General features: G+C 49.9%; 53 protein-coding genes, 3 tRNA genes and 18 pseudogenes (2 of these 74 running past the window's edge). 58 read left to right on the plus strand and 16 right to left on the minus strand.

Going from position 1 to position 56,730, the window contains the following annotated elements; translation table 11 throughout:
• Positions 1–52 carry the end of a hypothetical protein gene (locus JCM13996_RS00265; protein WP_054749157.1) on the plus strand. It extends 215 nt beyond the left edge of the window, so only the last 52 of its 267 coding nucleotides appear in the window; its start codon lies beyond the left edge, outside the window; its stop codon occupies positions 50–52.
• 66 nt (positions 53–118) lie between these two features.
• On the opposite strand, the gene JCM13996_RS00270 is transcribed toward JCM13996_RS00265, so the two are convergent.
• On the minus strand, positions 119–766 hold the full coding sequence (locus tag JCM13996_RS00270) for a VTT domain-containing protein (protein ID WP_054749158.1): 648 nt from the start codon (positions 764–766) through the stop codon (positions 119–121).
• A gap of 113 nt (positions 767–879) precedes the next feature.
• A pseudogene (locus JCM13996_RS11315) lies at positions 880–1,935 on the minus strand (NAD(P)/FAD-dependent oxidoreductase).
• A 228-nt stretch (positions 1,936–2,163) separates the two neighbouring features.
• Here JCM13996_RS11315 and JCM13996_RS00280 point away from each other — a divergent pair.
• Positions 2,164–2,742 (plus strand): annotated as a pseudogene (locus JCM13996_RS00280) (peptidylprolyl isomerase); the annotation flags it as partial.
• Between the two features lie 83 nt (positions 2,743–2,825).
• Here JCM13996_RS00280 and JCM13996_RS10235 read toward each other — a convergent pair.
• The gene (locus JCM13996_RS10235; protein ID WP_056968838.1) at positions 2,826–3,197 is read right to left on the minus strand and encodes a CvfD/Ygs/GSP13 family RNA-binding post-transcriptional regulator; all 372 of its coding nucleotides are present in this window, start codon (positions 3,195–3,197) and stop codon (positions 2,826–2,828) included.
• Positions 3,198–3,285: 88 nt separating this feature from the next.
• Positions 3,286–3,932: pseudogene (locus JCM13996_RS12660) on the minus strand (NAD(P)H-binding protein).
• Positions 3,933–4,032: 100 nt separating this feature from the next.
• Here JCM13996_RS12660 and JCM13996_RS00290 point away from each other — a divergent pair.
• The 9 genes and pseudogenes from JCM13996_RS00290 to JCM13996_RS00335 all read left to right on the plus strand — a co-directional run bounded on the left by JCM13996_RS00290 (position 4,033) and on the right by JCM13996_RS00335 (position 10,904).
• A tRNA-Glu gene (locus JCM13996_RS00290) sits at positions 4,033–4,104 on the plus strand.
• 4 nt (positions 4,105–4,108) lie between these two features.
• A tRNA-Thr gene (locus JCM13996_RS00295) sits at positions 4,109–4,181 on the plus strand.
• Positions 4,182–4,881: 700 nt separating this feature from the next.
• Positions 4,882–6,357 carry a peptide MFS transporter gene (locus JCM13996_RS00300; RefSeq protein WP_054749160.1) on the plus strand — a complete coding sequence of 492 codons (1,476 nt, stop codon included), beginning with the start codon at positions 4,882–4,884 and terminating at the stop codon, positions 6,355–6,357.
• A 709-nt stretch (positions 6,358–7,066) separates the two neighbouring features.
• Positions 7,067–7,477 carry a metallophosphoesterase family protein gene (locus JCM13996_RS00310; RefSeq protein WP_054749162.1) on the plus strand — a complete coding sequence of 137 codons (411 nt, stop codon included), beginning with the start codon at positions 7,067–7,069 and terminating at the stop codon, positions 7,475–7,477.
• A 128-nt stretch (positions 7,478–7,605) separates the two neighbouring features.
• Positions 7,606–7,685: transfer RNA gene (locus tag JCM13996_RS00315), tRNA-Tyr, on the plus strand.
• 264 nt (positions 7,686–7,949) lie between these two features.
• Complete coding sequence (locus tag JCM13996_RS10675) at positions 7,950–8,711, plus strand: LysM peptidoglycan-binding domain-containing protein (RefSeq protein ID WP_054749163.1); 762 nt, start codon at positions 7,950–7,952, stop codon at positions 8,709–8,711.
• Between the two features lie 137 nt (positions 8,712–8,848).
• The gene (locus tag JCM13996_RS10680) at positions 8,849–9,187 is read left to right on the plus strand and encodes a C40 family peptidase (protein ID WP_225353386.1); all 339 of its coding nucleotides are present in this window, start codon (positions 8,849–8,851) and stop codon (positions 9,185–9,187) included.
• Positions 9,188–9,384: 197 nt separating this feature from the next.
• Positions 9,385–10,187: pseudogene (proC, locus tag JCM13996_RS00330) on the plus strand (pyrroline-5-carboxylate reductase).
• An 11-nt stretch (positions 10,188–10,198) separates the two neighbouring features.
• Positions 10,199–10,904: pseudogene (locus tag JCM13996_RS00335) on the plus strand (GntR family transcriptional regulator).
• Between the two features lie 69 nt (positions 10,905–10,973).
• Here the strand turns inward: JCM13996_RS00335 and JCM13996_RS00340 are convergent.
• Together JCM13996_RS00340 and JCM13996_RS00345 are read right to left on the minus strand one after the other, a co-directional pair.
• Entirely contained in the window at positions 10,974–11,204 is a 231-nt protein-coding gene (locus tag JCM13996_RS00340; RefSeq protein WP_054749165.1) for a DUF2922 domain-containing protein, read from the minus strand.
• Between the two features lie 15 nt (positions 11,205–11,219).
• Positions 11,220–11,483 (minus strand): hypothetical protein, encoded by a 264-nt coding sequence (locus tag JCM13996_RS00345; RefSeq protein WP_054749166.1) that lies wholly within the window; start codon positions 11,481–11,483, stop codon positions 11,220–11,222.
• A 289-nt stretch (positions 11,484–11,772) separates the two neighbouring features.
• Here JCM13996_RS00345 and JCM13996_RS00350 point away from each other — a divergent pair, with 289 nt between their 5' ends.
• The 4 genes from JCM13996_RS00350 to JCM13996_RS11335 all read left to right on the plus strand — a co-directional run bounded on the left by JCM13996_RS00350 (position 11,773) and on the right by JCM13996_RS11335 (position 14,966).
• Positions 11,773–12,879: a phosphomevalonate kinase gene (locus JCM13996_RS00350; protein WP_054749167.1), complete on the plus strand. Its 1,107-nt coding sequence runs from the start codon at positions 11,773–11,775 to the stop codon at positions 12,877–12,879.
• Between the two features lie 275 nt (positions 12,880–13,154).
• Positions 13,155–14,069 carry a UTP--glucose-1-phosphate uridylyltransferase GalU gene (galU, locus tag JCM13996_RS00355; RefSeq protein WP_054749168.1) on the plus strand — a complete coding sequence of 305 codons (915 nt, stop codon included), beginning with the start codon at positions 13,155–13,157 and terminating at the stop codon, positions 14,067–14,069.
• A gap of 322 nt (positions 14,070–14,391) precedes the next feature.
• Positions 14,392–14,667 (plus strand): hypothetical protein, encoded by a 276-nt coding sequence (locus JCM13996_RS11330; RefSeq protein ID WP_225353387.1) that lies wholly within the window; start codon positions 14,392–14,394, stop codon positions 14,665–14,667.
• A complete protein-coding gene (locus tag JCM13996_RS11335) occupies positions 14,625–14,966 on the plus strand; it encodes a restriction endonuclease (protein WP_225353388.1) in 342 nt (113 codons plus the stop codon). The genes JCM13996_RS11330 and JCM13996_RS11335 overlap by 43 nt, the downstream gene beginning before the upstream one ends.
• Here JCM13996_RS11335 and JCM13996_RS00365 read toward each other — a convergent pair.
• Entirely contained in the window at positions 14,963–15,175 is a 213-nt protein-coding gene (locus JCM13996_RS00365) for a hypothetical protein (RefSeq protein ID WP_054749169.1), read from the minus strand. The genes JCM13996_RS11335 and JCM13996_RS00365 overlap by 4 nt on opposite strands.
• A 214-nt stretch (positions 15,176–15,389) precedes the next feature.
• On the opposite strand from JCM13996_RS00365, the pseudogene JCM13996_RS00370 reads away from it, so the two are divergent.
• From JCM13996_RS00370 to JCM13996_RS00385, 4 genes and pseudogenes are all read left to right on the plus strand, one after another.
• Positions 15,390–16,489 (plus strand): annotated as a pseudogene (locus JCM13996_RS00370) (thiolase family protein); the annotation flags it as partial.
• An 83-nt stretch (positions 16,490–16,572) separates the two neighbouring features.
• A complete protein-coding gene (locus tag JCM13996_RS00375) occupies positions 16,573–17,706 on the plus strand; it encodes a hydroxymethylglutaryl-coenzyme A reductase family protein (RefSeq protein WP_225353389.1) in 1,134 nt (377 codons plus the stop codon).
• Positions 17,707–17,860: 154 nt separating this feature from the next.
• A pseudogene (locus tag JCM13996_RS00380) lies at positions 17,861–19,029 on the plus strand (hydroxymethylglutaryl-CoA synthase).
• An 88-nt stretch (positions 19,030–19,117) separates the two neighbouring features.
• Positions 19,118–20,405 (plus strand): annotated as a pseudogene (locus JCM13996_RS00385) (MFS transporter).
• Positions 20,406–20,492: 87 nt separating this feature from the next.
• Here JCM13996_RS00385 and JCM13996_RS00390 read toward each other — a convergent pair.
• Both JCM13996_RS00390 and rlmD read right to left on the minus strand, forming a co-directional pair.
• Positions 20,493–20,966 carry a nucleoside 2-deoxyribosyltransferase gene (locus JCM13996_RS00390; RefSeq protein WP_054749170.1) on the minus strand — a complete coding sequence of 158 codons (474 nt, stop codon included), beginning with the start codon at positions 20,964–20,966 and terminating at the stop codon, positions 20,493–20,495.
• Between the two features lie 58 nt (positions 20,967–21,024).
• Positions 21,025–22,407, minus strand: coding sequence for a 23S rRNA (uracil(1939)-C(5))-methyltransferase RlmD (rlmD, locus tag JCM13996_RS00395; RefSeq protein ID WP_054749171.1), 1,383 nt, complete (start codon positions 22,405–22,407; stop codon positions 21,025–21,027).
• A 149-nt stretch (positions 22,408–22,556) separates the two neighbouring features.
• Here rlmD and JCM13996_RS00400 point away from each other — a divergent pair, with 149 nt between their 5' ends.
• A complete protein-coding gene (locus JCM13996_RS00400) occupies positions 22,557–22,934 on the plus strand; it encodes a hypothetical protein (protein WP_054749172.1) in 378 nt (125 codons plus the stop codon).
• A gap of 59 nt (positions 22,935–22,993) precedes the next feature.
• Here the strand turns inward: JCM13996_RS00400 and JCM13996_RS00405 are convergent, their stop codons facing one another.
• Positions 22,994–23,767, minus strand: coding sequence for a hypothetical protein (locus JCM13996_RS00405; RefSeq protein WP_054749173.1), 774 nt, complete (start codon positions 23,765–23,767; stop codon positions 22,994–22,996).
• A 282-nt stretch (positions 23,768–24,049) separates the two neighbouring features.
• Positions 24,050–24,424, minus strand: a complete 375-nt coding sequence (locus JCM13996_RS00415) for a helix-turn-helix domain-containing protein (RefSeq protein ID WP_054749175.1) — start codon at positions 24,422–24,424, stop codon at positions 24,050–24,052.
• 196 nt (positions 24,425–24,620) lie between these two features.
• On the opposite strand from JCM13996_RS00415, the gene JCM13996_RS00420 reads away from it, so the two are divergent.
• The 5 genes and pseudogenes from JCM13996_RS00420 (at position 24,621) to rfbB (ending at position 27,821) form a co-directional block, all read left to right on the plus strand.
• The gene (locus tag JCM13996_RS00420) at positions 24,621–25,109 is read left to right on the plus strand and encodes a RecX family transcriptional regulator (RefSeq protein WP_054749176.1); all 489 of its coding nucleotides are present in this window, start codon (positions 24,621–24,623) and stop codon (positions 25,107–25,109) included.
• Between the two features lie 11 nt (positions 25,110–25,120).
• A complete protein-coding gene (locus tag JCM13996_RS00425) occupies positions 25,121–25,477 on the plus strand; it encodes a regulatory protein RecX (protein ID WP_162205145.1) in 357 nt (118 codons plus the stop codon).
• 57 nt (positions 25,478–25,534) lie between these two features.
• A complete protein-coding gene (gene ntdP, locus JCM13996_RS00430; protein WP_054749178.1) occupies positions 25,535–26,071 on the plus strand; it encodes a nucleoside tri-diphosphate phosphatase in 537 nt (178 codons plus the stop codon).
• Between the two features lie 91 nt (positions 26,072–26,162).
• Entirely contained in the window at positions 26,163–26,681 is a 519-nt protein-coding gene (locus JCM13996_RS00435) for a GyrI-like domain-containing protein (protein ID WP_054749179.1), read from the plus strand.
• A 128-nt stretch (positions 26,682–26,809) separates the two neighbouring features.
• Positions 26,810–27,821, plus strand: a pseudogene (rfbB, locus tag JCM13996_RS00440) (dTDP-glucose 4,6-dehydratase).
• A 123-nt stretch (positions 27,822–27,944) separates the two neighbouring features.
• Here the strand turns inward: rfbB and JCM13996_RS00445 are convergent.
• On the minus strand, positions 27,945–28,382 hold the full coding sequence (locus JCM13996_RS00445) for a GNAT family N-acetyltransferase (RefSeq protein WP_054749180.1): 438 nt from the start codon (positions 28,380–28,382) through the stop codon (positions 27,945–27,947).
• A gap of 109 nt (positions 28,383–28,491) precedes the next feature.
• On the opposite strand from JCM13996_RS00445, the pseudogene JCM13996_RS00450 reads away from it, so the two are divergent.
• The 3 genes and pseudogenes from JCM13996_RS00450 (at position 28,492) to JCM13996_RS00460 (ending at position 30,677) form a co-directional block, all read left to right on the plus strand.
• Positions 28,492–29,260 (plus strand): annotated as a pseudogene (locus JCM13996_RS00450) (tyrosine-protein phosphatase).
• 296 nt (positions 29,261–29,556) lie between these two features.
• Positions 29,557–30,219 (plus strand): hypothetical protein, encoded by a 663-nt coding sequence (locus tag JCM13996_RS00455; RefSeq protein ID WP_054749181.1) that lies wholly within the window; start codon positions 29,557–29,559, stop codon positions 30,217–30,219.
• Positions 30,216–30,677 (plus strand): hypothetical protein, encoded by a 462-nt coding sequence (locus tag JCM13996_RS00460; protein WP_054749182.1) that lies wholly within the window; start codon positions 30,216–30,218, stop codon positions 30,675–30,677. The genes JCM13996_RS00455 and JCM13996_RS00460 overlap by 4 nt, the downstream gene beginning before the upstream one ends.
• Before the next feature lie 271 nt (positions 30,678–30,948).
• Here the strand turns inward: JCM13996_RS00460 and JCM13996_RS00465 are convergent.
• Positions 30,949–31,843, minus strand: a pseudogene (locus tag JCM13996_RS00465) (LCP family protein).
• Positions 31,844–32,189: 346 nt separating this feature from the next.
• On the opposite strand from JCM13996_RS00465, the gene JCM13996_RS12125 reads away from it, so the two are divergent.
• The 21 genes and pseudogenes from JCM13996_RS12125 to JCM13996_RS00555 all read left to right on the plus strand — a co-directional run bounded on the left by JCM13996_RS12125 (position 32,190) and on the right by JCM13996_RS00555 (position 47,862).
• Positions 32,190–32,741: an AI-2E family transporter gene (locus JCM13996_RS12125; RefSeq protein WP_054749183.1), complete on the plus strand. Its 552-nt coding sequence runs from the start codon at positions 32,190–32,192 to the stop codon at positions 32,739–32,741.
• Between the two features lie 61 nt (positions 32,742–32,802).
• Entirely contained in the window at positions 32,803–33,339 is a 537-nt protein-coding gene (locus tag JCM13996_RS12130) for an AI-2E family transporter (protein WP_054749184.1), read from the plus strand.
• Positions 33,340–33,342: 3 nt separating this feature from the next.
• Positions 33,343–34,918: pseudogene (locus tag JCM13996_RS00480) on the plus strand (peptide chain release factor 3).
• 31 nt (positions 34,919–34,949) lie between these two features.
• Positions 34,950–35,321 (plus strand): Wzz/FepE/Etk N-terminal domain-containing protein, encoded by a 372-nt coding sequence (locus tag JCM13996_RS00485; RefSeq protein ID WP_054749185.1) that lies wholly within the window; start codon positions 34,950–34,952, stop codon positions 35,319–35,321.
• A gap of 573 nt (positions 35,322–35,894) precedes the next feature.
• Positions 35,895–36,923: a hypothetical protein gene (locus JCM13996_RS00490; protein WP_054749186.1), complete on the plus strand. Its 1,029-nt coding sequence runs from the start codon at positions 35,895–35,897 to the stop codon at positions 36,921–36,923.
• A 27-nt stretch (positions 36,924–36,950) separates the two neighbouring features.
• Positions 36,951–37,748: a DUF4422 domain-containing protein gene (locus tag JCM13996_RS00495; protein ID WP_054749187.1), complete on the plus strand. Its 798-nt coding sequence runs from the start codon at positions 36,951–36,953 to the stop codon at positions 37,746–37,748.
• Between the two features lie 113 nt (positions 37,749–37,861).
• Positions 37,862–38,299 (plus strand): CDP-glycerol glycerophosphotransferase family protein, encoded by a 438-nt coding sequence (locus tag JCM13996_RS12665; protein WP_082383730.1) that lies wholly within the window; start codon positions 37,862–37,864, stop codon positions 38,297–38,299.
• On the plus strand, positions 38,244–38,945 hold the full coding sequence (locus JCM13996_RS12135) for a CDP-glycerol glycerophosphotransferase family protein (protein ID WP_054749188.1): 702 nt from the start codon (positions 38,244–38,246) through the stop codon (positions 38,943–38,945). Before JCM13996_RS12665 ends, JCM13996_RS12135 begins: the two co-directional genes overlap by 56 nt.
• 30 nt (positions 38,946–38,975) lie before the next feature.
• A complete protein-coding gene (locus tag JCM13996_RS00505; RefSeq protein ID WP_054749189.1) occupies positions 38,976–39,938 on the plus strand; it encodes a glycosyltransferase family 2 protein in 963 nt (320 codons plus the stop codon).
• A 23-nt stretch (positions 39,939–39,961) separates the two neighbouring features.
• Positions 39,962–40,549: a glycosyltransferase gene (locus JCM13996_RS00510; RefSeq protein ID WP_054749190.1), complete on the plus strand. Its 588-nt coding sequence runs from the start codon at positions 39,962–39,964 to the stop codon at positions 40,547–40,549.
• Entirely contained in the window at positions 40,488–41,045 is a 558-nt protein-coding gene (locus JCM13996_RS00515) for a glycosyltransferase (RefSeq protein ID WP_156321780.1), read from the plus strand. Before JCM13996_RS00510 ends, JCM13996_RS00515 begins: the two co-directional genes overlap by 62 nt.
• A gap of 26 nt (positions 41,046–41,071) precedes the next feature.
• A pseudogene (glf, locus tag JCM13996_RS00520) lies at positions 41,072–42,171 on the plus strand (UDP-galactopyranose mutase); the annotation flags it as partial.
• A gap of 4 nt (positions 42,172–42,175) precedes the next feature.
• The gene (locus JCM13996_RS00525; RefSeq protein ID WP_439646446.1) at positions 42,176–43,435 is read left to right on the plus strand and encodes a flippase; all 1,260 of its coding nucleotides are present in this window, start codon (positions 42,176–42,178) and stop codon (positions 43,433–43,435) included.
• 179 nt (positions 43,436–43,614) lie between these two features.
• Positions 43,615–44,031 (plus strand): annotated as a pseudogene (locus tag JCM13996_RS00530) (GtrA family protein).
• Between the two features lie 236 nt (positions 44,032–44,267).
• Positions 44,268–44,696, plus strand: a complete 429-nt coding sequence (locus tag JCM13996_RS12670; RefSeq protein ID WP_054749192.1) for a YfhO family protein — start codon at positions 44,268–44,270, stop codon at positions 44,694–44,696.
• A pseudogene (locus JCM13996_RS12675) lies at positions 44,678–44,893 on the plus strand (YfhO family protein); the annotation flags it as partial. The gene JCM13996_RS12670 and the pseudogene JCM13996_RS12675, both read left to right, overlap by 19 nt.
• A gap of 37 nt (positions 44,894–44,930) precedes the next feature.
• On the plus strand, positions 44,931–45,287 hold the full coding sequence (locus JCM13996_RS12680; protein ID WP_369395674.1) for a YfhO family protein: 357 nt from the start codon (positions 44,931–44,933) through the stop codon (positions 45,285–45,287).
• Positions 45,218–45,739 carry a YfhO family protein gene (locus JCM13996_RS12140; protein WP_263848851.1) on the plus strand — a complete coding sequence of 174 codons (522 nt, stop codon included), beginning with the start codon at positions 45,218–45,220 and terminating at the stop codon, positions 45,737–45,739. Before JCM13996_RS12680 ends, JCM13996_RS12140 begins: the two co-directional genes overlap by 70 nt.
• Positions 45,723–46,295, plus strand: a complete 573-nt coding sequence (locus JCM13996_RS13260; RefSeq protein WP_054749194.1) for a YfhO family protein — start codon at positions 45,723–45,725, stop codon at positions 46,293–46,295. Before JCM13996_RS12140 ends, JCM13996_RS13260 begins: the two co-directional genes overlap by 17 nt.
• Before the next feature lie 51 nt (positions 46,296–46,346).
• Positions 46,347–46,937: a YfhO family protein gene (locus tag JCM13996_RS13265; RefSeq protein ID WP_054749195.1), complete on the plus strand. Its 591-nt coding sequence runs from the start codon at positions 46,347–46,349 to the stop codon at positions 46,935–46,937.
• A 2-nt stretch (positions 46,938–46,939) separates the two neighbouring features.
• A pseudogene (locus JCM13996_RS00555) lies at positions 46,940–47,862 on the plus strand (glycosyltransferase family 2 protein).
• A 103-nt stretch (positions 47,863–47,965) separates the two neighbouring features.
• On the opposite strand, the gene galE reads toward JCM13996_RS00555, so the two are convergent.
• Positions 47,966–48,958, minus strand: coding sequence for a UDP-glucose 4-epimerase GalE (gene galE / locus JCM13996_RS00560; protein WP_054749196.1), 993 nt, complete (start codon positions 48,956–48,958; stop codon positions 47,966–47,968).
• A gap of 357 nt (positions 48,959–49,315) precedes the next feature.
• Between galE and JCM13996_RS00565 the strand changes: the two genes are divergently transcribed.
• The 8 genes and pseudogenes from JCM13996_RS00565 to JCM13996_RS13275 all read left to right on the plus strand — a co-directional run bounded on the left by JCM13996_RS00565 (position 49,316) and on the right by JCM13996_RS13275 (position 54,445).
• A complete protein-coding gene (locus JCM13996_RS00565; RefSeq protein ID WP_225353390.1) occupies positions 49,316–49,942 on the plus strand; it encodes a sugar transferase in 627 nt (208 codons plus the stop codon).
• A gap of 33 nt (positions 49,943–49,975) precedes the next feature.
• Positions 49,976–50,374 carry a glycerol-3-phosphate cytidylyltransferase gene (gene tagD / locus JCM13996_RS00570; RefSeq protein WP_054749198.1) on the plus strand — a complete coding sequence of 133 codons (399 nt, stop codon included), beginning with the start codon at positions 49,976–49,978 and terminating at the stop codon, positions 50,372–50,374.
• Between the two features lie 144 nt (positions 50,375–50,518).
• Positions 50,519–51,995 (plus strand): annotated as a pseudogene (locus tag JCM13996_RS00575) (nicotinate phosphoribosyltransferase).
• Between the two features lie 13 nt (positions 51,996–52,008).
• Positions 52,009–52,837, plus strand: a pseudogene (nadE, locus tag JCM13996_RS00580) (NAD(+) synthase).
• Positions 52,838–52,968: 131 nt separating this feature from the next.
• Positions 52,969–53,571: a glycosyltransferase-like membrane protein gene (locus tag JCM13996_RS00585; RefSeq protein WP_500778407.1), complete on the plus strand. Its 603-nt coding sequence runs from the start codon at positions 52,969–52,971 to the stop codon at positions 53,569–53,571.
• Positions 53,572–53,584: 13 nt separating this feature from the next.
• A complete protein-coding gene (locus JCM13996_RS13270) occupies positions 53,585–53,857 on the plus strand; it encodes a glycosyltransferase-like membrane protein (protein WP_500778404.1) in 273 nt (90 codons plus the stop codon).
• Positions 53,769–54,293: a glycosyltransferase-like membrane protein gene (locus JCM13996_RS00590; RefSeq protein WP_054749200.1), complete on the plus strand. Its 525-nt coding sequence runs from the start codon at positions 53,769–53,771 to the stop codon at positions 54,291–54,293. Before JCM13996_RS13270 ends, JCM13996_RS00590 begins: the two co-directional genes overlap by 89 nt.
• Entirely contained in the window at positions 54,293–54,445 is a 153-nt protein-coding gene (locus JCM13996_RS13275) for a glycosyltransferase-like membrane protein (RefSeq protein WP_500778405.1), read from the plus strand. Before JCM13996_RS00590 ends, JCM13996_RS13275 begins: the two co-directional genes overlap by 1 nt.
• Before the next feature lie 163 nt (positions 54,446–54,608).
• On the opposite strand, the gene JCM13996_RS00595 is transcribed toward JCM13996_RS13275, so the two are convergent.
• Together JCM13996_RS00595 and JCM13996_RS00600 are read right to left on the minus strand one after the other, a co-directional pair.
• Positions 54,609–55,160, minus strand: coding sequence for a hypothetical protein (locus JCM13996_RS00595; protein ID WP_156321785.1), 552 nt, complete (start codon positions 55,158–55,160; stop codon positions 54,609–54,611).
• A gap of 95 nt (positions 55,161–55,255) precedes the next feature.
• Positions 55,256–55,462 (minus strand): hypothetical protein, encoded by a 207-nt coding sequence (locus JCM13996_RS00600; RefSeq protein ID WP_054749202.1) that lies wholly within the window; start codon positions 55,460–55,462, stop codon positions 55,256–55,258.
• A gap of 171 nt (positions 55,463–55,633) precedes the next feature.
• Between JCM13996_RS00600 and JCM13996_RS00605 the strand changes: the two genes are divergently transcribed.
• Positions 55,634–56,730: the 5' portion of a GW dipeptide domain-containing protein gene (locus tag JCM13996_RS00605; protein WP_054749203.1), read on the plus strand. 271 nt of this gene lie beyond the right edge of the window; the window shows 1,097 of its 1,368 coding nt (coding positions 1–1,097); its start codon is at positions 55,634–55,636; its stop codon lies off the right edge, out of view.

A 56,730-nucleotide genomic window follows, 5' to 3' on the forward strand; every position in this document is an offset into this window, starting at 1 on the left:
CGACAAGGCTCCACGCCGTGAAGTGCACAACCTCAACGATGATGATCACTAATTAAAATGACCCTGAGCAATCTGCAACTATGCGGATTACTCAGGGTCATTATTATTGCGGCATAAATTAGTTGGTGGCTTTACGCCGAGCGCCCTTGATGGCCGAGATGACCATGGGTATGAGTGACACCACGATGATGCCGATAACCACCAAGCTGAAATGTTCCTTAACAATAGGGTAGTTGCCAAACCAAAAGCCGGCGGCACAACACAAGGCCACCCAAGCAGCGCCGCCGAGGAAGTTGTACGGCAGGAAACGCCGGTAGGCCATGGTGGAGCTCCCCGCAACAAAGGGGATGAAGGTCCGAATAATCGGCATGAACCGCGCAATGGTAATGGTGAAACCACCCATGCGGTCGAAGAGCCCCTCGGCTTCGTGCAATTTCTCCTCATTGATGAACCGCCCGAAGAACTTGCTGTGTACGGCTGCCCGGCCCAGACGCTTGGCAACGTGGAAGTTGACGGAATCACCCAGCAGGCAAGCGGCGAGGAACAGGAACACGAACAACCAAATATTCAGGTGGTAGACCGAATTGGCGGCGAGTGCGCTTGCGGCGAAGAGCAACGAGTCCCCCGGTAGAAATGGTAGGATGATGGCGCCCGTTTCGATAAAGATGATGACGAACAGGATACCGTACGTCCAACCACCGAATTGGTTGACGATGTTCACCAAGTGGGCATCAATGTGGAGCACGAAATCGATTAAGGTTGACATTTTTTCCTCCCAGAATTGGTACTACCGTCTGATTGTACACGAAATATGGGGACTAAGTGGTTAAGTTTTGGTAAGAGCGCGGCAGGTGGCCGTAAACGGCGCCTAAGTGGTACTTACTTGCCAATGACAGCAGCAGAGTGCGGCGGTTGGCGCAAATCTGGGTGGATGGTCCGTAGTGCGGCATCCACAGCAATAGGAGCTTCCCCAAAGGCGTTGGCAATCAGCTTCACTTTGCCTGGGTACGTGACCACGTCACCGATGGCAAAGATACCGGGCCGAGAAGTTTGGTAAAGGCGGTCCACCGTTACCAGGTTGTGGTCTAAGGCCAGCTCCCACCGCCGCAGCTGCTTGTTGTCACTGGCAAAGCCGTAGTTAACCAGTAGGCGGTCGACGACAAGGTGTTCATGCTCGTCTCCGTGTACTGGACGCAGATCAACGGCCAGTTGGTCATTAGCGGTCAGGCTCAGGCCATCAATGACAAACGGTGTGTGGATGTGGACGCGACTTTGTTTAAGTTGTGCCACGCTGCTTTCCAGACCGCGAAATTGTTGCCGCCGGTGGATGAGGTGGACATCCTGTGCCCGGTCCACGAGGGTCAAGGCCCAGTCAATGGCCGAGTCACCGCCGCCAGCAATGGCAAGGGTTTGGCCGGTGAGTGCCGCCACATCACGGACGGTGTAGATAACGCGCTGGCCGTCCCACTCGGTGGGGTAGTCAACGGCCAGCCGTCGAGGAGCAAACGCCCCCCCACCAGTCGCGATGAGGACGGTCTGGGTAGCAATTGATCCCTGGTTAGTCTGGAGAATGTATCCATGCGGATTGGCTTTGGCCGCGGGAGTATTGGCATCCACTTGGAGCCAGTCGACGACAAGGTCGGTCCCGGTGGCTGGTTGATGCTGTCGACGCGGGTATCCAGGCGAATCTCGGGCTGGAAGTGGTCCATTTGTTGGGCCAGCCGCTGAGTGAGGGCGACGCCGTTGACCCCGTCGATACCAGCGATATCATAAATCATTTTTTTGCGGGTATTGGGTTGCGGGTTGGCCACCCAAGGCGGCGGTACTTTCCACCAGCAGGACGTCCGCGCCGCGCATGCCGGCGTAGAAGGCTGCAAACATACCGGCGGGGCCGCCACCCACAATGGTGATCTCGTATTGATGTAACATGAGCATTTTCCTTTCTATATACCTGACCAGTTTACACACTCTCATTGCCTCATGCCAACTTTCGGTTTATCCCAATGCAGTGATTGTGGCGCTGTACGCGTGACGCTTGTCCACCAGCCACCCCAACTTACGACCCATGGTACTGTGGACTAGTGTGAAACACAGTTTTCGGGTATGATTAACGGGCAACGGTGCGGCACACAGCCAACCGGGAAAGCAGGGGGATATTTTTAAATGACTCTACCACAATTAAACTTAGACAATTATCAGGGACCCATTGCAGAAATGACCACTAACTTCGGGGTGGTGCGCATTGCACTTTTTCCTGAGCAAGCACCTAAAACGGTGGCGAACTTCACGCAGTTGGCCGACCAGGGCTACTACAACGGATTGATTTTTCACTGGGTGATTCCTGATTTTATGGTGCAGGGTGGTGACCCAACCGGTACCGGTATGGGCGGTGAAAGTGTGTACGGTGCACCGTTTGCAGATGAGTTTAGTAATGAACTCTTCAACATTCGTGGGGCGTTGTCAATGGCTAATGCCGGGCCCAACACCAACGGCAGCCAATTCTTTATCGTCCAGAACCAGCACCTGGACCAGCAGTTTGCCAGCCAGATGCGGGCGGCTGGCTATCCGGAAGATATTGCACAGCGCTACCTTCAGGAAGGTGGGACGCCGTGGTTGGATCACCACCACACCGTCTTTGGTCAGGTGATGACCGGCATGGGTGTGATTGACAGCATTGCTGCCGTCAAGACTAACAACGCGGATAAACCACTGGAAGATGTCACTTTGGACCGCGTGGACATCATTAGGCCGATTAATGGTTGCCATACACGAGAAAAGCCACCGCAATTACGCGGTGGCTTTTTGTACGGGTTGGTGCCCGGAAATTATTGCTGGTCGAGGTGGCGGAGCGCTTCACGCACCCAACCATCCAGCCGGTCGTCAATGGGCTTAAACCCGTTGTGCACCTTCCGACTAGTCCAGTAATGTTTACGGCGCCGGTGCTCGCTGAGCGGGCCCGGATTTTGTAATGCGCGCAGCGACAGGCTGATCTTACCGCTGTACTCATCGATGTCTAGAATAATGACTTCTAGTTGTTCACCAATGTGAAACATGTCATCCAGGCCCTTCACGAAGCCGTGGCGACATTCGGAAATGTGGATCAGTCCCTGTGTGTGTGGGTCGAGCGCAATAAATACGCCGTACGCTTGAATACCGGTAACCTTACCCGTGACGATATCGCCAATTCGATAGTCCATAGGTTACACTTCATTTCCTGATTATTCCGTATCAGTATAACCTACAACGGTAGTAAAAGCATAGTCATCACCTGATAAAATCTTTGGGTTAAGCATCATCACGGGCGGTAAACCGGGCCTGCTGGTGTTGCGGGTGTTCAATTTCATCCATGAGGGCTAGGGCTAAGTTACCAGTAGTCAGGTGGGACCGGCCCTGAGTGTCGACGAGCAAAGTATCCTTGCCCGCTACGTACTTAGTGGCCGGCCCTGGCTCAAAGGTCATGGCGGGGGAAATTCCGACCCAATCAACATTGTCGACGTGACGCAAGAAGTCCAACTCGGCAGCTTGCTGGCGTGGCGTGTTGATGATCCCCGCGAGCTCCGGATTTTGTTCCATGCGGTTGAGCACGGTCCCGCCGTCAGGATGCTGCAGACTACCAGCACCCAAAATAAAGGCGACCCGCGTGGTGGTGATGTTCCGTAGCTGCGCCACTAAGTGTGTAGCCAGGTCGACGTGCAGATAGGCGTGGTCAGGCTGGTGCTAAAGGCGTCGATAATCACGTCAAAACGGGTAAGTACCGGTGCCATGAGGGTAAAGGCGTCAGCTTTGACAATCCGGGCGTTAGTGTTGTCACCCAGGACGGTGGCCCGTTCCGGGTGACGGACGAACCCAGTGACCTCGTGGCCGCGACGTTCGGCCTCGTGGACTAGTGCGGTACCAGCGTGACCGGTGGCACCAATAATAGCAATACGCATAGTAATGAATCTCCCTTCGAGAAACTTTTTGACCAAAATGTGGGTTAGGGGGCTGGACAACTGCGCAACGACCCCGTATAATCTATTTTGTTGCTTAGATGGCCCGTTGGTCAAGTGGTTAAGACACCGCCCTTTCACGGCGGTAACATGGGTTCAAATCCCGTACGGGTCATGATGCCATCTTAGCTCAGTCGGTAGAGCATCTCCCTCGTAAAGAGAAGGTCGCTGGTTCGATTCCAGTAGATGGCATTTTGGGAGTTTTCCTCAGTTACATTGAAGGGCAAAAGGCTGATTTAACAGCGTTTTGCCCTTTTTGTTTTACCCTCAATTACCCCCAATTCAAAGCAACTGATACCAAATTGATACCAAAAAAAGCATGAAGACTAAGTGGAGCGAAACTTTACTGGATGCGTGCGGTTTGAGTCGGCGTTCATGATTCATTGTGCCTTTCCGAGTGGTACTGATCGGTCGTGACGTAGTGCCGGGTAGTGGATAGTTAATAGCAAACTCCGGAGCAAGTTTCAGGGCAAATGGTGACGACGGGTCCGCACAGCTCGTCAGGTGAGCAGCCAATGAGCGTTTATGAGCAGGGAGCGGAGGGTACTTAATATAGTGAGACCACTGTCATTGGGATTACGTGTTTACCACTCGTTAGCAATTGTTCGCCCATGCTAGACGCACGACCAGGTATCGCCCGTGTGCCGGCATGTGCCAGTTATTCTATACATTGAATATACATAACTACGCAATGTAAATGTCGCTAGCCATTAACACTTAGCTAACGTTAATTTAACCCAATTTCATCACTAACTCACGGTGCTCTCCTAAAACACTGTAAGATGTAATATTTATTTGTGTGCATTTTTATAAGAGTATAAAATGTTTTCATTCGCTATCTGAATTTAAAGCCGGCTGCAGCCGGAGCACTAAGTATTGGAGGAATCACACCTTGAGCAAAAGCAAGCGAGATGTTGACCATGCTTTCTTTGGTCAACCGCGTGGCTTGGCCACGCTAACATTTACCGAATTCTGGGAACGATTCAGTTATTACGGGATGCGTGCCATCCTGCTGTACTACATGATTGCTTCTTTGGAACACGGCGGTTTAGCCATGAACGCCGTTCTGGCCGCTTCCATTGTGTCGATCTATGGCTCCCTGGTGTACATGAGTAGTGTACTGGGTGGCTTTGTGGCTGACCGCATTTGGGGTGGCCATCGGACCGTGTTCATTGGTGGTATTTTCATCATGTTTGGGCACATTGCCCTGGCGGTGCCCGCGGGGGTACCGGCGCTGATCATCGCCATTATCCTGATCGTGATCGGGACGGGGATGTTGAAACCCAACATTTCCGAAATGGTCGGTGGCCTCTATAGCAAGGACGATATGCGCCGTGATAGTGGTTTTAGCCTGCTGGTCATGGGGATCAACCTGGGGAGCTTCCTCTCACCGATCATAGTCGGTTGGCTCGGACAGGAAGTTAATTACCACTTGGGCTTTTCCATTGCGGCCTTTGGGATGTTCTTGGGCCTGATCATCTACATTATTGATGGTAACAAGTATCTTAACAAAGAAGACTTTCAAGCACCCGACCCGATCACGCGTGCAGAAATGCGGCCACTAGTGTGGAAAATTGTGGGTATCGTGGTAGCGCTGGTTGTCATTCTTGTCGTCATGGGACTGACGGGGACGCTGACTGGTAACGGGGTGGTCAACCTGATCACGCTGATTGCCATCCTGATTCCTATTTGGTACTTTATCACCATCATCCGTAGCCCTAAGGTGACGAAGGTTGAACGTTCCCGGGTGGTTTCGTACATTCCGTTGTTCATCGCGGCTGTCTTCTTCTGGGCCATTGAGGAACAGGGTTCCACGGTCTTGGCACTATTTGCCCAGAACCAGACCCAACTGACGCTGGGTGGCTTTCATATTCCGGCTAGCTGGTTCCAGAGCCTGAACCCGCTGTTCATCGTGCTGTACACGCCGTTCTTTGCTTGGTTGTGGGTGCACATGGGTAAAAAGCAGCCCAGCAGCCCGAAAAAGTACGTGTATGGGCTGGTCTTTGCTGGCCTGAGCTACTTTGCGATGATGCTGCCTGTCGGTTTGTTCGGGACCCACGTGCGGGTATCACCGTTGTGGTTGGTGCTGTCTTGGGCCATCGTCGAAATCGCCGAAATGCTGATTTCACCGGTTGGCTTGTCCGTGACGACTAAGTTAGCGCCGAAAGCCTTCAAGTCACAGATGATGAGTATGTGGTTCTTGGCCGATTCAGCCGCCCAGGCAATTAACGCGCAAGTCGTAAAGCTGTACACGGGGCACACCGAATTCTGGTACTTTGCCGGTATCGGGATTGCCTCAATCGTGTTGGCGGTTCTCTTGTTGTTCATCACGCCGCGGGTTGAGCGGTTAATGGCCGGGGTCAACTAGGCACAACTGGTTAGTAATCAATTGGTCAACTTAACGCAAAGTTAGTCTGGTCGGGCATCCACACGTGGATGCCCGATTTTTTTTGGCCGACGGATATCAGGAGATGATTGGACACAGCTACTGGCTGGCGGTGTTCGATAACGTTGAGGGCATTCGCTATTGGTCTGCTGTGCTCACGTGATTGTGGCGTTGGATAAGGGTGGCACGGCTTTGACCAAACGTTTAATATTGGGTTTGTGAAAGCGTATAATTACTTCCGTGAGCAATTATTGATTAGGGTAGGGTGAGGCGCGTGCGTATCGCGATTAGTTCTGACAACCATCTTGATATTAATCACGTCAACGCTGAAGACATCTTGGGTCCCCAGGCGCGGTATTTACGTGAGCTTGGCGTAGCTTTATACGTGAATACGGGTGATACATACAACGATTTTCGGAAAACGCGAAAATATTTTCATGCTTTACAGGAGGTCTTGGGCCCCAGCACTGACGTGCGTTTTTTTGGCGGGGAACCATGACATGCTGCGCGGGGCAAATTATGCCACTATTCAGGGACTGCAGGATCCACTCTACCTGCACGAGCGGTCCTTTGTCCCGCCCGCGTCTCCAGAAACGGTCATCGTGGGGAACAATGGTTGGTATGACTACAGCTTCGTGGGGACTACCGCTACGGACAACCCGGATTACTACTGGCACTGGAAAAAGGCATTTTGGTCGACAGCACCATTGACCAACCCGGCAGTGACCAGGAGCGCATGCAGCGGGAGTTGGAATACATGCGTATTTTCCTACGGGCTCATGCCCACACCGGCCAAAAGATTCTGTTTGTGAGTCACTTTGTGCCCGAAGTGCAGCTGTTACCACCGGCCATGTTACAGGATCCCCGCGGGGCCAAGTTGGCCGCGATGTTAGGGAGCCAGCGTATGGGCGACTTGTTGCAAGAGTTTCATGTGGACGCGGCCGCTTATGGGCACTGGCACCGCCGGGATCAACCCCGCACGGTGGGGACAACTACCTTTTATCACTGCCCAGTAGGCTACGGAACGCAGCGTCGTGCTGAATGGACATCGCCATATTTTATGACCGAGTGGCGTAATACGCTCACAGTGATTGATTTGTAGGGGCTAAAGGTTAAGATTGCCTGGTGCGGCCACAAAAATGCGTATTGGCGTTGACACTGCCTTAAGGAATTCGTTAGAATGTTTTTGTTCCTTGTTAAGTTGTTAATTTGTTAGTTGCATAGATGTTTGGGGGATTAGCGAAGTGGCTAAACGCGACGGTCTGTAAAACCGTTCCTTCGGGTTCCTAGGTTCGAATCTAGATCCCCCATGACGACGTTGAGCGCCGGTACGCGACCATGTATCGGCGCTTTCGGCCCCTGTGCCGCGGCTTGACCGCGTCGTTAAGAAGGTGACGGCGTCATGAAACTATCACAGTTGCAACAATGTTTAGAAACATGTGACGTTAGTGTAATTTTTCGCCCGGGGGTCTGTAACATTGCTGTAACCTGGCCGCGTTATGATGGCCATAATCGTTAAAGAGTAAATATTGTTTTTTTTAAAAGTTGTACAAGTATCTAGGAGGACATAATTTATGACAAAAAGTCACAGCGTCAAGAAGAACTTGCTCTCAGTTGCCACCCTTAGCGCACTGGGTCTCACTGCCTTTGGTGCCGCCAACGTTGGTAAGACCGAGCACGTTTCCGCTGCCACTGACAAAACGTACACGGTCAAGAGTGGTGACACCCTGGGCCAAATTGCGGCTAGTCAGCACACCACGGTGAAGAAGTTGGCCGATGCGAACAAGATTGCTAACCCTAACTTCATCCTTACGGGACAGTCATTACAGTTGGCGTCAGCCGCAACAACCGTGACGGACACGGCAGCTAAAGGTACATATACGGTTAAAGCCGGGGATACTTTGTCCGCCATTGCACGGGCTAATGGTGTGAGTGTTGCGCAGTTGGTCGCAGCTAACCACATTAGCAATCCGAACTTCATTTTGGTGGGTCAGCAATTGCAACTGGCTGCTACGAGTACGGCGGCTAGTTCCGCTAGCTCCGCGACCAGCAGTGCTGCTTCTAGTGCGACTAGTGTTGCGCCAAGCAGTGCGGCTTCTGCGGTTACCAGTAGTGCTGCACCAAGCAGCGCCACGCCAAGTAGCGCTACAACTAACGATGTGGTAGCTTCATCCGCCACTGCTTCTAGTGCAGCGGCTTCTAGCGCCGCGGCAGGTTCTGCTGCCGCATCCGTCGCTGCTGCCAGCTCCGCTGCCGCTTCATCAGCTGCAGCTAGTCAGCTGCTGCGACGACGCCATCTTCTGCTGCCACTAGCAGCGCCGCTACTACCCAGGTAGCTACTAGTTCCGCTGCTTCTTCTGCCGCACCGACCAGCACGGCTGCAAAGCAGACTGCGGCAACGACCACGGCTACCACAACAGCAACTACGACCAGTTCTTCTAGTCGTGCTGCTAAGGTTCAGGCTGTGATCAACGTGGCCGAGCAGGAATTGGGTGTACCATACGTTTGGGGTGGCAAGTCACCAGCAGGCTTTGACTGCTCTGGCCTGGTTTACTACGCCTTTGAACATGGTGCTGGTATCAACGTCGGCAGTTACACTGTTGCCCAGGAAGGTGCCGGTACGCGGGTATCACTTAGTCAGTTACAGCCAGGGGACATCGTCTTCTGGGGTGCCGCTGGTGCTACTTACCATGATGCCATTTACATTGGCAACAACCAGTACATTGCTGCGCCGCAAACTGGTGATGTCGTTAAGATTCAGACGATCAGCAGTTACTTCCAGCCAAGCTTTGGTGTTCACGTTAACATGTAATTTCTGTACGTTACGTACGCAAAGGGTACGCTTTCTTCGCGAAAGTGTACCCTTTTTGGTATGGTCGGCATATGCGTATCAGTGTGGTGGTGTGAATCATTGCAATCGGTGCACCGAGCGTTGACAGCGGGGTGGGTTTTCGCTAATCTAAGAATAATTGGTCTAGGCATGGTTGCCTGGGTGGGAGGAATTGCAATATGCAGATTGGGTTTATAGGCGTGGGTAACATGGCCCGCGCAATTATTGATGGTTTGTTAGCTACCAAGGCGGTGGCAGGCACCGACCTACACGTACATAGCGGACACCTTGAACATTATCAGGCGTACGCAGACAAGATTGGCGCGCATATCGCGCCTGATAACGCGACCGTAGTGGCCGACAGCGACGTGGTTTTTCTCGCAGTTAAACCGCAGATCACGCCTGACGTTTTGACGGAAATCAGTGGCACGTTTGCCAGCAGGCCGGCATACTTAGTTTCTATGGTTTCAGGGTTTGACCTAGCCGCGCTAGGGGCGCACCTCACGGCTAGTCAACCAATTTTGCGGATCATGCCGAACCTGAACGTAGCGATCGCTGCGGGCATGACGGCGTACGCACCTAATGCGGCTGCCAGCGTGGATGACCAGACTAAGGCGGTGATTGGGCTACTCGCACAGATTGGCGGCACCGTCGCTTTGCCAGAGGCCGATTTTGCGACCTTCGTGGGCCTGGCGGGATCATCACCAGCCTTTGTGTACCAGTTTATTGACGCGATGGCCAGTGTGGGCGTAAAGTACGGCCTGAGTAAAAAAAAGTGGCGGTCCAAATCGCCGCACAGGCGGTTGCTGGTAGTGCCCAGCTGGTCTTGAATCGTGATGCATCACCAGCAGATTTGGCGGACGCGGTAGCCAGCCCTGGCGGCACCACTATTCGCGGCATGCTGGCCATGCAGGCAGCGGGCTTCCAGAACGCCGTTGTGGCGGGTTTGGATGCAACGATTGCGATGGACAAAGGCGAATAGGAGTTTAGGTAATGCAGTCACCAGTTTATATTCAGATTCATAACCGGATCAAAAAAAAGACATTGAAAATGGTCGTTGGCAGGTTGGCGACCGGATTCCCGCCGAGCGGGAATTAGCCGTCACGTTTTCGGTTTCCCGGATGACTTTGCGACAGGCCGTGCAGACCCTAGTCGACGAGGGTATCCTCGAGCGGCGTGTGGGGGCGGGCACGTTTGTTGCCAGTCAGAAGGTGCAGGAGCGGATGAGCGGTGTCACCGGATTTACTGACATTATGTTGGCCCAGGCAAGCGTCCCTCCAGCCGGACGGTCAGTTATCACATCACTAACCCGTCACTGTCGGAAGTTGAACAGTTACACCTACAGGATGGGCAGCAAGTTCTCCGTATGGAACGGGTACGGTACGGCGACGAGGTCCCCATTTGTTTTGAGGTCGCGGCCGTGCCGGTCGACCTGGTGCAGAACTTCAACAAATCGGAAATTACGCGGTCTTTATACCACGTCTTAGAAGCCAAAGGCGGCTACAAGTTGGGCGGGGCCCAACAGAAAGTGTCCGCGGTTGTCGCTAGCGAGCGCATTGCTAAGTATCTAGACGTTAAGCGTGGGGATGCTATCCTGCGTTTACGCCAGGTATCATTTCTGGCGGATGGGCGCCCGTTTGAATACGTGCGGACCCAGTATGTTGGCAGTCGGTTTGAGTTCGTTTTGGACCGTAAGTAATACAGCAAACGCCAAAAACGCCCTGACCAGTTGGTCAGGGCGTTCCTGTTCTATTTGGTGCGTGACCGGTTAGGCAGTAGCGTCAGCAGTCCAGATATCCTGACTGGTGGTGTCAATCATGCGGGCGGAGACGGGGGTGGCATACTGCTTGACCCCGTCCCGGTAAAACTGATCGGCGTCAATCAGGGCGGTCATGAACTTCTGGGCAACGTCCGGGGTGAGGTCACCGGAGTAAGCGGACAACCGCAACGTCTTGGTCTTGTTGGCCGCGGTTTTAAAGGTTAACGATAGACTACGCATGCATTATTCCTCCTGTTATTGGGTGGGCTGGTCGGTGGTTTGGTCATCGCCTTGGGTGGCAGGGGCGTCCGCGGTAATGGCGGATTCGACGGTGGTGCTGATATCGGTTAAATCCAGGTCGGGGTACAGCGTGGCAAAGGCGGTGCCTAGCGTGCTGAGTGCAGCCGTGTCGGCGTTCTCGGCCAGGTAGTCGATACGATGGCTAATGGGTTTGGCTTCAGCGTCCTGGGGGTTGGTGAACGTGAAAGTCACGCTCGCATTACTAAAAGTTTGTGGCATGTTTGGTACTCCTTTGTTGTTAGTAACGGGGGCTAACCACTGCCATTTCGGGGTGGTTGCTAATCCCGTGATTTTTTTTGTAAGCGCTGGCCAGCTCCTTACGCCACTATAAATGTCGAGGCCGCCGGAAGTGTGCGCGTTGCAAAAAAAAGTACTCCATGTTAGAATAGTGCAGTATGTCTGTCTTTAAGGAATTGATAAATCAAGGCAGTGTGAATTCCAAAGTGCCACGAGTGGTCTATACTGGCGACCGTGAGTACATATCTGATATTTGTGGGGGTAACTGGTAGTGATTGAAGCAAAGGCGCCGGGTAAGCTGTACATTGCGGGGGAATACGCAGTGGTGGAAACGGGTCATCCGGCCATCGTCGTAGCCATTAACCAGTTTGTAACCGTGTCAGTTAGCGCGACTACGGGTTACGGGAGTATCGTATCGAAACAGTACCAAGAAAATTCAATTTATTGGCAGCGGGTTGGCGACGAAATCGTCTTCGATGACCGTGATAACCCGTTCCATTACATCCTGTCGGCCATTCGGTTGACGGAAAAATACGCCCGCGAGATGGGGCACCCGTTGGCGCTGTACGACCTGAAAGTTGATTCGGACCTTGATTCTGAGGACGGCAAAAAGTATGGTTTGGGTAGCTCTGCGGCCGTGACCGTGGCAACCGTGAAGGCGTTGAACGAGTTTTACGGCTTGCATATGACGGCAGATCAGTTATACAAGCTCTCAGCCATTGCGCACCTGGATGTGCAGGGTAACGGGTCACTAGGCGACATCGCTGCCTCCGTGTATGGTGGCTGGGTTGCGTACCGTTCTTTCGATAAGCAGTGGCTGGCTGCCGCGCGTAGGCAGCACACAATCACGGAGTTGTTGAATCGGGATTGGCCGCAGCTGGATATTGAGTTGTTGACGGCGCCAGCGAACATGGAGCTGTTGATTGGCTGGACGGGTTCGCCCGCCTCGACGGCCCACCTGGTTGACCGCATCGCGGACTCGCAGACCACGACCAATAAGGAAACGGATTACCAAAATTTCTTGCATCAAAGTGATGCCATTCTGGAACGGATTATTGCGGGTTTTCGTGCTGGTGATTTGGAAGCAATTCAGCAGGGTATCCGTGATAATCAGGATGCGTTGAACTACCTGACCCAGTTCTCTGGGGTCGAAATTGAGACGCCGGCGTTACTACAGCTGCGCAAAATTGCTGAGCAGTACGGGGGGGCAGCAAAGTCCTCCGGTGCTGGTGGTGGTGATTGCGGAATTGCGTTAATTGACCGCGCTGCGGACGTAAAGCCGCTGTTAGCGGCCTGGACGGCTGTGGGCATTGAACCCTTGCCGTTGTCGGTCCACGAATCAGATCCGCACCAAGTTGCGCAACACAGTGTGCGTTAAGGTGATATTTGGTTAGTCGTGCTCATCAGGAGCGCGACTTTTTTTTCTGAATCCACCATAAATTCCTACGTCAATCAAGGCGAGGGGCGATGGACGTGATGGCGCACCATCTATGCGTTGCTGGCTGTATGGCGGGGCCTACATGTGGGATGAAAGCATGAAACCTAGGTCGTGGTGGTGATGATTTGTTGAAGGACCTTGTTTTCATCTGGGTCAATCGAGTATGATTAAATTATCAAATCGTTTTCATCATGGCGTACATAAGGAGAGTAGACATGCAAAAAGTTCGTAAAGCAATTATTCCGGCAGCGGGTCTGGGCACACGGTTTCTGCCGGCAACCAAGGCATTAGCCAAGGAAATGCTGCCCATTGTGGACAAGCCAACCATTCAGTTTATCGTCGAAGAGGCTAAGGCTTCTGGTATTGAGGATATTCTGATTGTTGAAGGCAAGCAGAAGCGGTCCATTGAAGACCACTTCGACTCCGCTCCAGAACTGGAACAGAACTTGGCTGCTAAGCACAAGGATCGTCTGCTGGAGATGGTGAAGTCCACCACGGACATTGGGGTTAACTTGTTCTTTGTCCGTCAGCCTTACCCGAACGGCTTGGGTGACGCTGTGCGTTTGGCCAAGTCCTTTGTTGCGGATGAACCCTTTGTCGTTATGCTCGGTGATGACCTGATGGACGACAAGGTGCCGTTGACCAAGCAGTTGATCAACGAGTACGAAACCACCCACAGTTCCATTCTGGCCGTTAAGCGGGTGCCGCACGAAGAGGTTTCTGCCTATGGTGTGATCGACCCGAGTGATGAAGTCAAGCCGGGGCTGTTCAATGTCAGCCGGTTCGTGGAGAAGCCGGCCGTTGAGGATGCACCGAGTGACTTGGCCATTATTGGTCGTTACCTACTGACACCAGAAATTTTTGGCATCCTGGACAACCTCAAGCCTGGTAAGGGTGGCGAAATTCAGCTGACTGATGCCATCGACAAGCTGAACGAGACACAGCGGGTCTTTGCCCACGAATTTACCGGTGACCGGTACGATGTGGGTAACAAGTTTGGTTTCGTCCAGACGACCATTGAGTACGGTTTGACCCACCCCGAAGTGAAGGACAAACTGCGTCCTTACCTGGAAGCGCTGGGCAAGCGGCTGGTAGCTGAAGACCAGGGCAACAAGGGTACTAAGAAGTAAGTTTGATGATAAGTTAAAAGCCGCAACGTCCTGCACTCTTTTGGGTGAAAGGCGGTGCGGCTTTTTGTATGCCCAGGCGTTCAGAAATTGGTGGGTAACGGATATCAGCAGTGCAGGCTGTGCTTGGCTGCGTAAGAGCAATTGGTGACAGCGATACTTTTGTTGCGTACAGCGCGACGAAGAAAGGTGGCATCCTGCGGTTAGGGCTCAGCAACTGTGCTCAGCGGCCCCGATTTGGTTAGTGAAACCGTTAAATTCACGTGTGTCCATGGTCGTGCGGCCCGCATTCTGCTAACCTTATACAGGAAACGAGGTAAGGACGATGGTAGGATTTTTCAAACGGCTCTACCGCCGTTTAGTCCAATTGTTATGGGTGCTCATGGTTGTGGCGCTGGTGTATAGCCTGTGGGCTCGGGACGTGGTGCCGAAAGCCTGGCACGGATTTTGCGACCCGGTCGCGTTTGTGGTGATCTGTTTATTTACGGTCAGCGTTGGGGTCTGGATCTTCTGGCACCATTTTCGCTTCCGGGACATCACCATGCGCGGGTTGACGCCATGGACGGCCTGGAATTCGAAAATTTTTGTGCGTACCTATTGAAGCGTAACGGCTACAGTCGCATTCAGCAAACCAAGAGCAGTGGTGACCAGGGGGTGGACGTCATTGCTACCAAGAAGGGCATCAAGTTTGGGGTGCAGTGCAAACGGTACAACGGCTTTGTTGGTAATCACGCCGTACAGGAGGTTTGGAGCGGCAAGGAGTACTACCAGTTGGACCAGGCAGTGGTCCTAACGAACAGCACGTTCTCTGACGCGGCCAACGACTTGGCGACCCAGCTCGGTGTGACCCTAATTGATCGTGAAGGTTTACGTAAAATGATGAAACGCCTGCCCAGCTAGTGTAAGACGATGGCGTGGTCGGCAAAGGCAAAGCCGAATACTGGTACGGTCTGGTCCCCTTGTTGTGCGTACACCATCCGGCGCCGCATTGCGGGGTCGTGGGTTAACATAATGAGTTCCCAGCGTTTGAGTGCGTGAGCAGGTGCAGGCGCGGTCGTTAAGACGATGCGGTCCGGTTGGTCGGGGTCAATTGGGGCGACGCCGGTCACGCGCAGGGCTGATCGTCAGTGCGTAACCAAACGGGGCTATTTTTGTCGACGTCGGCCATGAGGGCTAATAAGTCGATGACTCGCATGGTGGTTTCCTCCTGAGTAGAACCTTAAGGCTTTGCTAAGGTGCAGCCTGTAGGGTTCATTGTTTGCTAAAATGGTATGCACGTCAATATTATAAGTAAAAACGAATAAGAGTGAATGGTGGGAGACAATGACAGAAGTTGTAATTGCGGGCGCGGTGCGTACGCCCATTGGTAAAATTGGTGGGGCCCTGGCCAGCAAGAGCGCCGTTGAGTTAGGCGTGATTGCGGCCCAGGCAGCGATGCAACGGGCCGGCGTGCAACCGGAACAGGTCCAGCGGGCCATTTTCGGTAACGTGTACCAGGCCAATGGTGGTCAAAACGTGGCTCGCCAGATTGCATTAAACAGCGGGCTGCCCGAGCGGAGTACTGCCATGACCGTTAACGAAGTGTGTGGGTCGGGTCTGCAGGCAATTCATCTCGGCTTTGCGGCGATCCAGATGGGCGAGGCGGACGTTGTATTAGTTGGTGGCACCGAAAGCATGAGTAACGTCCCGTTTTACCTGCCGCAAATGCGCTGGGGTCATGTGTTGGGTGATGGCCAACTGACGGACGGGTTACTCAAAGACGGCCTGTTGGACGCCTTTTCCGGTCAGCATATGGGCATCACCGCGGAGAACGTCGCCGCTCAGTACCACGTCAGTCGTGAGCAACAGGACGAGTTCGCCCTCAAATCACATCAAAAGGCGGTGGCCGCACAAGCCGCGGGTCGCTTTGATGCTGAGATTATTCCCGTGACCGTGCACCAGAAGCAGGGTGACGTGGTGGTGGCCCAGGACCAGGCACCACGGCCTGACACCAGTCTAGCGAAGTTAGCCCACCTGCGTCCAGCATTCAAGCAGGGCGGTACCGTAACAGCGGGTAATGCTAGTGGCTTGAATGACGGGGCCTCGGCCATGTTGTTGATGAGCAAAGCGACGGCGCAACGCCTAGGTGTTGCTTATCAGGCGATTATTGATGACTTTGCCGAAGTCGGTGTGGACCCACAACTAATGGGTTACGCGCCAAAGTACGTGGTGGAACAGCTGGTGCAGCGTGCAGGTGTGGCGGTGAACGACATTGACCGCTACGAAATTAACGAAGCCTTTGCGGCCCAGAGCGTGGCTGTGGTGCGCGATTTGGGCGTGGATGCTGATCGGGTCAACGTGAATGGTGGCGCGGTGGCGCTCGGCCACCCGCTGGGCGACTCAGGAGCCGCATCGTCACAACCCTTATTTACGCGTTGCAGCAGGCTACTAAGACTACGGGTATTGCGGCGCTCTGTATTGGCGGCGGCCTCGGCCTGGGCTTGCGCCTGCACCGTGAGGTTGACTAATGCGGAAGTTCTATCAGTTGACCCGTGCAGAACGGGTCCAGGCATTGGTTGACGCGGGACTATTGAGTACCGCAGACGCACACTTATTATTGGCGGATGCGCCGTTACCCCAGGCAACGGCTGAACACCTGACTGAAAACCAGATTGGGCAGTTTCCTCTGCCCATGGGGTTAGTGCGCGGGCTACGCGTCAACGGGTTGACGCACGACGTTGCCCTCGTCGGCGAGGAGCCGAGCGTTGTGGCGGCCGCGAACAACGGGGCCCGCATGGCCCGGGCTGGTGGTGGTGTGACGGTGCAGGTACCACCGCACCGCGTGGCGGCTGAGGTGGTCTTTGCGGATCTGGCCGAGCCTGAAGCGGCGGTGCGGCTCATTGAGGCGCAGGTCGCAGATATCAAGGCTGCAGCGGCTGCGGCCCATCCGTCCATTGTCCGGCGGGGTGGTGGCTTGCAGGCTGTGCACGTACAGCAGCGCCAACAGTTCGTCAAGGTAACGTTGGTAGTCGATCCTCAGCAAGCCATGGGCGCTAACATTGTTAATACGATTGCAGAGCGGGTCGGTAGGTTACTCGGCAGTTGGTTACACCAGCCCCCGCTGATCAGTATTTTGAGCAACTACAGCGATGATGCTGTGATTGCCACGGTGGCCATTCCGGTCAACGCGGTGGCGACGCGGCACGCTGACGGCGCTACGGTCGCGCGGCTGATTGCCCGCACCAGCGACTTTGCCATGATCGATATCGACCGGGCGACCACCAATAATAAGGGTGTTATGAACGGTATTGCGGCGGCGACCATTGCGCTGGGTAACGATTATCGCGCGGTTGAAGCCGGTGCGCACGCCTACGCCGCACGTTCAGGCCGCTACCTGCCGTTGACGCAGTGGCGGGTTGCAGATGATACGCTGCACGGCAAAATCGCGGTGCCGTTACAGTTAGGCGTGGTTGGCGGTGCCGTCGGCGCGTTACACCGGGCCGGTTTGGCTCAGCGCTTGGCGGGAATCAAGACGGTCGCCGACGCCCAGGCATTGCTTGCTGCTTTAGGGTTGGTACAAAATCTCGCTGCCGTTCGTGCACTGGTGGGTCCGGGTATTCAGGCTGGCCACATGCACTTGCAGGCTGGTGCCTGGCCGTAGCGGCGGGCGCCACCGGGGACGAGGTAGCGCGCTTGACGCAGCAATTACAGGCGGGTGACAAGACGCTGGCGCGGGCCCAACACTTGTTGGCGCTGATGCGACAGGAGCGGCACTAAAGTAGGGTAGTAAGAAGCAAAGAAGAGGAGTGCATACCATGAAGATTGGAATTGACCGTTTGGGCTTGTACAGCCCGCACTACTACGTTGACCTCAAGGAACTGGCGGAAGCCGCGGGGTGGACCCGAACAAGTTCATCATCGGGATTGGTCAAAGCGAACAGGCCGTGGCGCCTAGCAGTGAAGATGTGGTGACGATGGGTGCTAATGCGGCGAGCGAGTTCATTGACGATGTCGATATCAGCAAAATCGGTTTGGTGGTGTTGGGGACTGAGACCGGTATTGATGCCAGCAAGTCTGGAGCCGTGATTATTCAGCGGCTCTTGGGTCTGCCAGCTTGGCTGCGGACCTACGAAATTAAGCAGGCGTGCTACGGGGGCACGGCTGGATTGATGATGGCACGTGACTACGTGGCGGCACACCCTGATAGGACCGCTTTGGTCATTGCTGCTGACATTGCGCGCTACGGGCTCAATAGTGGTGGTGAAGTGACCCAGGGTGCGGGCGCTGTGGCCATGCTGATCAGCACGGACCCGGCCATCATGACCATCAACGATGACTCCGTGGTGATGAGTCGTGACATCATGGACTTCTGGCGGCCAGTGTACACCGACTTGGCGTTGGCCAAAGGCAAGTATTCAACCGAACAGTATATCCAGTTCTTTGCGGATGTTTGGGCACGGTACCGTGAGCAGACTGGGGCCACACTTGACGACTTTAAGGCCGTCAACTTCCACCTACCGTACACCAAGATGGGACTCAAGGCATTGCGGACGGCGCTACCCGAGGTCAGTGCAGCGAAACAGCAGGCACTGTTGGCTGCTTACCAGCAGTCGACCATTTACAGCCGGCGTATCGGCAATATCTACACTGGCTCCCTGTACTTAGGCTTATTGAGCTTGCTGGAAAATGACGCGGACGTACAGGCGGGCGACCGGTTGGGGATGTTCTCGTATGGCTCTGGCGCCGTGGGTGAATTCTTCAGTGGCGTGTTGCAGGAAGGCTTTGAGCGGTTCCTACAGGCTAATACCCACCGTCAGTACCTGGATGACCGCCAGCGGTTATCGGTCGCCGAGTACGAGCAGGTGTTTAACAACAAGGTGCCGTACGCCGCTGATGATTATCAAAGTGACCCGCGGTACTTCAGCGGGCGCTTCATCCTGACCGGAGTGCAGGCACAAGAACGGCAGTACCAAGAAAACAAATAATTCAGTTAATGGGGCGCAACATTTGAATTTGATGTTGCGCCCCATTGTCGTTAATATAAACGTATCTGCTCTTTTTGTTGGTATGGGAATGGTATATACATACAGGGTCGCGTTATCCTGGGGAGTGGAAAATTGTTGGTGGGAGGGATGCACCGTGGAAGAGCATCAGGCAGTTTGGCGGCGTAACCTATTCGTTTTGTGGGGCTGCACGTTTGTAGCTGGCATCGCCTTTAGTGAAGTGGGACCATTTTTATCGCTTTTTATTAGTCAATTGGGTGAATTTAGCCATCAGCAACTAAATTTTTATAGCGGGATCATTTATGCCGTCTCATTTTTGGTCACTGCGTTTATGGCCCCAGCGTGGGGTAAACTGGCCGGCCGGCGCGGGCACCGCATCATCCTGTTCTTTACCGCTGGGGGGATGGCCGTCGTGTACATCCTCACCGGCTTTGTCCACAGTGTCTGGTTGCTATTTTTCGCCCGGGCGGGGATTGGGGCGTTTTCCGGTTACATTCCGAACGCCCAAGCCCTCGTGGCGGCGCAAGTGCCGCGTGAAAGTAGCGGTCGCATTCTCGGCACGTTGATGACGGGTTCAACCTCTGGTGTCCTGGTGGGACCAGTGCTGGGTGGTTTGCTGGCCCACATTTTTTTCTAGTCGCCAGACCTTCTTTATTACGGGTGGGCTGTTGCTGCTGGTAGCGGTACTGTCCGTTACCCTTGTACGTGAATCAGTGCATCCAGATAAAACTAGAGCGGCGGGTAACCCGGGTCGGGGTGGCTTTTTGAAGCAGTTCCAGAACCCGCGGCTGATCATGGTGTTGCTAGTGTCAACGTTGATCGTCCAGTTAGGCAACTCGTCCATCTTTCCTATTATCAGTCTGTACGTGAAGCAATTGATGCACGGGCACGGAGCCATCACCATTATCGCCGGCGTCATCTCGGCGTTGCCCGGGATCTCCAACATCATGGCGGCGCCGCGGTTAGGTCAGTATGGTGACCGCCACGGTTCCGGCCGGTTGCTCATTATGGGGTACCTGTTCGCGGTGCTGGTGTACCTACCGCAAGGCTTCTTCGCCAGCTTGTGGATTCTGGGCATCCTGCGTTTTCTGGTCGGCATTTCCGACGCCGCACTGTTTCCAACGATTCAGACGTTGCTGACCAAGAACTCCCCGCACGAAGCCCTTTCTGATGTGTTCGCCTGGAACCAATCCTTCCAGGCCCTCGGGAGCATGTTCGGTGCGCTCTGGGGTGGCGCGGTGGCCGGCTACTTTGGCTATAACGCCGTCTTCATTTCGACCGCGTTGCTGTTGCTGATCAACTTTGTCATGCTGTGGTTTACGGAACCGAGTTTACGCAAAGCCAAGTCAGCGGGGTGATTTGGTGGCAATCAGTTGAACGAAACCATAAAAAAAATCAGTGCCTGGCTGTACGAGCCGGCACTGATTTTTCGTTATCCTATACAGCTAATTACGGGCGGCGACAGCTTCCACGAGGGCGTCCACCGACGTGACAATTTCACCGTTGAGCTTGATGAGACCCGTGGTGTAGAGGTTCATGTAGTGGAACTGGTTTTCGGCGACTTCCTGCAGGGCGTCCAACTTTTGCTGGTTGGTGGCGCCGAGGCGGCGGCTGTCCGTGTAGAGGCCAATGATGGGGATGCCCTTGGCGTAGGCCACACCAATTTCAGACGCCACGCCAGCGTCAATGGTGATGCCGTCAAGGACGGCAATCATCAGGTCGCTGGCGACTAGCTCGTCGGTATCAGCGTGCGCAATCATCTTGGAGTTGGCGTAAGCCTCCTTGTCGTTAATGCTGTCGTTTTCCTGGGGCAGGTACACGTCCACGCCCGGGACGTCAGCACGTAGGCGGGCGACAATCTTCGCGTTGAAATCAAAATCAGCCTGGCTAAACAGACCATTGGCAAAGTAAATCTTCATGGCAATCCTCCTTGATGGTGATGGTTCTTGCGGCCCAAGTCCCTTAAATTCTACTTTCTTACCGGGTTGTTCCGCGTTGTTTTAACTTAAACCCCGTAATCGCCTCACACCGGGCTGTCTGCGGGAACATATCGATGGACTGGATGTATTCCACCTCATAAGTGCGTGTGAGCTTGGTCAGGTCTCGTGCCAACGTCGACGGGTTACAGCTGATGTACACAAACTTGCGCGGTCGTGCCTTTAGAAGCGCCGGAATAAAGTTGCCTTCCAAACCGGTACGCGGTGGGTCCACAATGACGGCGTCCGGCCGGAACCCGTCCGCTAACCACTTGGGAAATAAGTCCTCCGCTTTGCCGACTTCATAATCGACGTTGGTGATACCGTTGCGGTCGGCGTTGGTCCGGGCGTCGTCAATGGCGGCCGGAATCGTATCCATGCCGCGCACACTAGCGGCCGTTTGGGCCATGCCAAGGCCAAGTGTACCAGCCCCACAGTAGGCGTCGACCAACGTTTCGTGTGGCGCCAAGTTGAGGGCCGTTAAGGCTTCCTGGTAGAGCCGCGTGGTCTGGGCGGGGTTCAACTGCAAGAAGGCTTGTGGCGACAGGAGGAAGTCCATTCCGTTGAGCTGCTCGGTAATGTAGGGCTCACCCGCTAAAAGGGTGGTCTCTGGTCCCCACACCAGCGTGGTGCGACCGGGATTGAAGTTCTGGTTGACGCTCACGACGGCGGGTAGATCCTGGGCGATGCGCGCCAGAATCTGGTTCTTGCCGGGAAGCTTGTGCGAGTTAGTAATGAACGTGACCTGTACCTCACCGGTTGCCACGGAGGCCCGGACAGCCAGCGTTTTAACGATGCCACTGTTGTGCTCTTCATCGTAGATTGGCGTACCCAGGTCTTCCATAATTTGGCACAGTTGGTTGATAGTTGCCGACACTATGGGCATCTGGGTCGCAAAGTCGCTCAGGGGCACCAGGTCGTGGCTGCCAGGGGCGTACAGTCCGGCACGCACGTGACCGTCGATGACCCGTACCTGAAACTGGGCCTTGTTACGGTAATGGAGCGGCTGTGGCGCAGCAATCGTGGGCCGCACATCGTAGTGTTCGTACCTCCTCGGGCGGTAGCGCTCCAGGGCCTGGTGAATCACGTCGGTCTTAAACCGTAGTTGTGCGGGGTAGGCTAGCGCGCCCAGTTCGATACCACCCACGCGACCGTATAGCGGGTCAACCGGCGTGATGCGGTCGGGAGACTGTTTGCGGATGCGGTGAACCCGGGCGTCGATGTAACGGTCGTGATCCTGGGTAACTTCCGCCACAACCACTTCGCCTGGTAGCGCCCCGGGCACAAAGGTGATTTTACGTTTGTAGTAACCAATTCCGGCACCGTTGATGTCGAGGCGCTTAATCGTGAGGGGAAAGCGCGTCCCCGCAGGTATTTGTTCCATAATTTCCTCCGTTGATATTCTCCGTCATTATAGCAAATTCGGCCCGGAAAATCTGTCCGGGGGTGGGTATTTAGGCCCGTGGTTGGTATAATGAAAGCAGATTCGCGACGGACGGGGGCCCGGACGTCGGACGCAGAAGGGGAATTGTCATGAAAATCACGTACACAAACCAGTCGGCACCACGGGTAATTGCCACCGTTTGGCACAACGGGACGGCCCACACGCTACACGATAACGATAGTCTGGATCTAAACGTACAGCGAGGGGATAAGGTCGAGTATCGCGTTGGTCGGATGACCCGGCGGACCCCGATCCACTTTCAGTCAACGGACGCTAAGTTTGTCATTGAGGCAGACCGGAAGTTCCAGATGATTTTCTTTGGCATCATCTTTGCGGTGATCATGCTGGCGTATATACTACACTGGCTGGATAATTACTTCGTTGCCTTGGCCGGGTTGATTGTCATGGTGGTGGCTTATGAAGGCATTGTGTTCTTTCGTGGCTTCCGTGCGCGGCCGGTGCATTAGTTACAGATATTAAAAATGCCATCACCGGCGCGACGTGCGCGATGATGGCTTCTTTATTCTCATTCGTCAGTGCGGTGCGCTAAGCGCGCGGCCTTGGCGTTGGCTAATTCGTTGATGCGGCCCAATAGGTTGAGGAGTGTGGTGTCCTCAGACTGGTTGCTCCAGTGGATAATCGTGGGTTCCGGGTCCAACTTACCCGCGCCCAGATGGAGCAGGTTGTAGACCTTGTCATAGTTGTCAATTGAGCAGAGGATGACGTCGGGTGCCACCGAGCTATCCTGAGGTAAGACGTTGATGACGGCAAAGCTGTTGAGGAAGCCAACGATGTCTTTGTTGAGAAAGGATTCACCCTCCAGCTCCAGCCGAATATTCAGCGGCTCGATGGTCTTAAACAGTGGTAGCACGGGGGTGAGCGTCGTAAACAGCGCCAGCTCGATGTCGTCCACCAGCCGTGTAAAGATGTGCTCGGGTGCATCTTTTGGGATGGTCGTGATGCATTGATGAATGGCCGTCATCAGCGGCTGGTAATGCTGCATCTGTTCCTGGGTGTCACCGAAGTCTGCCGCCTTGACGAAGGTACGACCGAGCACGTAGTAGTTCAGCATGACTTTGAACATGTTGGTCGCGACTACCTGGTTGGCCAAAAAGATGTTCTGGTCACGCGCGTTCAGCAGGTCTGCAATACACTGACGTAGGCGGTGGACCATGCTGGCTACGGGGTTGGGAAAGCTGTCTAGGTATTGGCAGAACTCATGGTTGATGGCACGGTTGTCTGTGGACAGCGTCGGTAGGTTGATCCAGAAAAAGTAGACCGTGAGCCGCGCCCGCCGCACCTCATCTTCCGACAGCCCCGGGAAAATTGTGTGGTAATGTTCATGGTGGGCAGGGGTTCCCGCCGGCTAAAGATGCTGATCAACCGCGGATTGATGCGGTTCACGTGGCCCTGGCGAATCCGCAAGGCCACCACCGCGATGTCGATGAGGGCGCGACGGGTGGGCACGGTATGCGCCGGTAAACCAGCACCAGGGGTATCGGAATTGATGGCGGTATACATGGCCATGGTCTCATCCGCAGAAGGATTGGTGAACGGCCACGTGCCGCCACGGTACCCCTGACTAAAAAAACTCGTGGAGCATAAATAGAATCCGCAATTCGTCACCCGCCATGGTGCCATCAACCGGGTCGATATCGATGTTGTAAGTCTGTAAGTACTTCCGAAATGGCGTGATCAGTCGGCGCAGGGTACGAATAGTGATCCCATGCTGCGCGCAGAATGCCGTGCTATCAATCCCATCATGGATGAATAAAGTGCTAAAGTACTGAAAACTCGTCGATTTGGTCAGGAGGAATGCTTGGTACTGTTCAACGTCCACGTCGGCCGCCATAATGGCAAATTCAGGTTCCTTGTCGCTTGCAGGGTGCATCCCGGTTAGCGTCATGAGGTCATTCAGGACGGAACGGAAGGCCTTGTACGTCTGGGCATAACCCATGCCAACGATGCGACTAAGTTTGTTGACGGTGAAGTTAGCCGCATTAAAAGACTTAATGATTTTGAACAGGCGGAAGCTTTGCTCACTCTGTTTATTAAAAAAAATAATCTCTAAACATGGGGCATCCCTCCTGTATCAGTATTCACAGTTATTGTAACATTGGCATTGTTATCAGTAAAAAGGTTGGTGGATAAAAATGGCAGTTATTACGGCGGTTACACCGCAAAAGCGGCGCGGGTACTATAACATTTTTGTGGATGGTCACTTCGCGTTGGGTGTCAGTGAAGACACCCTGGTGCGGTTCCGGTTAGTCAAAGGCGCGGAGCTGGATGCCGACCAAATGGCACACGTGCAGTCCGAGAACGCGTTGTCCCGGGCTATGGCGGTGGCATTTACGTATTTGAACCATCAGGCCCGCACTGCGCGCGAGGTGCACGACCGCCTGGCCGACGAGGATATCCCGGAAGATGCGATCGCGACGGTGCTGACGCGTCTGCAGGACCGGGGCTACATTGATGATGCTAAGTATGCCCAGTATTTTGCTGACGATAACGTCACGATGGGTGACCGTGGTCCCCGTCAACTAGCCCACCGGCTACGCCAAAAGGGCATTAGTGCCGCGGTGGTTGAGCGCGTGGTGGCTGATTATACACCGGAGCAGCGACTGGCCGTGGGTACCGTGTAGCCCAGCGGGTGGTGCGGCACGGAACGCGGAAGTCCCACGTGGCGCTCGTGCGGAGCCTGAAAACAACTTTGATGCAAAAAGGCTTTGACAGCGATGATATTGACCAAATTGTTGCCGCCGCGGTACCGGCGGTCGACGAAGAACAGGAAACTGATTTGTTGGTGGTTGCGGCACGGAAAGCCTGGCGGCAAAAGCACCGTTATGCGGGTCGGGAGCGGCGGATGAAGGTCAAGCAGGCGTTGGTACGCAAGGCTTCCAGTATGACGCGATTGATGCCGTCTTGGATGACCTGGAGACGGATGACGACGAGTAGTTCCCGGCTAATTACCCACAGCGCGCGAAATTTGGTACAATTTACCTTGACGTAATTGCACGTAGGCCACCCGGGTAGAGTGGCTTAATTAGATAGAAAGTAGGTTAACCCAATGCAGATTCCCAAGGAGGGTGACTACGTAGCCATCAAGAGCTACAAACATGATGGTAGTTTACACCGGACGTGGCGTGACACGATGGTACTGAAAACCAGTGATGATGCCATCATTGGGTGTAATGATCATACTCTGGTGACGGAGAGTGATGGCCGGCGCTGGGTAACGCGCGAACCCGCCGTGTTGTTTTTCCATCGGCACTTTTGGTTCAACGTGATTGCGATGATTCGCGATAACGGGGTGAGCTATTACTGCAACCTGGCGTCACCGATGACGATCGACCAGGAAGCCCTGAAGTACATTGATTATGACCTAGACGTGAAGGTGTTCCCAGATGGTGATAAGCGGCTGCTGGATGTGGACGAGTACGAGGCGCACAGCAAACAGTGGCACTATCCGCAGACCACCGACCGGATCTTGAAGGCCAACGTGAACACGTTGGTGGACTGGATTGACCACGGTAAGGGTCCCTTTTCCCAGGCATACATCGATTTGTGGTACGAGCGGTACCAGCAACTATCACATCGCGTTTAGTGCTGGTGGGACGCACGCTTACGTGTGCGCACCGGCATCAATGGTGTGCTACACTAGCAGTGCGAAGTAAAGAGTATGTGGGGGCACATTGATGAAAGAATTTTTAACGATCCCAGCGCAACGGCTGGTAGGACGGGTGTTTACCGAGTCCTCTGCCGATGAAAATGGTAGTTTTGCGTCTGCCTGGGATGAATTTACTGAGGCAGGGCACTTTAAGGCCCTCGACCCGCTAGCCGACGTGCCTAACCGTACCAGTGTGATTGTCTTTTCGCCGTACGGGTCGTTGCAGTATTGGCTTGGTAGCATCTTACCCGTGGCGGTGAACGTACCCAACGGTTTTCAAGTGTTGAACTTGCCGGCGGCCACTGGTGCCGTAGTGGACAAGCAGGTACGAAGCATGATGACCGACTTGCCTTTAGGCATTGCCTACAATCAGGGATTGGCGGCGTTGCAACAGGCTGGATTCCAGCTACCCGCACACATTGGGCAGACCGACACGCCGTATTACATGGAACGCTACAACCTGAACCAAGACGGTGTGGCCAAACAAGTTGAGTACACGGTGTACGCTCGGGCTGACCAGCTTGGCGGGTTTGACGATATTGAGTAATGAGTGGTAGCGACGATAAGTGTACAAAAACCGGTGGGTCCAAGCAGGACGCCGGTTTTTGTGCACTCAGGGGTGTTGCTGAGGCGTTTATAAATTGATTGACGGTTTGTGCAAAAGGGGATGGTCGTATGCGGTTATTAGTCACGGGTGGCGCCGGTTTTATTGGCAGTAACTTTGTCCGTTACGTGGTGCAACACGCACCGGACGTGCAGATCACCGTACTGGACAAGCTGACGTATGCCGGTAACCGGGCGAACCTGGCGGGTTTACCGGCGGACCGCGTACGCCTAGTGGTTGGCGATGTGGCGGACGCCGCGTTGGTTGACCGCCTCGTGCGGGCCAGTGATGCCGTGATGCACCTGGCAGCGGAGAGCCACAATGACCGCTCACTGGTGGACCCGCAGCCGTTCATTGATACCAACATTGTGGGCACTTACACCCTTCTGGAAGCAGTGCGCCGGTACGACGTACGTTTTCACCAGGTATCGACCGATGAGGTGTACGGCGATTTACCGTTGCGCACGGACACGGACCAGTCTGCACACGATGCGGTGTTTACGGCGCAATCGCGGTACCAGCCGTCGAGCCCCTATTCCGCTAGCAAAGCCGCAGCGGACCTTCTGGTGCGGGCGTGGGTGCACTCCTTTGGTATTCGTGCTACCATCTCCAATTGTTCCAATAATTACGGGCCGTACCAGCACGTGGAGAAGTTTATTCCCCGTGCCATCACGAATATTTTGACCGGGCGACGGCCCGTCTTGTATGGTGATGGCCGCAACGTTCGCGACTGGATCCACGTTGCCGACCACGTCGCGGCGTTATGGCTGATCCTGCAACGGGGCGAGGTGGGCCAAACTTACCTCGTGGGGGCTCATTGTGAACGTTCGAACCGTTCCGTGTTAGCAGCAATTTTGCGCGCCATGGGGCGGCCGGCGGATGACTTTGTGACGGTGAAGGACCGGCCGGGTCACGACCGGCGTTACGCGCTGGACAACTCCGCCTGGTACGCGACCTCGGATGCAGCCCCAGCACCGCAACTTTGATCAGGGGTTAGCAGCGACAATTGACTGGTACCGAACGCATACCTCCTGGTGGCAGGCGGGCAAAGCCGCAGTGGAAGCGGCGTATGGCCAGCACTAAGTGACGTGCAACTAGCAGTGCCGAATATACAAACATGGACCAGCAACCACTCCGTATGGGGATGGTTGCTGGTCCATGATGAGTAGGTGTGCACACTACTGGTTGGGGTTATTTGCCAGCAGCTTACAGGTCGAGGTACATTTCGCGGTGGCGAATTCCGGCGTCCAGAAATTCCGGCCGGTCGGCGAAACTGTAACCTAGGGCGCTGTAGAAACCGGTCGCGTGGACTTGCGCGTCAAGGCGCAGTTGTTTGATGCCGTTGGCCTGCGCGTAATCCCGGGCGGCGTTCATAATCACGCGGCCGAGGCCCGTGCCCCGCGCGGCTTTGCGCACAGCCACCCGCTGCACGTGGAGTCCGTAGTCGGCGGGTAAGAGGCGCAGGGTTGCAACGGGCTGGTCCTGATCATCATAAGCCACGATGTAGAGGCACCGGCCCTCATCGGCGTCGACTTCCAGGTCGGACGGTACGTGCTGTTCCTGCACGAAAACTTCCTGACGAATTTTAACCGAGTCGCGGTGTATGTTACTGTTCAAGTCCGCGGTATACTTAATGTTAGTCATGGTGATACCTCCTGCAAAAACGGTGTTACGGATACTCTAGCAACCAATGCCGGTAAAAGCAAGGTTGATGCTTGATGTAAATGGATTAATGAGAATGTGAGGTTGCACAATGATCGATGTACATAGTCACTTGCTACCAGGAATTGATGATGGCTCCGAGAGCATGGCAGTTTCGCTGTCGCTGGCGCAGGACGCCGTCCGTGACGGCATTACCCATGCGCTGATGACACCCCACCACATGAACGGCCGTTTTACTAACCATCCGGCTGACGTGATTCGCTTGACCGACGAGTTTCAGGCGGAGTTGGATCAGCACGGCATCCCGCTGACGGTCTTTCCTTGCCAGGAGGTGCGGATTAACGGCGATTTGTTGGCCGCTTGGGATAATCACGACCTCATGACTACCGATGAGGGTGGGCACTACATGCTGCTGGAATTCCCGCACGACGCGGTACCGGCTTTTACCGACGACGTGGTCTTTCAGCTGGAGCAGCGCGGCGTGACGCCCGTCTTTGTTCACCCTGAACGGAATGAGGACATGATGGCGCACCCCGACAAATTATTTGCCCTGATCCAAAAGGGGGCCTACGCGCAGGTGACGGCCAGTTCCTACGTAGGTACCTTTGGCAAAAAAAGTACAGCGATTTGCTGAGGACATTATTGATCACGGCTTAGCGCACATGTTGGCGTCGGACGCGCACCACATTAAGAATCGCGATTACGAGATGAGTGCGGCCTTCAAGAAGTTAATTGCCACCTATGGTAATGACGCTGCCAAGCAGTTCGATGATAATGCCAAAGCCATCGTTAATGGTGATCCGGTGCACCGGGTGGCGGAAACGCCAATTAAGAAAAAGCGGTTTTTTGCGGCGTACTAGTTAGTGACTACCAGCAGTTTTGCCGTTGATTAAGGGTGCTAAGCCATCAATATCAATGCAGCAACTAGTGTGGGCCAGTGGTGCCACCCCGTTTCAGGGTAGCCACTGGCCCGCGTTGCGTTATTGGCAACAAGGACAAAGCCTGGAACCGTTTTCTTTTAACCCCTGATTGAGCCGGAATTTTCTGTTAAGGTGGTATACCTCGGGAATAACAGGGTGTAAAATTCAATTATAAAGTGTGCGAGTGTATCACGGGTTGGTTTTAGTGACGTTCGTGCGAGCGGGGGTAAAGGTTCATGCGCAAATGGGTGCAATACATCATGGGGGGTATCGCCGCGTTGGCGGTGGCCACGGTTCTGGGTGGCTGTGGTCACTCGCGGTCAACACAGCCGACAGCTAAACGGGTCGACGCGACGGTGCTCAGGTTGGATCGGGCGGTTGATGGACTCTTTAGCAACGATCAACATAATCTACCGGCAGCAAAGTTAAGCGGCCAGCAGATCAAGGCCGCGCGTAAGTTGTACAACCAGGCCGTGGCGCGTGGCGGCAAGCTGACCAACACGGACGTGCGCTTGGTGAATAAAGCCGACCGGAACATTAGCAAGGCTAAGCAATTTTACGCGGTTACAAGTGGGCTGCACGAGGCGCTTGGTGCTAGCAAGGTCATCGTCCCCGATTATAACGAGACGGACTTGCTAGCAGCTTGGAATGATGTGTCCACCTACAGCGTCTTTGTGGCTAAGTACGGTGAACAAGTCAAATTAGTTAAACAAGAGGTGGCGGCGGTCAAACTCGTGCAGAAACTGTATGACGGTACCGTCGGGGACGTGACCAATAAGAACGGTACGGAGATGAAAAACTACTCCGTGAAGACCAACGTGACGGCAGCGGCTGTCACGGCAGCCAAAAAAAAGCCGTGGCGGCAGTGCAGGTGTCTGCCTTCCGCACGCATTATATGAAGTACGTCGACGCAGCACAGGCTGTGCTTGATGCGCAAGCGGCGTCGAGCAGTAGCGCAGCAGCTGACAGTAGTAGTGCCAGTGCTTCGAGCACGCCGGATGCTGAAAGTAGCAGCGCGGATACTGATGATAACGGTAATACCAATGCGAACAGCTCGTCCGATACCAATACCAGTGGCGGTAGCAGCAATTCCGGCTATAGTTCGGGTTATAACTCAGGGTACGGTTCCGGTTATGGTTACTACTATGGCTCTGGTAACAGTGGTAGTAATGGCGGTGCAAGCGGCGGTGCTACCGGTAGCGAAAGTGAACAGGGCGGCTCCACCAGTAGCAACGGTGGTAGCAGTGATAACGGTAGTGGCCACGATGAAGGGGGCAATACCTCTGGTGCTAGCGACAGCAGTAGTTCGTCCAGCGACGATACCCAGTACACTGGTAACTGGAGTGGCGGCATTTAGGCAAAGGGATAATGATAGCGTCCGGCAAAGTGCCGGGCGCTTTTGTTTGTCTACGTGGGACGCATGCCGGCCGGGTCCGGTTGTAGGCAGAGCATAAGCCGACGGTTGGGTTGGTGCCGGTATTCAGAGGTAGGTGCCAGACCATGGTTGAGGAATACTGGTGGGCCAATACCTTCGCCCGGATTTAGTTAAGCATACCGTTTGCTAGACTTGTGGTCGTACAAAAAGAGGGCCCACCAAATTTGGCGGGTCCTCAACGTGGAGGCAATATTTACTTAGCATTCAAGGCGTCTTCAATCTCGTTGTGAACGCGGTTGATTTCGCTGTTACTCATGACTTCAAAGGATTGACCATTGATCATCGCGCTGCTGCCCTGCATCTGGTCGGAACTAATGTTACCAATGGCACCCTTGTACTTGGTGGCCAGGTTTTTTAGTGAGGACAGGGAGATGTTGGTACGGACGTTGTCCGAAACGGCGTCAAGGAAGCTGGTATTCAACAGGCTCGTTGGCTTATTCTTGGCCTTCTGCAGAATGGCTTTGACGATCAGTTGCTGGCGTAATTGCCGCCCGTAGTCACCGCGAGGATCTTCGTGCCGCATCCGGGAGAATTCGAGCGCCCGGGCACCGTCCATATTGTAGGTCTGACCTTTGGTGTACGTATAACCACCTTCAGAGAAACTGATTGGTGAGGTAACGGTCACACCACCAACCGCGTTGACCAGTTTCTTCAGGCCACCCATATTGACCAATAGGTAACCGTCCAGCTTGATGTTTAGTAATTTTTCCACGGCCGCAATGGCGGTGTCAGAACTACCATAGGCATACGCGGCGTTCAACTTAATGGTGGCCCCTTCAAACTGAATTTTGGTGTCGCGGGCAATGGAGACCATCGTGGTTTTTTTCGGTCTTCGGGTTCACCACCATTACCATAATGGTATCGGTCCGCCCTTTATAAGAACGGCCCAGTGCCCCGGTATCGGTGCCTAGCATCAAGTACGCAACCGATTTGGATGCCCGCGTCTTGTTGTCTGACGTGACGCTAGTCTTCCGGTTGTATGAGTACACCGAACTCGTTGTATGGTGAATTTTGTAGTAACCGTAACCACCTACACACACCGCGGCGGCAACAATAATGCCGCAAATCCAGAGAATGATTTTCTTCATACTAAATAGTAACCTCTACCCTCAATATAATATGTATCCATTGTTAATCAATTGACATTATACCTTAGTGTGACCAAAGTTGGTCAAGGTCGGGTAAAAAGCTAAATTTCCTTAAACTTAATTAGTTGTCGCCGCGGGCATTTTAGTCGCCAGTGAGTGGGGAAGAGCCGCAAGGTGGGGCTTTATTGAGCCTATAGCGGCAAAACTGGGGGAACGCTTGGTTGTGTCGTCGTAATCTGTTCGTAAAGCGCGTCCTATTGGTGCTCACGCCGCTTTCTGGTATGATTAACCTTGGTATTTCTGGAAACTGCTTTGCAGTTAGCCAGCTGGAGGGGAGGAAACGCCCGTGTTTGAACGTTTACGGCGGTCGAAGTTGATGTTCTGGTCCGTTGAGGCATTGATCATTGTGCTGATTGTGGTGGGGCTCAGCTCGGTTTCGTTTATCTTTCAACCGGTTGCGACCTTTTTGTCCATTTGGTTAATTCCGCTGGTCTCCGCGCTGTTTTTGTACTACATGTTCCATCCGTTTGTTAAAATGATGGAACGGATGAAGGTTCCACACGGCGTGGCCCTCACCATCCTCATGGTGGTGCTTGCTGGACTGCTGTACTTGATCGTAGTTTGGGCGGTGCCAGCGATGTTGCGGCAGTTGGCCCGCTTAGTATTGGCACTACCAACGATGGTTCAGGACTTACAGCAGTTACTGGCTAAGGCGTCGCACTTTACTTGGTATCAGGACCTGCACCTAGACGATGCCATGGGTCACATCAATGCCACTAAGATCACCACCGGCATTTTGAAGGCCACCACGGCGGGCCTGCCTGATTTTCTGGGTTCAGCCGTGGGAACCATTTTTTTTCGGTCATCACTGTACCGATCATCTTCTTCTACATGTTGAAGGATGGTCATAAGTTCGTACCAGCAGTGCAGCGGCTTTTCCCTAACAGGTCAGTGACGAGGTGGGGGAAGTTTTCAAGCGGTTAAACAGTACGCTGTCGCATTACATTGCTGGTCAGGCGCTCGAGTGCATCTTTGTGGGCGTGATGACGGGTTTAGGTTACTGGCTGATTGGTCAGCCGTACACCTTGCTGTTGGCCATCGTGGCTGGAGTGGTGACGATGGTACCGTACTTGGGCCCATACATTGGCATCATTCCCGCACTGCTCGTGGCCGTGAACATGGGTTGGGGCCATATATTGGCTATCGTGTTGGTCGTCATCGTAGTGCACGTGATCGATGGTAATTTTATCTATCCCAACATCATTGGCCGGTCGCTGGATATTCATCCCGTGACTATCATCATTGTGTTGTTGCTGGCCAGCCACCTTTACGGGTTATTGGGCACCATCCTGTCAATCCCATTGTACGCGGTGGCCAAGAACGTGGTGGTTTACCTGTGGCAGCTGTTGCAGTTGCGCCGGCGGGAACGCATCGTGCAGGGCACTCCCGAAGCGGACAGTTTGAGTGTAAGCAAAGAAGAAAAGGAACATAAATAAGTAATGAAACAATCAGAACTGGAACAGGCGGTGGCTAAGCGCCGGACCTTTGCCATTATCTCCCACCCGATGCTGGGAAGACGACGATTACGGAGCAACTCCTCCTTTTTGGTGGGGTGATTCGTGAAGCCGGCACGGTGAAGGGACGGAAGTCGAGCCACTTTGCTAAGTCGGACTGGATGGCGATTGAAAAGCAGCGGGGGATCTCCGTGACGAGTTCCGTGATGCAGTTTGACTATCAAGGCAAGCGCATTAATATTTTGGACACCCCCGGGCATGAAGATTTCTCCGAAGATACATACCGTACCCTGATGGCGGTGGACGCTGCGTCATGGTTATCGATAGCGCCAAGGGGATCGAAGCCCAGACCAAGAAGCTATTCAAAGTGGTGAAGGATCGGGGTATCCCCATTTTTACCTTTATGAACAAGTTGGACCGGGATGGCCGGGAACCGCTGGACCTCATTGCTGAGTTGGAAGATTTGCTGGGCATCGAGGGTTACGCGATGAACTGGCCGATGGGGTCCGGCAAGACCCTGTTAGGCCTATACGACCGCGTTAATCACCGCGTCGAGCGCTACCGTCCGGCCTCACCGGCGGAGCGCTTTGTGGCGCTAGATGACGCGGGACGGTTGCCCGCGGATGATCCAATCGCGCAAGAAGCAACGTACCGGTCCACGCTGGATGAGATTGAGCTACTGGATGATGCGGGCAACCAGTTTGATGTTGACAAGATTGCACGCGGTGACCAGACACCCGTATTCTTCGGCAGTGCCCTAACCAACTTTGGCGTAGAGACGTTCCTGAACAGCTTTGTGCAATACGCCCCGGCGCCAACGGCCAAGAAGACCGTGGATGGCACGGAGGTGGAGCCAACCAACAACCAGTTCAGCGGCTTCGTTTTCAAGATCCAGGCCAACATGAATCCCAACCACCGGGATCGCATCGCCTTTGTGCGGATTGTCTCCGGTGAGTTCACCAAGGGCATGGACGTGACCTTGCAACGGACTGGCAAAACGATCCGGCTGAATAACTCAACCGAGTTTATGGCAGCTGAACGCGAAACTGTCACTGAGGCGGTCGCGGGCGACATCGTGGGGCTGTACGATACCGGTAATTTCCAAATTGGTGACACCATTTATGCCGGGAAGCACGGGGTGGCATTTGAGCCACTGCCGCAGTTCACCCCGGAAATCTTCATGAAGGTCACGCCGAAAAACGTGATGAAACAGAAGAGCTTCCACAAGGGGATGCAACAGCTGGTGCAAGAAGGTGCCGTGCAGCTGTACCGGACGTATTCAACCAACGAGTACATTCTTGGTGCTGTCGGCCAGCTGCAGTTTGAGGTGTTCAAGTTCCGGATGCAAAACGAATACAATTCGGAAGTGGAAATGACACCGATGGGTAACCGGACGGCCCGTTGGATCGATCCGGACCAGTTGGACGAGAAGATGAGTTCGTCACGGAACCTGCTGGTGAAGGATGTACACGGCGACCCGCTGCTTTTGTTTGAGAACGCCTTTGCGGAGCGCTGGTTCCACGATAAGTATCCGGACGTGAAGTTGACGAGTAAGTTGTAGCCAAGATAATAAAACGGGGTTATGTAGATTCATGAAAAACGAAATTGAAGTCAAAGAACTGTTTATCATCCTCAAAAAGAGCCTATTAAAGATGGTGGCGTTAGCGATAATTTTTGGTGGATTAGCTTTTGTCTACACACACTTTATGAAGAGCTCGACATATTCTTCGCAAGCAGCAATTTTGGTTAACAATAACAATGGCAAGAAGAGTGGCACTGGTCGCTTTCGCGAGCAGCAGGCCGATATTCAAGTGATTACTACCTACAAGGAAATAGCTAGAAGTAACCCAGTGGCTAAAGCAGCGGTAAGGAATCTAACAAGCAATCACAATCATGATTTTGCTAAGAAATATTCAAGGAAAAAGTTGAACTATGAAAAGCTAGGTAAAAAAAATTTCGGTTAGCAGTCTGACTAATTCCCAGATGATTTACATCAGTGCAAACACTAAGTCTTCAAAGCAGTCGCGGGACTATGCCAACGCAGTTGCACAAGCCTTTATTGCGCGGGTACGGCACCTAATGCACAATAATGATTTGACCATCGCGGCTAAGGCAGTTACGAAATCTAAGCCAGTTTCGAAGCACACGAGCGTAATGGTTGTTACGGGAGTTGTTTTTGGTGCGTTTGTAGGTTTTGCCTGGGAATTTGTACGAGAACGAGTTCGTTAACATTGAGGCACTGAAGGCCAACCAATGCAATTGGTTGGTTTGCTTGTATTAGTGAGGTTAATTGTCGATGCAAATAGGTAACTATTTAAGGCGTACTAGCTTGGAAAATGCCCCACTGACGGCACGTGAAACGGTTTACTTGGTAGGCTTTGCTTGATCTTTTTGGCTTTTTTTTCTTAAGTCCACGTTGATATTACAGTGGACACCGTTGATTGGCTGGATTATCAAGTGGGGCCGTGTTGCCGGGTTGGGCATAGTTTTAATCTCGGTTTTTTTTCACTAAACGGGTTTCACTGCCAATATTAGCCATGATGGCGATGGCATTTTACTTTGCTTATGTGATCCGGTATTTTTCTAGTTATAATATGTTCTACTTTCTCGCCTTAGTATTTTGCGCTTATGGTGTGCGTGGACGCAAAATTGTGGGTACAGCGCTTTTGGAAACGATCTTACTTGTTTTAATTACAGTTATGATCTGTGCGATGGGCGATATTGATAACTTGCGCTATCGTCGTGAGGGCCTGGTACGCCAATCCCTGGGCTTTATTTACCCAACGGACTTTGCGGCTCACCTGACATTTTTGGCCATTCTCTTTGGCGTTTATAAAAATGATCACTACCGTGTGCGTGATGGTCTTGCAATTATGTGCATGGCGGTGTTTGCCTACTACGTATGTAATGCCCGGCTAGATAGCATTGTTATTGCACTGTCAGTTGTGTTGTTTATGCTTAATGCTTTTACTTTTCATTCCAAATGGCTTCGGAAAAATGTTTCTAATTTAGCGACAGTGGCTTTAAGTATCGGGTATCCAATTCTTTTAATAGGCACGTTTTATTTGTCTATTGCCTGGCAAAATGGTTCACAGTTTGCAGACAAAATTAATCATTTGTTGTCGAGTAGGATATCACTAGTGGCTGAGGCATTAACACGGTATACCATTAATTGGTTTGGACAGTACGTTTCAATGTCTGGTTATGGCGGAGTCGCCGGTAAAAACATGGATCGGACGATATATGGGTATTTTATGATTGATAGTTCCATGGCGCAGTTAGTCATTATGTATGGAATAGTGATGGCAATTATTACATCAATCATAGTTTATGTAATAATTTTCAGGACCGGCAGAAAGCATTATCTCGCGTTACAGATTGGCTTAGGCTTGGTACTATTGCACGCTTTTGTAGCTCAGTTTTTGTTTAACCCGGGGTATGACTGCATTTTGTTTTTAGCGTTTGCTAACCTTAACTATGGGTTTGATACGGCCTTCCATGAGCGCCCAGAATACGACGATTTAGATCAGCTTCAGCCTAACGGTTTATTGCAGGCAATTTGTTAGTTAACACACTCGGAGGCCAATAGAAACATGGACAGTTTGTTTATTGGGGTTGCGGCACATAAGCAGTACCAAATGCCCTCAGATAGCGTTTATCATCCCATCCAGGTTGGGGCTTTAGATAAACCAACTTTATCCGGATATCAACGCGACGATGATGGCGACAACATCTCAGCACTTAACCCTAACTTCAGCGAATTAACAGCTACGTACTGGTTGTGGAAAAATTGTGCGGCAGATTACAAGGGGTTAGTTCATTATCGCCGGTATTTTACTATTAACAAGCCACTTAATCCGTTCAGTGTAGGTAAATTTTCTCAAGTGATGACTGCTCAGCAGTGGCATCAGCTGTTGGCTAAATACCCGGTAGTACTGCCGACTAAGCGGCATTATTATGTGGAAACACTTTACTCGCACTACCAACATTCGCACGATATTGAACCGCTTGATGTAACTCGTGGTATCATTCAGCGCAACTTACCTGATTATTTAACCAGTTTTGACAAAGTTATGCAGCGTAAAAGTGCCCATATGTTTAACATGTTTGTTATGCGGACCGATTATTTTGATGCCTATTCAACTTGGTTGTTTGGTATTCTTTTCGATTTACGCAATCATATCGATATTGCCCAATATAGTGTGCAAGAAGCTCGCGTGTTTGGGTATATTAGTGAACTTCTGTTAGATGTTTGGTTGGATGTGCAGCAGCCGCTGTTTACTGAGGTACCAGTCATGTTTATGGAAAATCAGCACTGGGCCAAGAAAATCTGGTATTTTGGGATGCGTAAATTGTTAGGCGGCAGTAAAAAGGATGCTCATATTGAGTGAGTTAAGGGTAGTTTAAATGGTTAAACTTCAGCAGATTGCTAGCAAAATTAAAGGCTCAAGTTTTTTTTGGGCTGGCTGTACATATCTTTTTTTTAGCACGTATTTTAAGTTAATTGATTTTTTTTACTAAGACGGACAAGAAACAAATACTTTTCGTGAGTTTTTCGGGTCGTCAGTACAGTGATAGCCCACGTGCAGTGTATGAAAAGATGCTCACTGATTCTCGGTTTGGGGATTATCATTTTGTCTGGGGGGTGCGCAACGACCATATGGTGCCACCCAATAAACGGACTGTTTGTGTCAATATCAATTCATTAGGGTACTATCGGATACTGGCCCAGTCTGGCGTGTGGATTGGTAACACCAGCGTTGAGCGTTTAATTCATGTGTCGGGGCGTCAGCACCTGTACCTGCAAACCTGGCACGGTATTCCTCTCAAACACTTGGGCCCTGACGAGCCAGAACTGAACTTTTTGACGCGTTACTGGTATAAACATGCAAAATTTGACTTACTCACTGCGTCAGGAAAATATGATCAAAAAAATATTTAAGCACATTTTTCCGAGTTCTCGGTCAACGCAAATTACGGGTTTACCCAGAAATGAAGGACTCGGTAAAGATGTAAACAGCGGTAAACTAGTAAAATTGCGTCATTCCTTGGGTTTGGATTACGGCAAACCCACTCTCTTATTGGCACCAACTTTTCGAGAATATCAGCAGGATGATAGTACTGGCGAAACCAAATTAACACTAGATTTTTCACACCAACAAGCCGAACGATTGTTGAATAAATTTAATGTTCTTTACCGTGGTCATTATTTTGTCGGACAGACGCAAAATAACCCGTTTGTTGATGTGTCTAAATTCAGTAATCTGAATCAGTTGATGGAAATCAGCGATCTTCTGGTCACGGACTACTCTAGCATCATGTTTGATTTTTCCCTATTGCACAAGCCAGTGATGCTTTTAATAGAGGATTTGGATGAATATTCCGCCAAGCGGGGATTGTATATTGATCCACGTGAACTAGGTTTAAGTTTTGCAATGAGTGTTCAAGAGTTGGTTGACTTGCTTCAGAATGTGGACCTTACCAGTGAGAGCGCAAAGGTGGAGGCCTTTGTCCAGCGGTTTAATCCCATCACAGATTTAGGTTACGCGTCGCGGGTCATAATGAAGAAAGTACTTAATTTTCAATGAGCGTACTTTCTTTTGAAATGAGGTTTCTTCATGGTTAAATTCTCTGTGATTATTACAGCGTATAACGTCGAGAATTATCTTCAGCGTGCGGTCAAATCGGTACTGTCACAAACATTTACTGATTTTGAATTACTCGTGGTGGATGATGGGTCGACCGATAACACAGTTACTGTGGCTAAAAGCTTGGCCAATAATGATAATCGTGTGAAGATAATACTGCAATCAAATCAAGGTGTTGCCACTGCACGTAACAATGGTATTAATCATGCAAGGGGCGAATATATTCAGTTTGTTGACGCTGATGATGTGGTTAGCAGTAATTTCTTGGCAGATATTAATGTGCGTGTGCAACGAGGAGTGGACGTCTTAATTTCTGATTACCGGACTTTCTCAGGCAACGTTGCAGATGCTAAGGACAGTTACTTCAGACTGAGAAACGCTGAACTTACCGGTTTGGTAGCCACGCAGTTCCTTTTTCTCAATTTAGTTCCAAACTTCTCCTGGGCTTTTTGCGTTCGTCGACAGATTTATCTTGGAAATGATTTGAAGTTTCCGGCTGGGCGTATTTTTGAAGATAATTCGTTGTATTACAGGCTGTTATTTGTTGCTGAGTCTGTAAAAATCTGTGACCTTAAAAATTACTATTACTTTCAACGGCGAGATTCGTACGTACATGTCTACTCACAGAGAAGCATTAAGGACTTGTTAGTAATGTTGAACGAAGTTGAAGTATTTGCTCGGCAGCATGGAGGGAAGATTGCGTCTACTAGCCAGGAATATTTAATTAAGCGTTACTTTAAGGCGTACACAATGTGTGTTGTTGGGTATGATGGTGATGATAATAGCGCCTTATTGGCTAAGGTAAATCATCACATTAAGACGATGAAGCCTTATCGGCCACGCAATAAGAAGATGCGGTTAAAAAAGTTGCTTTGGCAACTGGGAATTTTAAAACCGGTAGTGCTATTTTCAAATCGGCATTTAGGTGCATGAGGCAAACAAATTAGGAGATTAGAATGAGCATTTATAATGTTGGCGCTTATCTTGGTAGTACGGGCAATCAGTACTCTGCTGTTAGTAAGCCAATTGCAGATGTGATTAAAATCATGGCGCCATTAGGAGTTCATGACATGGGCTCAATTGCGTCGGTCCCGGATCGTTTTGGGGGCCGCCTGGTCTCGAAAAGTAACTTGACACACGCCTTTGGTAATTTACAGGCCGGTGATTGCCTAGTGGTACAATACCCACTTTATGTTAATTATCCAGCTGCGGCGCAAATCATGAGCTATCTACGTAAACAGGGAGTCAAAACTATTGCCTTCATTCATGATATCAATCCACTGCGTTTCACTGAGCGAACCTTGAAGGATACCATTTTACGCCCCAGCACCAGAATGTCTTACGCGGTAAAATGCTTAAACCTTTTTAGTCATATTATTTATCCAAATGCTTCAATGCAGAAAGCAATGGAGCGGCGTGGGGTCCGTGTACCGGCCAATACCTTAAAATTTTACGACTATCTGGTTAATCAGGATGATTCCAGTGATCGAAGTGGTAATTTATCTGCAGGAACTAATTTTAGGCGCTTATTTTTTTGCAGGTAATTTGGATAAGTCAACATTCTTGCAACACTACCGTTCCAGTGGTGTCGGTGTGAACTTTGTAGTTTTTGGGCAAGAACCTAAGGGTTACAAATTGCCAGATGCAATCTGTTACCGGGGTGCTAAGGCTCCCGACCAGTTGCCTAAGTTTTTAAAGAATGGTTTTGGTCTAGTCTGGGACGGTGTTAGTGCTAATACCGTTAAGGGCGGCTGGGGGGAATACTTGCGCTATAACAATCCTTATAAAGCGTCATCTTACTTGGCTGCAGGAATTCCTCTGATTGTTTGGCGCGAATCAGCTTTGGCTGAAATTGTGCAAAAGTCCAATATCGGTATCTTAGTTGATTCTTTGGCTGATGCAGAACAACAAATTGCTGAACTAAAGTTAGAAGAGTTTGCACAGATGGAACGCAACGTCATGGATTTTAGAAATAAACTTGTTAAGGGGCAATTTACTGAAGCTGCTGTTAAGGAAGCATTTAGCGCCGTTGGTGTTTGAGAGTTAATTCAGGAGGAAACATTGTTATGGATTATTTAGTTGTCGGTTCTGGTTTGTATGGAGCCGTATTTGCCAATGAAGCGGCGAAAGCCGGGAAGACCGTTAAGGTGATTGAGAAGCGTGATCACGTGGCGGGAAATATTTACACTAAAGAAATTGATGGTATTCAGGTACATATGTATGGTGCGCACATTTTCCACACTTCCGAAGACCGTATTTGGAACTATGTGAACCAGCTGGCGACGTTTAATCGGTACACGAACCAGCCAATTGCTAACTACCATGCGAAATCTACAACATGCCTTTCAACATGAACACCTTTAACAAGCTGTGGGGTGTGGTCACTCCTGCTGAGGCCAAGGCTAAGATTGAAGAGCAACGTCAGGTGCTCGGGGGAAAGGAACCCGAAAATCTGGAAGAGCAGGCTATTTCCCTGGTTGGTACCGATATCTACAATAAGCTGGTCAAGGAGTATACCGAGAAGCAGTGGGGCCGGCCAACCACTGAACTTCCAGCGTTTATCATTAAGCGTTTGCCGGTACGCTTTACTTACGATAACAACTACTTCAACGATAAGTATCAAGGTATTCCTGTTGGTGGTTATACGCAGATTGTTGAAAAGTTGCTTGACCATCCTAACATCGAAGTTGAGTTGAACGCCGACTACTTCGCCGACCGTGACAAGTACGATGCAATGGCTGACAAAATTGTGTATACGGGCATGATTGACCAATTCTACGGTTATAAGTATGGCGAGCTTGAGTACCGTTCGTTACGCTTTGAAACTGAAGAATTGGATACACCCAACTACCAGGGTAACGCGGTAGTTAATTACACGGATAAGGATCACGCCTTCACCCGTATCATTGAACACAAGCACTTTGAGGGTACGGATACTGACAAGACCATCATTACCCACGAATACCCGAAGACCTGGCACAAGGGTGATGAACCATATTACCCGGTCAATGATGATAAGAACAGTGCCTTGTACCGTAAGTACTACGAATTAGCCCGCCAAGATAAGGATCGCGTGCTGTTTGGTGGTCGCTTGGGTATGTACAAATACTTCAACATGGATCAAGTCATTGGGGCGGCACTGTACGCGGCGAAAAAAAGAGTTGAGTTAAATGAAGATTGTCAAAAATTACCTCTACAACGTGGGCTATCAAGTCTTTATTTTGATAGTGCCGCTGCTGACCACGCCTTATATTAGTCGTGTGTTGGGCAGTTACGGTGTTGGGGTCAATGCTTATACTAATTCCGTGGTGACCTACTTTGTGCTCTTTGGTAGCATTGGGGTCACTCTTTATGGTAACCGGACGATTGCGTATCAACGTGATGATTTTAAAAAGCGCAGCCAATCATTTTGGGAAATCACGTTTATGCGCTTTATCACCATTATTGGTGCATATGTGGCGTTCGGTATTTTCTTTATGATAACGGACAGATATCATGAATTTTACTTTGCGCAGTCATGGCAGATTTTGGCGGCGGCACTGGATATATCCTGGTTCTTTATGGGATTAGAGGATTTTGGGAAGACCGTCTTACGTAATTTTGCGGTAAAAATTATTTCGGTTATCATGATTTTTACCTTCATCAAGAATTCAAGCGATGTTAACCTTTATATCCTGATTCTGACGTTATCAACGTTGTTTGGTAATTTGACGTTGTGGCCGTATATGCGCAAGTACGTGCGCAAGCCTGATTGGCACAATCTGCATATATGGCAGCACTTGCGGCCGTCGCTGGCATTATTTGTACCGCAGATTGCGACCCAAATTTATCTGGTACTCAACAAAACCATGCTGGGTGCTATGGATGGCGTTAACAGTTCTGGGTACTACGAGTATTCTGATCGTATTGTGAAATTAGTGCTTGCAGTGGTTACTGCTACTGGCACGGTCATGTTGCCACGAATGGCCAATACTTTTGCTAAAAAGGATTTCAAGAAGTTGAATGAGTACTTGTATCGTTCATTTGACTTTGTGACGTTGTTGTCGGTTGCCATGGCGTTTGGGACGGCAGCCGTATCGCCAAAGTTTGCACCGTGGTTTATGGGATCACAATTTACGGTCACTGGTAAATTAATTCCCATTGAATCGATCATCATTGTGATGATTGCTTGGAGCAACGCAATCGGCACCCAGTATTTGCTGCCTATCGGTAAGAACAAGGAATACACCATATCAGTTACAGGCGGAGCGATTGCGAACTTGATTTTGAATGTGCCCTTAATTCTTTGGCTAGGCGTTTATGGGGCTATTATTTCGACGGTTTTATCCGAAGTGGTCGTTACGTTGATTCAGGTGTTATTTGTACGTAACCGGGTTGATTATCGCCGACTTTTTTTTCTGGCTTGTGGAAGTATTTATTGTCTGGGCTGATTATGTATGCTGTGGTTTATACGATGAATGCAAAAATGAATGCCGGCTTTAAAGAATTTGTTCTGCAAATTGTTGTGGGTATGGTTGTGTATACGGTAATGATTCTACTGACACGGCCCGCCCCTGTACATTATTTTGGCATCATCCGTTCAAAAATTAAGCGATGAGGGACATGCATTATGGTTAGGGAACTGTTTGTCAAGTATAAAAGTATCATTGCCTACCTTTTTTTGGGGCGTAATCACTACCATCGTTAACATCGGCGTATTCATGATTTGGTTTCAACTGGGCGGTAATTACCAGGTCGGTACTGTACTGGCGTGGTTTCTATCGGTCCTGGTAGCTTTTTTTCAGTAATAAAGTATGGGTGTTTAATAGCCACTATGGTAGTTTCAGCGATACGTTACGGGAGCTGGTGTCATTTTTTTGGGGCGCGCTTAGTCACGTTGGCGATGGATATGCTGATTACATGGATTGGAATCTCATTACTGCACTGGGACGCGTTGGTTGTTAAGATTCTGGACAACGTGATTGTTGTGATTGCCAATTATGTTTTGAGCAAGTTGTTTGTGTTTCGGAAAAGTAAGGATGTGTGAGTCAAACTAATAGTAGACGAGTCTGATCACCATTGTATTCGCTTGAATAACCTTTTTAAGTTGTCATGTCCGTTGGGCAGAATTGGTATCATGTTGGCTTGATAAGTGAGTTGTCACCCTCAAAAAGGACTGTTCTAGAAAAATTCTTGCAGTTAAGCCTACAGTCAACTGCGGGTAAATGATAGGGGTGGGATAATTAATTTAGTGTGCATTTTTTTGAAATGGGGGAGTCTCTTATGAGAAAAACAATTAGGCCTGCTAATCTGGCTTTTTACGTGAGTTCTTTATTGGTTCCTAGTATTTTTACGATATTAGTTTTTTTTATCACGCATGTAGCACCGTTCGGTCATAACACGGTGGCGAGCGTAGATTTTAGCAATCAATATATGGCGTTGTTCGCTTATTTGAAGAGAGCTCTAGCGGGCAATGCATCTTGGGCCTACTCGAGTGAGTTTGGCTTGGGTGGAAATGTTTTCGGCGTCATTACATATTACCTGTTAAGTCCGCTAAACGTGATATTGCTCTTCTTCCATGTTACTGAGTTGCCTTACTTTGGAACGTTAATTACAGTGGTGAAAATCTCATTAATTGGTTTCACAACTTTTTTTTGTTTTTACAGAAGTCGAAGTTTGTTAATGAGGAATTATTGTGTGGTTCCCAACTAAGGTTCAAGAACTATACTTCGTTGATGTTTTCGAGCTTCTTCCCATTGTGTAGTTTTGTATTTGCGTACAAGGAATGCATAATGTGGCTTGATGCACTCGTATTATTGCCTCTTGTATTGTTAGGGATGGACAGGATAATTTATGGCCGACGTCCGCTACTTTTCATTGTTTCGGCATCTGGCGCAATAATTACAAATTTTTACTTTGGTTACATAGTTCTTTTATTTTCTGGTATTGTTTTTGTTTTTTTGGATTATTCGTGCTTTGCTTTGCAAGATGAAGAGCATTGCGATTACGGTAATTTGTTTTGCTTTTTCCAGTGTACTTGTCCTCCTGATTTCAGCTGTTGTAACTTTGCCAGGGTTTCTTGGCTCATCTCAGGTTCGAAAGAGCGCAATCTTCCACTTTTGGCCAGTGTATAGTTTTCCAAATTTAATTAGTCAGCTTTTCAGCGAAAGCCAGGTTTTTAATACAAATTTACATGTCCCGATTATCTATGTGGGATTACTTGTTTTAGTTGTATTTTTTTATTTTTTTTCATGCAATCAGGCGTCAGGTTTATCGATAGGGCTTTGGCAGGGGCAATGCTGATTTTCGTTGTTTTCACAACGTGGATTGATTTTTTTTACTTGATATGGCATGCAATGGCCTGGCCAAATGGTTACCCTCAACGTGAATCTTTCGTGATTCCCTTCATCTTTTGCGTCCTTGGTTATGTGGCTTTGCTTCGGGCATTTGATGACAGTTCAAGTAAGTTTGCTAAGCAATTATTTGCGTCCTTCACCCTAATTTTAACACTAGCATTTATTGGCACGGTGCATATGTCACTCGAATATATGTTAGTCGTCCTGATTGTAACTTTAGCTATTTGCGTATTTTTGTACTTGTTTGTTGCGTATCGACGTCTTAGGTATTTTGCAATTTCATTTGTGCTTGCTTTAGTATCGTTGTTTTACGTTGACTTTAAAGTTGAAAGGCTTTCTGCTAATGAAAGCATGAAAGTAGGGGCATATAAAAAAATTTATTTTGCAAAGTTGGGATGAGATAAGTTTTGTAACTAGAAACGATAAATCTAATTACAGAATCGGCAATAGGTACCAAGCTAATGACAATGATCCTATTACATTAGGTTACAACGGCGTTTCCAATTATGTTTCTCAACAATCGACACAATTGACTGATTTCCTCTCGGCTGTGGGGTATTATCAAAAGCACCAGCCTTGGACCAGATGGTCAAATTTCAATAATGGTTCTACGCTTTCATTTGATAGGCTGTTGGGAATTAAGTACACATATGGTAATAACTCGAAAAATTTTTCAAAAATTGTAGAGGATGCCAATGCCAATGGCATGAGCGGTGATAATACTTTTCTAACGATGCCGGTCGCATCTGGGGTAAGTAAAATCACCAAAGGTCATTGGTTTGGTACGAGAGATGTAAATGCGTTCCCATTGGTATTTAGGGCAAATGGTGATACTGTCAACAAAGCTCTACAAGTTGAATATAGTCCAACGCATAATCCGTTTTTGGTGCAAAACGAGGTTTGGAAGCGATTGGCTGGGTCGCAGAACATGATGATTAATCAACCACTAGAATGACAAAGAAAATTAATAGTTTTGAAAGTGTTCTTAACCATTCAGGCAACGTGTATGCTTTTTTTTCCTACCGCTGAAAAGGAAACACCAGCTGCAGTCAAAGTTAAGGTTAATGGTAAAATAGTATCAGATTTAAATCAGAGTGATGCTGAGAACGGCATAGTTTATCTTGGCAAGTTTGAACGCAATCAGAAAATAACAGTTACACTTGACAAAATGGTCAAGGAATCTCTTGTTACTTACCAAGCTCCTTTTATTGCGGTGGAAAATGAGCAGTCATTCAAATTGGCACGCCAGAAATTGGTTGATCAATCGATAGATGGGATTTCTTTGAAGGGTGCCTGCCTTAAATTTTTAACTGGGTCAGAATTTTCGCATGGAACTGTTGTCACTACAATTCCCTTCGATTCTGGGTGGAAAGGCTTTGTAGATGGACGACAAGAAAAATTACGTAGAGTCGCTGGGGAGTTTATGGGTATTGATGTCCCAAGTGGCAGGCACAAGGTTGTACTTAAATATGAGGTCCCTGGGTTAAGGCTTGGATTAATTTTATCACTCACTGGCATACTGATTTTGACGGTTTTTATTTGTACCAGTTCATGGCTATCACATGTTCGAGTTGAAAATAGTTTACGGGAGGATTAAGGATGCAAACATTTGCGGCAATTATCCCATGCCATAATGAAGAAGAAAATGTTCCCTTGATTTACGCTGAATTAGAAAAAAACATTTAGCCAGTTATCAGACTATCATCTGATTACTTGGTTCGTTAATGATGGTTCGACTGATAAAACGCTAATGGCTATCCAAATGCTTCAGTCTAGTAATCCTGATGTGCATTACATTGATATGTCTCGAGCATTCGGCAAGGAAGCGGGGATGTATGCTGGCTTGTCTAATGCTAAAGCGGATTTTTATTGTATTTTGGATGCTGATTTGCAAGACCCGCCATCAATGATTCCAGATATGCTTGATGGCATAAGTAATGGTTACGACGTTGTTGGTGCTGCGCGGACTAATAGAGCGGGGGAACCACCAGTACGATCATTTTTTTGCGAACTTGTTCTATAAAATCATTAACGCGGTTAGTTCAACGCCAATTATTCCGGGTGCTCGTGACTTTCGTGTTATGACTAGACAGGTTGTCGAAGCAGTCCTATCGTTATCCGAAAGCCAGCGCTTTAGCAAAGGGTTGTTTAGTTGGGTTGGGTTCAAAACCAAGTATTTGCCGTATAAAAATGTTGAGCGTAAACATGGTGAGACTAGTTGGAATTTTATGAGCTTGCTCAATTATTCGATTGATGGGCTAGTCGATTATTCCGATGCCCCGTTAACGCTGGTCTCAGGTCTGGGTTTGATTAGTTTTGTTGGGGCTGCACTTGCGTTAATTTTTATCGTCGTACGCGCAGCTATTTATGGCGATCCGACGGCGGGGTGGCCGTCGATGGTTTCAATTATGTTAATGATTGGTGGGCTACAATTACTAGCCATTGGCATCGTTGGGCGGTACATCGGCCGGATTTTTCTTGAAGTGAAGAAACGTCCAATCTACATTGCCAAAAAAAATTAAGTAGTTAAAAAGCATCAATTGTGTTGTTGCTCTAACTCGGAATGTTCCGGGTCCGCACAGTAAACACAACTGACGCTTTTTTTAATGTTTAGTGAATGTCATTTTACTTGTCGTTGTAACCGTTAGGGTGAGTTGAATGCCATTTCCAAGCAGTAGCAATGATCTTTTCAATATCATCGTACTGCGGCTTCCAGCCGAGAACCTTACGGGCCTTGGAAGAATCAGCAATCAAGGTATCAGGATCACCGGGACGCCGTGGCGCATCTTCAGCAGGAATTTCCTTGCCGGTTGCTTTACGAGCCGCTTCCAGAATTTGACGGTTGGAGAAACCAGTGGCGGAACCGAGATTGAAGGCGTTACTGTCGTTGCCTGCAGCCAGGTACTTGAGGGCTAGAATATGTGCATCAGCTAAATCAACCACATGGACATAATCCCGCACGTTGGTGCCATCCGGAGTGTCATAATCACTACCGAAAATCTTGAGTTTGTCACGTTGACCGTTGGCCACTTGCAGAACAATTGGTACTAGGTGAGTTTCGGGGCCGTGGTCTTCACCGATGGAGCCGTCCGCCTTGGCACCAGCAACGTTGAAGTAACGTAGGGCGACAAACTTGATGCCATAAGCCAAGTCGGACCAATGCATGATTTTCTCCATCATCAACTTACTTTCGCCATAAGGGTTGATGGGCTCCTGCTTGTCAGTTTCTTTGATGGGCACACGCTCGGGAGTGCCATAAGTTGCGGCGGTGGAACTAAAGACGATGCGCTTCACGTTGAACTCGTTCATTACTTCCAGAACACTGATAAGTCCCGCAGTGTTGTTATCAAAGTAGTCCAGCGGTTGCTGCATGCTTTCTGGAACAATGGAAAAGGCAGCAAAGTGGACAACTGCCTCAATGTCCTCTTGACGGAATACGGAACGCATAAAGTCCTTATCGCGGACGTCACCCTTGTAAAAACGTGCCTCTGGCCGCACTGCAGCCCGATGTCCTTTAACTAAGTTGTCAACGACCGCGACGTCGCTGCCCTGATCAACCAAACGGTCAACCATGTGTGAACCAATATAACCGGCTCCCCCCAAAACAAGTACTGTCATACTATTTCCTCCAAGTTCAATTGTGAAATTCTTGTTACAGTATACGCACAGTGTAGCATACTGTACGTGCTTTCATGGTATGATTCTACTCGTGTGTTGCAAGTCGGGGGACTGTGCACTTATTTGTATAAGGATTACTTAATAATTGCTCTTTACGTCTATGAACTGCACTGAACACGGAGTTCAGCGTGGTAATATGGACGTAAGTTAGGGTTTGTGGTAAATTCAGCGATAACGGATTTACGCCAAATGTTCGAACCGGGACAAGCATTACTGGTGAAATTTTTGTTCTGGGGACGATATTTTAGGAGAGAATAAATCATGAAAGCAAGTACTAGTACTACTGGAGTTGAACTTATGCGTGCCAGCACAGTTGTATACAAAGTGACCAAGCGCCTGATGGACATTGTTGGTAGCTGTGTTGCATTGGTCATCTTTTCACCCGTTATTTTGTATATTGTAATTGCTATTAAACTAGAAGATCACGGCCCTGTTTTGTACAAGCAAACGCGTGTAGGCAAGAACGGTCAGGAGTTTGAGCTGTGGAAGTTCCGTTCCATGGTGCAAGGTGCTGATAAGATTAAGGGACAGTTGGCCGATCAAAACGAAATTGAAGATGGGCCAATGTTTAAGATTAAGGATGATCCGCGTATCACCAAAGTCGGTAAATTCATCCGGCATCATTCACTAGATGAAGTGCCGCAGTTCGTGAACATTCTCAAAGGTGATATGAGCCTCGTAGGGCCACGTCCAGCGTTGCCGCGCGAGGTGGCTGAGTATGATGAACGGGATATGGAACGTCTGCAAGTGATTCCAGGCTTAACTGGTTTGTGGCAGGTTAGTGGCCGGAGCAAATTGACGTTTGCACAAATGGTGGATTTGGACTTAACGTACATCAATCACCGGTCAATTTGGTTCGACATTCGGATTATTTTTAAGACGTTCCTGCAGATGTTTGATCCTAAAGACTCTGGTGCGTACTAATTATAAGAAAATTATTTACTGAGAGGACCCTTTATGAAACGCGTTATCACGTATGGTACGTTTGATCTATTGCATTATGGACACATTGAATTACTACGGCGAGCAAAGGCGTTGGGTGACTACCTCGTTGTTGGCCTGTCCACTGATGAGTTTAATTGGGACAGTAAGCGCAAGAAGGCCTATTTTCCCTACGAGAAGCGGAAGGCCCTGCTCGAAGCAATTCGCTATGTTGATTTAGTGATTCCCGAAAAGTCCTGGGATCAGAAGGATTCAGATATTGCGGAATATCACATTGATACCTTCGTGATGGGCGATGATTGGGCTGGTAAGTTTGATTTTGTTGAAAAGGATACTGGTGCGCAGGTGATATACTTGCCACGGACCCCAGAAATTTCCACCTCGAAAATTAAACAAGATTTGAACATGAAGTAGCTGTTTATGCTGATTGTTTTGCCAGTATATGGGCTGAACAACTGGTGTTGAAGCCGTCAACGGGGTAAAATACCCGTGACGGCTTTTTTTCTGTAAATAAGGCGATGGGGTTTGACCACCGCATAACCGTGAAGGAGAAATATAATGACAACCACATTTCCCGATGACAGCCTAGCGCTGCATACGGATTTGTATGAAATTAACATGATGTATACCTACTGGCGTGAGGGCATCGCGGAACGCAACGCAGTGTTTGAATCGTATTTCCGCACGATTCCCTATGGCAATGGGTATGCCGTTTTTGCCGGGCTCGAACGGGTGGTGCAATATCTGCAAGGTCTGCGTTTTAGTGACACGGATATTGCGTACCTACGTGAGACCCAGGATTATGAAGAGGACTTTCTTCAATACCTTAAGGACATGCGTTTGGGCTTAAGTATCCGTTCAGCTCTGGAGGGTGACTTAGTCTTCAACAATGAACCCGTTATGCAGATTGAAGGTCCGTTGGCGCAAGGCCAGTTGGTGGAAACCGCCATTCTGAACATCATTAACTATCAGATTTTGATTGCAACCAAGGCGGCGCGAATTCGGTCCGCGGCGGGGAACGATCCGCTGTTGGAATTTGGTTCCCGGCGAGCGCAAGAGATGGATGCGGCACTGTGGGGCACCCGGGCGGCCTACATCGGCGGGTTTGATGCTACTAGCAATGTGCGGGCAGCCAAAATCTTTGATATTCCGGCCAGTGGTACCCATGCACACTCACTTATTCAAACCTATCGTAGTGATTACAAGGGCATGATGGCTTATGCCAAAACGCACCACGACTGTGTGTTCCTAGTCGACACGTATGACACGTTACGCAGTGGGGTGCCAAGCGCAATTCGTGTGGCCACAGAAATGGGTGACAAGATTAACTTTCAGGGTGTTCGGATTGATAGCGGTGATATGGCCTACATCAGTAAACGGGTGCGTCAGCAGCTCGACGAGGCTGGCTTTGATCAAGCGAAAATTTATGCGTCCAACGACCTGGATGAAAAAAACCATCCAGAACCTAAAAATGCAGGGAGCCAAAATTGATGTTTGGGGTGTAGGCACGCGCGTAATTACTGCGTACGACCAACCAGCATTAGGGGCAGTCTACAAGCTGGTCTCAATTGAAAACGGCGATGGCCAGATGGTCGACACCATCAAGCTATCGAGCAACGCCGAGAAGGTTTCAACGCCCGGTAAGAAACAGGTTTGGCGTATTACCGATACGAAGGATGGTAAGTCAGAAGGGGATTACATCGCGGTCAGTGATGAGGATCCGGCGGCTCAGTCCGAGCTGTACATGTTCCATCCTAATTACACGTACATTAACAAGACGTTGCACAACTTTACGGCGCGTCCGGTGCTGCAGGAGATTTTTGATCATGGTGAGTTGGTTTACGATTTGCCTAATCTACACGATATCCGGGCCTATGCAGCAAGCAACATGGATTCCCTTTGGGATGAATATAAACGTGATTTAAACCCACAGGAATACCCGGTGGATCTGTCACAAAAGTTATATGACCACAAAATGGATTACATTAAGCAGGTTCGTGCTGCTGTAGCTAAGTCGATTAATGAGTTAAATTAGTGGGAGATTGAACATGCGAGCATTACAAAAGCAGATTATTGAAACGTTACACGCAGTACCCAGCATTGATCCAGAAAGGGAAATTCGGAAACGGGTCGATTTTTTTGAAGGACTACTTGAAGGCTAATCCCTTTTTGAAGACCTACGTTTTGGGTATTTCCGGCGGTCAGGACTCTAGTTTGGCTGGTGCCCTTGCTGAACGCGCCGTGTCTGAAATGCGGAAAGAAACGGGGGATGACAGTTACAAGTTCATCGCTGTACGCTTACCTTATGGTGAGCAGGCTGATGAAGCTGACGCCATGCAGTCAATTGCGTTTATGCAAGGTGATGAGACCATGCGCGTCAACATCAAGGCGAGCGTAGACGCGATGGAGCAGGCGGTTGAGGCCAATGGCTTACAGGTTTCCGACTTTAACAAGGGCAATATTAAGGCCCGTGCGCGGATGATTGCGCAGTACGCCATCGCGGGGCAAACGCATGGGGTGGTAATTGGCACTGATCATGCCGCAGAAGCGGTGACTGGCTTTTATACCAAGTTTGGTGATGGTGGTGCTGATCTGACCCCGCTAACTGGACTGAACAAGAGCCAGGGGGCATCGATGCTCAAAGCTATGGGCGCACCAGCACATCTATACGAGAAGGCTCCAACCGCGGACTTGGAAGATAACCGTCCGGCTTTGGCCGACGAAACGGCACTGGGTGTGACCTACCGCAACATTGATGATTACCTTGAGGGCAAGGACGTGCCCGATGATGTGGCCGAGAAGATTGAAGCTTGGTACCGTAAGACGGAACACAAGCGGCATTTGCCGGCAACGTTGTTTGATAAGTATTGGCGGTAAGATGGTGCTATTAGGGAACGGGAGACCGGTCCCTTTTTCACGCTGATACAAATAGAATTTACTTTTTCTTGATGTGGGATGGTGTACTTAATTGCGACGTTTAAGTCAAACTATTGTCAACCTTTTTTTACGTGCCATTATTGCTAATAACGCTTGCTAGTGGTGTCGGACTGATTCTACCTAATATTCAGGGAATGTCTTCATCGGGGATGCGGACGTTAGATTTGACGTACATAATGGCCGCCCTGTTAGTTGTTTTTCGAAAAAGGGTTAGCGCCGTCATAAACACTATTAAACCCGCAGTTGTAAAGTATCGCTGGCTTATTTTTGCTATCTTTACAATTGCATTGATAAGTTGGCAATGTTATCTGGTCAATCTTTTATCTGGTGACAGTATCTGGGATCCAGGCATTATCGTTCGGACTGCAATGGGGCGGAAGAGTTGGGTAACGGACTACTTTTCTTGTAACCCTAATACTTTCATGTTACTAGCGGTTGAACACTGGTTTTGGCTGATTTTTGGACAGCCAAACATGCATACATTTGTTGTAATGCTTAATTATGTCAATATTGTGCTTATCGACGGTGGAATTGTTTTTCTTGCCCTGGCTGTTAAAAACTTGCTTTGGAGTACCTGGGGCTTTTGGATTTCCTTAATTATGGGTACGCTGGTTTTCGGTATCACGCCATGGGTATCCCTGCCATATTCCGACAATTGGGCTTTTTTTTCTTAGCTCTATTGGTTTATTGACTTTTGTTAAATTACTGAATTCAAAAAGAAAAACTTTTACTATAGCACTTGCATTAGTGCTTGGCGTTATTGTTGCTGTGAGCTATTTTATGAAGCCATCGCTTGTAATCTTTTATATTGCTATTGTTATTGTAAGTTTGGTTGCCCTTTTTTTCACGACGGGTTTTTGTAAGTGGTTTAATGATTTTGGCCTTAGTAATATCGTTAGTTGGTGGTGGAGTCACTGCTACTGCAATTGTTGCTTATCGCAATCACAACGAGGTGGTTAAAATCGACAATAATAAAGCTTTGCCCATGATGCATTTTGCTGCGATGGGAATTCACGGATCTGGCGGTTATAACCGTGCTGATGTTTTCAAGGATTACCGAATTAAAAGCCCCCGGCAGCGTTCTGCGAGTGACTGGAAGCTGTGGAAACAGCGATTAAGTGCGTTTGGTTCGAAAACTAATTATGAAAAGTTTTTAGTGCAGAAACAAATGAATAACACTAATGACGGGACCTTTGCATGGGGCGGAGATGGTACATTTATTGATGCCTTTGAGAAGGGAAATGCTAATGAAAATTCGATACGTAAATTATATATGCGCGACGGTGTTGCTGTTCGACAGCAGAACGGTTATGGGTTTGTCGCACAAATACTATGGGTTTTAATAATCTTGCTTGCTTTAATCAGCGCATTTTCAGCACGATTATCAGTCAGTTGATGAAATATACGGTGGTTGGGTTTTGTTTATTTTTGCTCATTTTTGAGGGAGGGAGGAGTAGATACGTAATCCAGTTTTTACCTTTTATTATAGTCTTGTCCGTGCAAGGATTAGCTTTAATTATTAAGTGGTTTAAAGAACAGGCTGCTTGAGAGCCGCTGGGAAGATAAATCATTTTCTGACATTAAGCGAAAATACAAAATTCAAATAAGTAAACAAAGCTCCGTCAAGTAAGTATTTAGTGGGTCTAAACTTGCTTGACGGAGCCTTATTCGTTTTAATGCCATTGTTGCGTTGGATGAAATGAATGATCACTTAATTCTGATAGTTTTCCATGTCAGATTCTTTTACTTTGGTTCGGCCATCTTTCTTGGCGTTAAGAATGGCTTGAGCAATGTCGGCGTCGCTCCAAGCTGATGGATCCACACCCTCGGACTGTAAATCTTTACGTGCTTGTTCAATTTCGGCGCTAGTGACGCTAGAAACTGCGTCACTCCCGTCATGGTCAGATGATGATGTTGACGAGGAAATGCTCGAAGAGGGGTTATTGTCTGATGATGAATTGTTACTATTCGTCGTAGCACTGCCGGTGGTACTTTCATTAGCATCGGTATTGGCGGTTGCGCCCTTGAGCAGGCTGACCTTGAGTTTGAGTGCTTTAATCTGAATCTGATAGTATTGTTTCGCTTGGATATCGTGGTCGCCTAACAAGTCATTAATGGTGCCCAGATCTGACGCGGAATTACCATTGCTCGCGGCCGTTTTCGCTAACGCAATTTCGTGGTTGAATGCCTTAATGGTTTGCTGGCGCACAGTGATTTTTTTTGACGAGCCGTTTCTTGGCAGCATTGATGGCTGAAGTGCCATTGTGGGTTGACTTAGCCTGCTTTAGCGCGGTAGCTAGGTGATAGTTGTTCATTTGCTTGTCCGCTGACGCAAGACTTTTTGCTGCCTTAGCATAACTAGCAGCTTTTTTTATTCTCTGTGTCATTTTGCTGGGCTACTTTGTAGTAAGCTTCAGCGGCCGAGTAGTTGCTGCTTTTCATGCTTTCATTGCCAGAAGTAATGGCGCCTTTGGCCGTTTTGCTATTATCAGTACTACATGCGGCTCCCAAAATTGCTAAAGTAGCTAGTGTGGTAACAGTAACGAATAAACCCTTTGTTGTCATTTTATCTACTCCATTCTTTTCCAATCCATCATGACACCACTTATGATGGATAAATCGGCTTCAAAAGGCAAGTGCTAACAGCCGAATTCGCAATAAAAGTGTAATATAATTCTTAAGATTTTCTTGTATAATAGCAAAGTGAAGTTAGTGGGTTACTACGGGAGAATTGATATGAATAAAATTGTTAAAGTGGCTACCGCCAGTGTGGTGGGATTAATCTCCGCGGCGGTGTTGGCAGGTTATACGGGTGTGGGTTCCCCAAAAGTTAATGCGGCGGTGATCACGCAGAGCGAGTTACATACAGGCTCATCTATCAATAGTTATATTGCGAACAATAAAATTCAGCCCGTGGGCATCACGAAAGAATTGCATACCTTTCAGATGTTTAAGTACAACACTAGTGGTAATAAGCCGGTTGGTGTGGTTTTTCATTATACGGATAATGCGTCTAATTATAGCGCCCGTAATGAGGCTAATTATGAAATTAATGGCGGATGGAAGAATGCGTTTGTACACACATTTATTGATGCTGGAACTATTCTTAACATTCACGATACCAACTATGGGTGTTGGGGATCAGGTCCACAGGGGAACAAGCGGTTCGTGCAGTTTGAACTAGTCACTGCGCGGAGCCGTAATGATTTTGCACATTCAATTAGTAACGCGGCTTGGTACGTGGCGTATTTAGCTCACGAGTACGGTTGGAACCTAACTTTGGCCTCGCAACATAATGGGTCTGGGACGTTATGGACCCATTATGATGTTACTCATTACTTGGGTGGTACTGACCACACAGACCCAATTGCTTATTTGAACAGTTGGGGGTACAACACTTCTCAATTTCTGGATTTGGCTAAAGCGTACTTTGATTACGGTGGTTTTTACGACACTATCACCTCAAATGTTGCTAAGACATACAATGCAACTATTTCTGAGAATAACCGTAATGATGGTTTGTATGCTACAGGTCCATACTACACAAGCGATCAAACACGTGTGCCCGCCACTGTTAGCGCCAAAACGTTGAATGGACAAAGCGTTAAGGTTTTGCGCCAGGCAGTGACTAAGCGAGCTACCTGGGTGCAAATTCAAACTTCTTCAGGTGCTGTCTGGTGGATGGATAAGCGCGGTATCACCGTCGATTACGACAAGGTATTGTCCAGCAGAACTGTTAGTTACTCTGCTTATCTGGATCAATCTTATCGCAATGATGGGCTCTACAAAGATGGACCATACATGACTGGACCTTCAACATTTGAATTTGCAGC

Source organism: Lacticaseibacillus thailandensis DSM 22698 = JCM 13996 (assembly GCF_001312865.1).
GTDB lineage: Bacteria > Bacillota > Bacilli > Lactobacillales > Lactobacillaceae > Lacticaseibacillus > Lacticaseibacillus thailandensis.

Bases quoted from the DNA above. Each gene is read 5' to 3' on its own strand.
- JCM13996_RS00445 (WP_054749180.1), bottom strand. From the start codon at position 28,382: ATGACTAACATTAAGTATACCGCGGACTTGAACAGTAACATACACCGC.
- JCM13996_RS00400 (WP_054749172.1), top strand. From the start codon at position 22,557: ATGAAAATCACGTACACAAACCAGTCGGCACCACGGGTAATTGCCACC.
- JCM13996_RS00525 (WP_439646446.1), top strand. From the start codon at position 42,176: ATGAAGATTGTCAAAAATTACCTCTACAACGTGGGCTATCAAGTCTTT.
- JCM13996_RS00490 (WP_054749186.1), top strand. From the start codon at position 35,895: ATGATGGCGATGGCATTTTACTTTGCTTATGTGATCCGGTATTTTTCT.
- JCM13996_RS00485 (WP_054749185.1), top strand. From the start codon at position 34,950: ATGAAAAACGAAATTGAAGTCAAAGAACTGTTTATCATCCTCAAAAAG.
- JCM13996_RS00505 (WP_054749189.1), top strand. From the start codon at position 38,976: ATGGTTAAATTCTCTGTGATTATTACAGCGTATAACGTCGAGAATTAT.
- tagD (WP_054749198.1), top strand. From the start codon at position 49,976: ATGAAACGCGTTATCACGTATGGTACGTTTGATCTATTGCATTATGGA.
- JCM13996_RS00495 (WP_054749187.1), top strand. From the start codon at position 36,951: ATGGACAGTTTGTTTATTGGGGTTGCGGCACATAAGCAGTACCAAATG.
- JCM13996_RS11330 (WP_225353387.1), top strand. From the start codon at position 14,392: ATGGTAGGATTTTTCAAACGGCTCTACCGCCGTTTAGTCCAATTGTTA.
- galE (WP_054749196.1), bottom strand. From the start codon at position 48,958: ATGACAGTACTTGTTTTGGGGGGAGCCGGTTATATTGGTTCACACATG.
- JCM13996_RS00340 (WP_054749165.1), bottom strand. From the start codon at position 11,204: ATGCGTAGTCTATCGTTAACCTTTAAAACCGCGGCCAACAAGACCAAG.
- JCM13996_RS00565 (WP_225353390.1), top strand. From the start codon at position 49,316: ATGCGTGCCAGCACAGTTGTATACAAAGTGACCAAGCGCCTGATGGAC.
- JCM13996_RS00435 (WP_054749179.1), top strand. From the start codon at position 26,163: ATGAAAGAATTTTTAACGATCCCAGCGCAACGGCTGGTAGGACGGGTG.
- JCM13996_RS00595 (WP_156321785.1), bottom strand. From the start codon at position 55,160: ATGGCACTTCAGCCATCAATGCTGCCAAGAAACGGCTCGTCAAAAAAA.
- rlmD (WP_054749171.1), bottom strand. From the start codon at position 22,407: ATGGAACAAATACCTGCGGGGACGCGCTTTCCCCTCACGATTAAGCGC.
- JCM13996_RS00420 (WP_054749176.1), top strand. From the start codon at position 24,621: ATGGCAGTTATTACGGCGGTTACACCGCAAAAGCGGCGCGGGTACTAT.
- JCM13996_RS00415 (WP_054749175.1), bottom strand. From the start codon at position 24,424: ATGGGTTATGCCCAGACGTACAAGGCCTTCCGTTCCGTCCTGAATGAC.
- JCM13996_RS13265 (WP_054749195.1), top strand. From the start codon at position 46,347: ATGCTTTTTTTTCCTACCGCTGAAAAGGAAACACCAGCTGCAGTCAAA.
- JCM13996_RS00600 (WP_054749202.1), bottom strand. From the start codon at position 55,462: ATGACAACAAAGGGTTTATTCGTTACTGTTACCACACTAGCTACTTTA.
- JCM13996_RS13275 (WP_500778405.1), top strand. From the start codon at position 54,293: ATGAAATATACGGTGGTTGGGTTTTGTTTATTTTTGCTCATTTTTGAG.
- JCM13996_RS00455 (WP_054749181.1), top strand. From the start codon at position 29,557: ATGCGCAAATGGGTGCAATACATCATGGGGGGTATCGCCGCGTTGGCG.
- JCM13996_RS10675 (WP_054749163.1), top strand. From the start codon at position 7,950: ATGACAAAAAGTCACAGCGTCAAGAAGAACTTGCTCTCAGTTGCCACC.
- JCM13996_RS00510 (WP_054749190.1), top strand. From the start codon at position 39,962: ATGAGCATTTATAATGTTGGCGCTTATCTTGGTAGTACGGGCAATCAG.
- JCM13996_RS00390 (WP_054749170.1), bottom strand. From the start codon at position 20,966: ATGAAGATTTACTTTGCCAATGGTCTGTTTAGCCAGGCTGATTTTGAT.
- JCM13996_RS12135 (WP_054749188.1), top strand. From the start codon at position 38,244: ATGCAAAATTTGACTTACTCACTGCGTCAGGAAAATATGATCAAAAAA.
- galU (WP_054749168.1), top strand. From the start codon at position 13,155: ATGCAAAAAGTTCGTAAAGCAATTATTCCGGCAGCGGGTCTGGGCACA.
- ntdP (WP_054749178.1), top strand. From the start codon at position 25,535: ATGCAGATTCCCAAGGAGGGTGACTACGTAGCCATCAAGAGCTACAAA.
- JCM13996_RS00270 (WP_054749158.1), bottom strand. From the start codon at position 766: ATGTCAACCTTAATCGATTTCGTGCTCCACATTGATGCCCACTTGGTG.
- JCM13996_RS10235 (WP_056968838.1), bottom strand. From the start codon at position 3,197: ATGGACTATCGAATTGGCGATATCGTCACGGGTAAGGTTACCGGTATT.
- JCM13996_RS00460 (WP_054749182.1), top strand. From the start codon at position 30,216: ATGAAGTACGTCGACGCAGCACAGGCTGTGCTTGATGCGCAAGCGGCG.
- JCM13996_RS12670 (WP_054749192.1), top strand. From the start codon at position 44,268: ATGAGAAAAACAATTAGGCCTGCTAATCTGGCTTTTTACGTGAGTTCT.
- JCM13996_RS00345 (WP_054749166.1), bottom strand. From the start codon at position 11,483: ATGCCACAAACTTTTAGTAATGCGAGCGTGACTTTCACGTTCACCAAC.
- JCM13996_RS00375 (WP_225353389.1), top strand. From the start codon at position 16,573: ATGCGGAAGTTCTATCAGTTGACCCGTGCAGAACGGGTCCAGGCATTG.
- JCM13996_RS11335 (WP_225353388.1), top strand. From the start codon at position 14,625: ATGGACGGCCTGGAATTCGAAAATTTTTGTGCGTACCTATTGAAGCGT.
- JCM13996_RS00590 (WP_054749200.1), top strand. From the start codon at position 53,769: ATGATTTTGGCCTTAGTAATATCGTTAGTTGGTGGTGGAGTCACTGCT.